A 57,671-nucleotide genomic window follows, 5' to 3' on the forward strand; every position below is an offset into this window, starting at 1 on the left:
AAGATAACGGCAAAGCAATCCAGTCAACACAAAAGCAAAGTATACTAGGTGAGTGGATTTTAAAGGGAGTTTTTCAGCTAAAGGACAGGGAACGTTTAACTTATGATCGATTGGTTGAATTAGAAATCAACGCAGTGCGTTTAACAAAATATAAAAATAATTCAACGATTGGCATTGAATTTATTTGGATCGATAAAGAGAATCCACCAAAAGATGCCATTGGATGGGTTAGCAAAAATAAGTAAAGCTAAACCAACGTGCCAATATTTGCCGTTAGAAAACGCTGCCTAGATATTGAACAGGAAACGAAAAAATTAGGGATATAAGACTAACTAAAAAATCCAGTTACATGAATGTCTTTTGTGTGGCTGGATTTTATTATTTGACTCTGAAAAGAATATCAATCGTTTCGAGTATTTGTTATAACTTCTTTCCGAAAAACTGTAATTTTCTTGAAAAATATATACAGGCGTGATATACTACTATCTGGATAAAAACGATTAAAAAACAAAGGAAAATGAACTGATGAAACGTCAACGTTTATTAGAAAAAATCGAGGAATTAAAGGCTCTTATGCCATGGTATGTTCTGGAATATTATCAATCCAAATTAGCTGTTCCTTACAGTCTGACGACTTTATATGAATATCTCAAGGAATACCGTCGTTTTTTCGAATGGCTGATAGATGCTGACATTGTTCAGGCTGATAAGCTTGCTGACATTCCGCTAGAGAGTCTAGAGAAATTAACTAAAAAAGATATGGAATCCTTTATTCTTTACTTGCGTGAACGTCCGTCACTCAATACCTATTCGACTAAAAACGGGGTGTCGCAGACCACTATCAACCGTACTTTATCGGCCCTCTCCAGTCTCTACAAGTATCTAACTGAGGAGGTTGAAAATGATCAGGGTGAGCCTTATTTCTACCGCAATGTTATGAAAAAAGTCTCCACTAAAAAGAAAAAGGAAACACTTGCTGCCAGGGCGGAAAATATCAAACAGAAGCTCTTCCTAGGTGATGAAACCATGGAATTTTTGGATTATGTGGACAAAGATTATGAAGGTAAGCTTTCCAATCGGGCAAAATCATCTTTCCGAAAAAATAAGGAACGTGATCTAGCCATTATTGCCCTGCTGCTGGCTTCTGGTGTGCGTTTGTCAGAAGCTGTCAATCTTGATCTGAAAGATATCAATCTCAATATGATGGTTATTGAAGTCACTCGTAAGGGTGGTAAGCGAGATTCCGTCAATGTTGCTGGCTTTGCCAAATCTTATTTAGAGGATTATCTAAGGATCCGAAAAAGTCGCTATAAGGCCGAAAAACAAGATGTTGCCCTCTTTCTTTCTGAATATCGCGGGGTTCCTAACCGTATCGATGCCTCCAGTATCGAAAAAATGGTGGCTAAGTATTCCGAAGATTTCAAAGTTCGTGTGACTCCCCACAAGCTCCGTCACACGCTAGCAACCCGCCTCTATGACGCCACCAAATCCCAAGTACTCGTCAGTCACCAACTCGGTCATGCTTCGACTCAGGTCACCGACCTCTACACCCACATTGTCAATGACGAGCAAAAAAATGCCTTGGATAATTTATAGTAAATAAATTATGTAAACTATTTTAGAAAAAGTCTAAGAGGGTTTTATTATATTAGCAATATTTTCACCGTCCTAAACCATGATAAGGACTCTTTATCAGTCTCTTTAAAAATTACAATCACCAATACTCTTGAACGACAACAAGAAGGGGACTATAATAGCCTCAGTTTTATTTAATAGATTCAAGCTAAAGGAGGTTATTATGACTGTTAATGTTTTAACCGCTCTGATCTTAGTGGTAGCCCTTGCTTTTCTAGCTCTCCTGGTTTATTTCCATCGGAAAAAAGTAGGTTTCACCACTTCTGTCTTTACTGCACTCATCACTGGGACCGCTTTTGGCCTAGTCCTGCAACTACTACTGGGGGCTGAACATCCTGCTCTTATAAGTGCCCTCGATTGGTTAGGGATTGTTGCAGATGGCTATGTTTCCCTCTTAAAAATGTTGATCATTCCTCTGGTTTTTATCTCCTTGGTCAGTGCCTTTACGCAGCTAGATATTACACAAAATATTAGAAAAATTGCTGGAAATACGCTGACGGTCCTGCTTGGAACCACCGCTGTAGCCTCCCTGATTGGCTATTCTTCAGTGATTCTCTTCCATCTGCAAGGAGCTAACTTTGCAGGCAGTGCTAATAAAGAAGCCTTGGCCAGTATCCAAGAACATCAAGATGAACTCGCCGGTCTAACCCTGCCTCAGCAAATTGTCAGCTTCCTACCAAGCAATATCTTCGCTGATTTTGCAGAAACTCGGGCAACCAGTACCATCGCTATTGTGATCTTTGCTTTATTTGTTGGCTTTGCCTTCTTAAGAGTTAAGAAAGCTGACCCTGATAGCGCTGAGCTGTTTGCTAAAATTATCAAGAGCTTTCAGCTAATCATAAACCGTATTGTCAAGCTAGTCCTATCACTGACACCTTATGGTATCTTTGCTTTAATCACAAGAGCCAGTGCTGTGAATTCGCTAGATACAATAGGACGTCTGGGAATCTTTATACTAGCCATCTATGCTGCGCTAATCACAGTACTCCTAGTCCATACAGCCCTACTGCTGTTCAATGGAATCAATCCTATCCTCTACTTCAAGAAAGCTTGGCCAGCTCTTATCTTTGCCTTTAGCTCTCGTACGAGTGCTGGAACGCTGCCCCTGAACATTAAAATTCAAACAGAATCATTGGGGATCAATCCTACGATTGCCAACTTTGCGGCTAGCTTTGGATTGACGATTGGCCAAAATGGCTGTGCTGGTGTTTATCCTTCTATGATCGCCACTATTATCGCACCAACAGTTGGAATTAATGTTTTTTCATGGCAATTTATCCTGACTCTAATAGCTATCGATGTCATCGCCTCCTTTGGTGTAGCCGGTGTCGGCGGAGGTGCTTTATTCACCGCCTTGATCGTACTTGGCAGTCTCAATCTGCCAGTAGCCACATTGGGAGTTTTGATTGCTGTTGATCCTATTGTTGATATGGGTCGTACCTTGGTCAATGTCAATGACAGCATTCTAGCCGGTATCATCACAGCTAAAAGAACCAATCAGCTAGATACCCGTTTGCTCAATGACACTGACTCCATTGTCACTAGCACTTTATAGGCTCCCATCAGCACCACTAAAGATTTCAAATAAAGGCATAAAAAAAGGGTGAGACAATAAGTCTCGACCCTTTTTATTTTTAACGATTATCAATTGTTTCTGGATATAGATCGTGATTCATGAGACGGTAATTAGCCATCTCTTCATACTTGGTGCCTGGACGACCGTAATTGAAGTAGGGATCGATTGAAATACCGCCTCGTGGGGTGAATTTACCCCAAACTTCTAGATAGCGAGGCTTTAGCAGGTCGATCAAATCCTTACCAATAGTATTGATACAATTCTCATGGAAATCACCATGATTACGATAAGAGAAAAGGTAGAGTTTAAGTGATTTCGACTCTACACAGAGCTCGTCGGGAATATAAGATAGGTAGATAGTTGCAAAATCAGGCTGCCCAGTAATAGGGCAAAGTGAGGTGAATTCTGGACAGTTGAACTTGATAAAGTAATCATTATCTTGATGGCGATTTTGGAAGGATTCCAAAATACTTGGATCATAGTCAAAAACATAAGGAACTTTTTGATTCCCTAGTAGGGTCAAATCTTTCATTTCGTCTTGAGTCATTTAAGACCTTCTTTCTAAATATAGTTAGACACCACGTTTATTATCATAAACGAGTGTGTGGAGTTGAGGGAGAACACGGACATTACCCCAGCTATCATCCTTAGCTATACGGTCCCAGAGCTGGCCAAGGCGCTCCAGTTGATGCGCCACAATACTACCATCTGCCTTAGGCTCAGGATTTCCTGCTGAAAGATAGAGGACATCAGGCTGATAGCGCTCCTGAATCATCTTAGCAAAGTCTAAGTCCTCATCATTAAAGATTGGAATCTTAAAGGTTACACGCTCTCTAGGAAGTTTAGCTACGATAAAGTCTAGGGTTTCCATATTGACCTCCATCTTACTTGATGGTGGCTTAGGACTCAAGGTCACATCATCGATATCAAGAAGCCACTCCTGCCAACGTGATCCTTGGGTTTCGACAGCCAAGGTCACACCACGTGCCTTAAGTTTGCTCACTAACTCAGCCATATTGGCTGACAGTAGGCAAGGATTCCCCCCAGAGAGAGTGACATAATCATAAGTCCCCAAAGCATCTAAAGCTGCGATAACCTCATCGCTGGTCATGCGAGTTGGCTTCTCTGAACCATCCCAAGTAAAGGCAGAATCACACCAGTCACAATGATAATCACACCCACCCGTACGGATAAACATGGTCTTTTGACCGATAGCACGTCCTTCTCCTTGAAAGGTTGGACCAAATATTTCTAAAACGGGTAATTTTAGTACACGTTCTCTAACCACTAGTCTTCCTCCCAATCCCTGCGAAATTCTGCATAAGAAGTCGGAGTCTCATATAGGCGGACATGCTCCATACGCAAGCCCCGCTCATCCGGTAAACTTTGCTTCACCCTTTGATAGATCCAGTAAACCATATTTTCTGCTGTCGTATTCATATAGGGTAAACTTTCATTAAGATAGCGATGATCCAGCTTGGGTTCCAGCTCTTTTTTATAGATAGCCTTAAGATCCCCAAAATCATAGGTCATTCCCTTGGCATCTAAGTAGCCGCTGATCGCAATCTCTAACTGATAGGTATGACCATGCAAGGCTTTACATTTCCCCTCATATTGGAAAAGGTGATGAGCTGCATCAAAGGTAAAGGACTTGGACACCAAAACACGTCTAGGAGCATAGACTAGGGACTCGCCGGTCTCTTGTTTGATTTCCTTGGGTGCTAAAAACATCAGCGAGCCTCCCTTTTGGACAGATAAGTGTCTAAACCATGCTGACGAAGCTTACAAGCGGGACACTCACCGCAACCTTTACCGATAATGCCATTGTAGCAAGTCAGTGTCCTTTCTCGTACATAGTCAAAGGTACCTAAGTTATCGGCTAAGGCCCACGTTTCAGCCTTGTCCAGCCACATGAGTGGAGTCTGAATGACAAAATCGTAAGCCATAGCTAGATTGAGAGTGACGTTAAGCGATTTGACAAAAACATCACGACAGTCAGGATAACCAGAAAAGTCAGTCTCGCAGACCCCGGTCACGATATCAGTGATTCCCTTTTGCTTAGCTAGAACAGCTGCAAAGGATAAAAAGAGATGGTTGCGCCCATCTACAAACGTATTTGGCACCTCTCCTTCTTTTGCTTCAATGTCCATATCACTGGTCAAAGCATTGGTTGTGATTTGGCTCAGTAAAGACATATCAAGGATATGATGCTCGATACCCTGCTCCTTGGCAATCGCTTTGGCAACCTCTACCTCTTGCTCATGACGCTGGCCATAGACAAAAGTCACTGCTTCTACATGCTGGTAGTGCTCCATTGCCCAAAACAGACAGGTTGTTGAATCCTGACCACCACTAAAGACGACCAGAGCTGATTTTCGTTTCATATGAGATACACCCCTTTATCTTTCCTAACTGATGGCAAAAGAAAAAGCCCTTACCAACTTGGTAAAGACCACCCAAATATGCTTGCGCAGGTTTTTTTTAGTGATGGCTTTTCCCAAACATCAGTCTATAATAAATGCTTCATTATAGTAACACGATCAGTAGGGAAAAGCAAGTAAACGAGCAAAAATAGATCCTTGATCATTAGTCTTCCATTAGCTTAACAATCCCAAATCATACTTCCAAATCAAGATACGTTTCACTGACTTGTCTATAGCTTTTTCAGAGAGATCACCAGCATCAATCTTATCCAGGAGATAAGGAATCTGCGATTGATAAGACGATCCCATAATAATATCATTGCCAGCGGCGAGAACACGATAAGCAGCCTCATCCTGACTAACAAAATCTGCCAAGCCCGCCATATCCAGATCATCTGTCATAATAACTCCCTCAAACCCTAAATCCTGTCTCAAAAGCTGATTGATCTTAGGTGAGATGGAGGAAGGAACATCATCAATAGCCGTCATAATATTATGGGACACAAGGACACTGTCTGCTCCAGCCTCTATTCCGGCTTTAAAAGGAAGTAAATCAGATTTTTTCAGCTCAGACAGCTTTCGCTTATCCCTGATAATATCAGTATGGCTATCTCCATTATTACCATAACCTGGGAAGTGTTTGAGGGTAGAGCCCACTTTTTGCTCCTTGAGGGTAGTTACCACCTGACTGACATAATCTGCTGTTTTATTAGCATCTTGACCGATGGTACGACCATAAATAAAAGCTGAGGGATCTGTTGCAACATCAGCAACTGGAAAAAGTCCTGCATTGATCCCCACAGATTTGAGAGTCTGAGCCTTAGTCTGAGTATCTTTGACAATCGCCTGAATACCGCCATGTTTATAGAGGGACATGGGAGAAGCAAAAGGCTTGTCCAAAATACTACTCAGCCGTGTAACACTTCCTCCCTCTTCATCTGATCCAATCAGCATAGGGATATTAGCCGCATCTTGATAGGACTTGGTTAAAGACTTGAGACTATCCCTTGTCTGGCCTTCAAAGTCCTTGCCAAACAGGAGATAACCACCTAAATGATAGGTTTGGATATCCTTGACTTGGTCTTTTTCAGGGACTCTAGCCCAAAAAAGCTGGCCAACCTTTTCCTCAAGCGTCATATCTGAGAGAATCTTATCCACAACTTTATCACGATGGGCTATCTGAGCCTGCTGAGCCGACCTTTCTTTATCTGACTTTATAGAACGAGAGCGTTCCTGAGGCAAAACAAAAAGGGGACTCAAGACCAGACTCAAAATCAAGACTAGAAAGAAACTATGGACAATAAGGGGTTTAATGCGTCTTCTCATAATGTGCTCATTATAACATTTTCCAAAAAGAGAAAAAAGCAATCACCTTTTAGCCTGTAGCACAACACCACACTTATCAAAAGGGTAAAGGGGCTCTTTTATATAGAATCAAAAACCACCTGTTTAATGGGTGGTCATGATTGTGATAAAGGAAACCCTGTCATAGTTTGAGCGTCATAAATATCTAGACCTCTCGATTCCAATCGCTGTCTATATCACGAAACGGCTGGATGTCCTGGACATATTCGAGAACACCTTGAAACTCTTGCTTCTCATCACGTACAGCCACATAAGTGACAAAAACGAATTTACCTGTACGTTCAGACTTAAACCACATCTCTACTTTATCTCGCTCACCGGAGCGTAAGAGATTAAAAATTTTCTTGACCTTATCCAGCAATTTTGGTGGATGGCAGAGCTCGACATGACGGCCAATCTGACTAGGGGTTCGCTTGAAGATCATTTCAGAAGAGGGAAGGCTATCATTATAGTATTGGAAAATATCATCTTTATTGACAAAGGTAATTTCTAAGGGGAGATGATTGAGAATGAGATTGGCTTGATCCATAGACAAATAACCGTTTCCCATTGGCTCTACCTGTGAACGGTCTGTAGGACTATCACCTTGTTTCGGGGTGAAACTAATGGTGAATTGGCCATGCGGAGTGTCAATGGTCATCGCACCATCACTACCAGCAGTAGATACCATTGTTTTTGGCTGATCGCTGCTTTCGTGCTCAAAGGATTCACGATGGGGGACCCATTTTTCACTCGGCCGAATAATAGCATAACCATAGGCCTCACTTTCATCCCTAACTTGCAACCAATCGTCTTGCGTAAATGTTTCCAATAAAATCATCAGCAGGATAGATTCTTCTTTGAAGATCATTTCTTCAAATTCCTTAGCGAATACCTCAAAAGAGGCAGACACTTCCTGAATAGGAACATCAGGCAATCGGTCCACGAGAGCCCTGCTTTCTTTAAAGAGAACCCTAATCTCGTCATCTACTCCCCACATGACCCTCGGGGGAGCGTCATGACCATAGCGCTCCATAATAGGAAAAAAGAGCTTTTCTTTTCGTGTATAATGAATATGAAATTGCCCTAAAAGATCCATTTGGTGTGTGAGACCTGTGATGATCTCCTCCCTAAAAGCCTCATTGTCCGGTGCTGCATATTGATCTAAAATCCGGCGGATACGCAGGAGAGCTGCTCGCAGGGCTAAATTTTCCTCTTTAAAGATATATACTGGATGGCCAGGATGGTCTATATCATCTGCTTCTACCCCCTCTACTGCTCCTTTAAAAAGATTGGCATGAACATTACACAATTTCATGACATCCTCAAACCCTACACCTGTTTCAGCAGACATTAGCTCATGCTCCATCATAGAAATTTCCATGGCTGACACACCCTTAAAGTGTTGGTTAAAGCGCTCTTGTACCGATTCTGGACTAGCTCCTCGGTGCAGATCCAATAAGATGTCTTTTAGAATGTCAACACGTTCTGCTGTCATTGTTGCTCTCCTTCCACTTGGTAGCCATTAAACTCTAGGGTCCGTATAATTTTATCCAGCGGGATACGAGCTATTTTGGCTCCAGCCTGTAAACTAGTTGTCCGTCCCACTGTTTCTAACATAAGAGGATTAGCCAAGGGTTTAAAGCCCAGATCGACCAAGAGCTCTTTTAATTCTGGATGCTCTTCTACAAGCTGCGCTACTGGCTTTGACAAATCGATGGTATTGCTCATCATGGTTGACCTCTTTTCTAATCTTATCTTTATTATAACGAAATTTGCTAAAAAAGTAAGAGTAGGACTCAATCAGTAAGCCGTGAGAAAACCATAATTTACTGCCTTTCCTAGCCCCCTCATTGTTAGGCTCAGATTGAAATCCTCCACTTATATCGATACATGCACAAAATACCACCACATCAGGCGAGATGGTGGTATTTCTTAGTTTTAAACCGCACCGATGATATAGGTATCCACGTGTTTGTGATTTTTAACTCATAGATTTGGCCTATTATTTAAGTTAAATCGCACAGCTATAATGGCTATGAGGCAAGTCACTATAGCACTAACGACCATTAAAATAGAACTGCTTACTAGGAAAAGGCAACTAAGGAGTAAAATGATCTGGGAGAACGTTTCTGATCGAACGCCTAAAAAGAAAAGAAAGGATAGAAATCAATAATTCGAAGAATTTGATTTCTATCCCACTCTCTCTTACTTATGTTTCGCAAAACGACCACGTCGCTTGCGCTTTCTCATCGGTTGAGGGGCTTCTAGCAAGTCAGATTCAGACTGACCACTCTCCTCAGGAAATGGCTGATCGTCTTGATCATCCGCACTAAAACTAGGACCCGTCACCAGTTCAGCATAGGCCACCGGAACGGTCTGAAACTTTTTAGCAACTGAAACTGATACACGATCAGAATCCGTTTTAGAAGCGGCTTCCTGAGCGACACTATTTTTACTGACACCGGCTGCTTGGGAGGCACTCTCTTCTAAAGTATCAGACAGACTGACTTCAGCTAATTTTTGCTCCAGCTTTTCTTCCTCACTTGCTGCCTCATCAAGATCTGATCCAGATCTCAATTCCCATTCGATCCCACTAGTATCGCCATCTTCACTGTCTTCCTCTTCTTCATCATCTTCATAACCAAAGACCTCAGCAGACGAGGCTAGGCGAGACTTTCTAGATGATTCTTGAACATAGTCATCCTCATCATCGAATCTTCGGTTTTTCCTGCCTTTTTTAGAAGGTCTGGTAATCTCTTCGTAGTAAGCCATAGACGTAGACTTGAAAAAGTGTGATAACAACCATAGGAAAAAGATAATCTGGATAAATAGCCAACCAGCAAAAGGGAAAAGCAACTGGCGAACAGCCTTATCCAAGCTCTCGATACTACCATCTTTAGCGACAAAACCAGCATCGATCTGATTCCAAACTTTATAGACATAGATGGTGTGCATGACCACAAAAGCAAAGAGGGCCAAAGATACAAGAAAAATCAAGAAGACCATCACTCGTTTTAAAACATTTTTTGTCTGACGTGACATATAAGCGCCAACTTTCTAATCATACAATATATATTCCACTATAGGAAGTAAAGCAGTTGTTAACTGCCTTCAGAAGACAAAGACTCATTTAATCGCTTCTGCCTGACATGATTGGCAATAAGCTTATAAAGGGTAGCTGCTGATGGTACGGCAATCAACATTCCAAAAACACCGCCCAAGGTTGCCCCGATAGAAATAGATAAAATGACCCACATTCCAGGAAGGCCGATAGAACCGCCAACGACACGTGGATAAATCAGATTCCCTTCAAATTGTTGTAAAATGACAACATAAACCACAAAGAACAAGGCTTGAGGGACCGACTGCGTCATAATTAAAATCGATCCGATGACAACCCCGATATAGGCCCCCACAACAGGAATTAAGGCAGTAAAGCCTACTAAAATACCAATCGTTCCAGCATAAGGGAGCTTAAAGAGAATCATTCCAAAAGAGCACAGACTCCCTAAAATAATAGCCTCGATGGTCTGTCCCTTGAAAAAGCCATGAAAACTCTCATGAGCTATCCGTCTCACATAGTGAAACTGCTCTTCATACTGTGGTAAATAAGCATGAATCAGCATATTCCCCTGACGTCCTAACTTTTCCTTTCCTGCTAAGACATAGATAGAAAAGATAAGGCTGACAAAGACAGAAACCAGGCGAGAAGCCAAAGAGGTGGTCGATGCTAAAATACCACTCAAGATCCCAACCACTGTAGAGGAAATCTGTTCATTATAGCGAGCTAGAAGGTCGTTAACACTCTTATCCAGATCAATATTAAAATCTGTCAGGACTTTTCTGACCCCTTCACTCTTTTGCAAGTTATCCAAACTCTTAGCAATCCCCTCAAAATCGATCTTAGTCAAGGATTTCAGACTATCGACCAAATCAGGCAAAACAATCGAGAAAATGAAAAAAATAGCAATGATAAAGGTCAAATAGGACAGCAGCATACTAATAGCACGATGACCAGGAATATCTTTTTTGAAGATCAGGCGCATCAAATCTTCGTAGCTACTCATGACGATATTGATGATATAGGCCAATCCACCTCCCATCAAGAAGGGAAAACTAGCGCCATAGACCTTACCGAGAATATCTTGCGCTAAGGACCAATATGTCACCGTCGCATAAATCACAGCAATCACTAAGAACAGATAGCCAAAATGTCGTTTTGTAAGTTTCATATAAGTATTATACCCTCTCCAGCAAAATAAAACCAGTCAAAATTATTGATATGACTGGTTTTATTTTATATTAGATGATCTTGTTAAGAGAGCTCACTGATCTTGGACAAGTCAGCCAAAGCCCTCTCCGCAATCTTTTCATAGCGCTCCTTCTTATCACGAATACGTGGCCCCTCAAGCTCTTTTATGATCCCAAAGTTGACATTCATAGGCTGGAAGTGCTTACTATCAGTATGAGTCACATAGTGCGGAAGACTTCCAATAGCTGTTGTTTCCGGGAAGATCAGAGGGTCTTCTCCTTTAAATAAACGAGCTGCATTGATCCCAGCTACTAATCCAGAAGCAGCTGACTCGACATAACCTTCAACTCCTGTCATCTGACCAGCAAAGAAAAGATTAGGATTCTTACGAGACTGAAAGGTTTGGGTTAAAAGATTAGGCGAATCCATGTAAGAATTGCGGTGCATGACCCCATAACGGACAAACTCAGCATTTTCAAGTCCGGGAATCATCTGGAAGACACGCTTTTGCTCACCCCATTTAAGATGCGTCTGGAAACCAACGATATTGTAAAGACTTCCTGCCGCATTATCTTGACGGAGCTGAACAACGGCATAAGGGGTCTTGAAATCACCATCACGAGGTCCCTCATAATCATCTGGATACTCCAAGCCAACTGGCTTCATGGGGCCATAAAGCATAGTCTTAACCCCACGCTTAGCCATGACTTCAATCGGCATACAGCCCTCAAAATATTTTTCCTTTTCAAACTCATTGAGAGGCGCTTCCTCAGCATTGATCAAAGCCTCATGGAAAGCCATAAATTCTTCTTTTGTCATCGGACAGTTGAGATAGGCAGCCTCACCCTTGTCATAGCGAGACTTGAGATAGACCTTGCTCATATCAACTGTACTGATATCAACAATTGGGGCTGCTGCATCGTAGAAATAAAAGCCTTCCCCACCATTAAGAGTATGGATTTTCTCAGCCAATGCATCTGAGGTCAAAGGTCCCGTCGCAACTACAGTGATCGCATCTTCGGGAATATCTGTGATTTCCCCACGAACAACCTCGATCAAGGGATGATTGCTGATTTCATCAGTAACCGCTTGCGCATAGCCCTCACGGTCCACTGCCATAGCTCCACCGGCAGGGACACGATGGTCTTCACCATTACGCATAATAATGGAATCCAAGCGGCGCATCTCCTCTTTCAAAAGGCCGACCGCATTGGTCAAACTATCTCCACGAAAGGAATTGGAACAAACTAATTCAGCAAAATTGCTTGTTTTATGCTGAGGAGTGGCTTTAACCCCACGCATTTCATAAAGCTTAACAGGAATACCACGCTTAGCGATTTGGTAGGCGGCTTCTGAGCCTGCCAAGCCCGCTCCGATAACATTAATATAAGATTGAGACAAAACTAATACCTCTTTGCTAGGAAGCCCTAGCTCAAATCTTTCTACAAATTTTCGTCAATGGACTAGGCTATTATAGCATAAAATCAGTAAAATAAAGGGGACACGATGCCCTAGCATAAAAAACTACTAGTAATGAGTGATCTCCAAAATAAAAGTCGCAAATTTGTCCATTCATTCAACAATCTAAAGATTTTAAGAATATCCAAAATATAACTAGCCCACTTCTTCTACCACTGGCTTATCCTTCATTTTCGGCACCAGATGTGCCTCAACAAAAGCATTGAAATCACACATACAATGGGTATCAATTTGCGTTTTTACTTGGATCATCTGACTATTGTTTTTCTCTTTATCCCAGCTCGGTGCTGTCCAAGTGACATTGCGATAGTCGCCCCAAAAGCTATTTTGCACTGGACCAACTGTTAAGGACAATTCCTGAGGATCCATTAGATAACTTTTCCCCGACAGTTTTAGGCGCAGGTAGCCTTCATTAGTCAGCTTAATTAAGACTTTTTGAGATGACAAACCCACAGCTAGATACAAACCCGCACCGAGCAAAAATAGATAAAATCCAAAATCATTATCCTGAAAACGAACAATCAAAAAGATGATGAATAGAAGAGGATAAAAGAAGGTGTGCAGACCGATTGGACCATAGCAAAAGAGAAAACGTCGTTTGACCTGGCGAGCCATAGCCCTGTGATCCGAAAGACCTATACTGGTCCTTTGGAAAATACGCAACCCCTTCTTATACTCCCAGCCGGTAGCTTCATGCTCAACGCTTAGTTTAGGAGCTATATGAGCGTCATAGAAAGTCCGAAAACTTTCAATGCTTTTGGGACTTAGTTGCCCTGACACTTCTCTAATCTTACCATTAATCGTTTTACCACGAATAATAATGGGATAATAAGTGATACTGGCTCTAGCAGACGTTTCTGAGACCATCTGTCCAAAATAAAATGTGACATTCCGCCATAAAAAACGCTTTTTACGAAACCATTGGCATAACACCAGATTATCCGTCTCCACACGGATTTGTAGAGGCATTCCCATAAATAAAAGAATGAGCAAAGCACCAAATAAAGCTATAGCCAAAGATACCAGACTCCCCTCCTGAGTAAAAAGTAACAAGCCAGACAGGATAAAAAAAGCTCCCATTCCTTGTGATAGCCTATAAACACCAGAGAGTTTTACAATATACTTTGGACTTTTCTCTTTCACACTAAAACCTTTCAACTATGTAATACCCTACTTGTAAAATTAAACTAGACAAAAAAAGCCACCTACGTTAGACTCAGATTATTATAGTCCCAGCTATGATGAAGTTTTTGGAACCATTCGAAACAACACAGCTCTAAAACCTCGTAGACTAATTTTTGTCTCGATATTTCGTAATCGTGCCATTTATCTCAGCCAGATTTCAGCTTCAAAATGATTCCTTTTAAACAATTTAATCATCTGCATTATACTCAAAAAAGCGCTAGAAATCAAGCTTTCCAACACTTCTAACTTTGTTTCATAATTGTAATTTTTTCTCTAAAGCCTTTGTTAATACTTCAGAGTAATTGACTTGATCACGATCAGCCAGTCGCACCAGCCATTCAGGAACCGTCACATTTTTTCGAATGGCTTTGCTATTCCTAAGATAAGGACTCGGATCCGCCTGAATCAGGGTAACGAAACCATCCTCAGCAGATATCGTCCCTATATCACTTGGTTTAGGTAATTTCATTCCTTCATCCAGATAAGAGGCCAATACACTCTCGAGCATTTGACGTGCATTCTTCATGGATTCTTCCAAGTCTTCTCCTTGCGTACCGCCACCAAATTCAGGAAATTCAACCCAGTATCCCTCTGCTTCCCTATGAAAAATTGCTGGATATGTTTTTAGCATAAGATTCCCTCCTTTATCATTACAAACCTAGATCTTTTAAAATTTTCTTTTCAAGACCAACTTTAACTGATTGATTTCCATGGATCGGAATCGTGACAATATAAGGTATGCCATCCTTCTTGAAATGATGATGACTACCTCGTACTCTAACCTCTTTCCAACCATTATTTACAGCTAACTTGGCTAATTCCTTTCCAGTTAAAGACAATGTGGAACTCCTTCTGTAATTATATGCGTATTATACGTATTTGTCAATTTAAAATAAAAGACAGACACCTCTTTAGTGTCTATCCTATTATCCGTATTCAACTTAAAAATGCTCACCTTTTTTTCGTCTTTGTACCAGGAGAATCACGACGGAGACCGTCTCCATAAATTTTCAATCTTTTGTGTATGCGTTTTCATGGAAATGTGATATGATACCAATGTGACAATAAATATTTTTTAAGGAGACCTATTATGAGTCAAGGTAAAGTTACTGCTTCTGCTGCCATGCTCAATGTTTTGAAAACATGGGGCGTGGATACCATTTATGGTATCCCCTCAGGAACTTTAAGTTCTTTGATGGATGCGCTGGCTGAAGATAAAGATATTAATTTCTTACAAGTTCGCCATGAAGAAACTGGAGCTCTTGCTGCTGTAATGCAGGCTAAGTTCGGTGGTTCTATTGGTGTGGCTATTGGATCTGGTGGTCCTGGTGCTACTCACTTGATCAACGGGGTCTACGACGCTGCTATGGATAATACACCATTCCTAGCAATCCTTGGATCCCGCCCAGTTAATGAGCTCAATATGGATGCTTTCCAGGAGCTCAACCAAAATCCAATGTACAATGGTATTGCCGTTTACAATAAGCGCGTCGCTTATGCCGAACAATTACCAAAAATTATCGATGAAGCCTGCCGTGCTGCCATGTCCAAAAAAGGACCAGCTGTCGTTGAAATCCCTGTCAACTTCGGTTTCCAAGAAATCGATGCAGACTCTTACTATGGTTCTGGATCTTACGAACGCACCTTCCTAGCACCAGCCCTAAATGAGACAGAAATTAATAAAGCTGTTGAGATTCTCAATCAAGCTAAACGTCCCGTTATCTACGCTGGTTTTGGTGGGGTCGGATCTGGTCCTGTTATTACAGAGCTGTCACGTAAAATCAAGGCACCAATCATTACGACTGGGAAAAACTTTGAAGCCTTTGAGTGGAACTACGAAGGATTGAGCGGTTCAGCCTACCGTGTTGGTTGGAAGCCTGCCAATGAGATTATCTTTGAAGCTGATACTGTCTTATTCATGGGATCTAATTTCCCCTTCTCAGAAGTTTATCAAGTCTTCAAAAACACTGAGAAATTTATCCAAGTGGATATCGACCCTTATAAACTCGGTAAGCGCCACGCCCTAGATGCTTCTATTCTAGGAGACGCTGGCCAAGCTGCCCAAGCCCTTTTAGAGCGAGTAGAGGCTGTCGAATCAACACCTTGGTGGCGTGCTGCTATCAAGAACAATCAAAACTGGCGTGATTACCTCACCAAGCTGGAAACAAAAAATCAAGGAGAACTCCAACTCTTCCAAGTTTACAACGCTATTAATAAATACGCTGACGAGGACGCTATCTACTCTATCGATGTCGGAAATACCACTCAAACCTCTACCCGTCACCTTCATATGACACCTAAAAATATGTGGCGGACCTCTCCTCTCTTTGCCACAATGGGGATTGCTTTGCCAGGAGGTATTGCGGCTAAGAAGGATAATCCAAATCGTCAAGTCTGGAATATCCTAGGAGATGGTGCCTTTGGCATGTCTTATCCAGATGTCATTACCAATGTTCAATACAATCTACCTGTTATCAATGTTGTCTTCTCAAATGCTGAATACGCCTTCATCAAGAACAAGTATGAAGATACCAATAAACACCTCTTTGGTGTTGACTTTACCAACCCAGATTACGTCAAAATTGCTGAAGCCCAAGGAGCTGTTGGCTTCCGTGTAGACCGGATTGAAGATATTGATGCTGTCGTCAAAGAAGCTATTGAGCTTAACAAAGCTGGTAAAACTATTGTTATCGATGCTCGCATTACTCAGGATCGTCCAATCCCAGTAGAGGTTCCTCAACTCGAATTGGATCCAAAACTTTATTCAGAAGATGCTATCGCAGCTTATAAAGAACGCTACGAAGCACAAGATTTGATTCCATTCCGCCTCTTCCTTGAAGAAGAAGGTTTAGAGTCACGTCATATTAAATAAGATCGCCGTCTATAGAAAAACAGCGACAATAAACGGGCCTAGGAACTCTTATCCTAGACCCGTTTTATAATATCTGCTAACTAAGAGATAATCAGATCTTATTCTTCCAGCAATCCTAGCTTGTCAAAAGCCTTGTAAAGACCGTCTTCTTCTACATCATCTGTCACCATATCTGCCATAGCCAAAAGCTCCGGACCGCTATTTCCCATGGCGACCCCGATCTCACAATAGGACAACATCGGAATATCTACCTTAGCATCTCCAAAGGCGATCGTATCTTTTTTATCAAGCTTCAAATGATCTAAGAGAACCTCTATCATATGAGCCTTATCAATACCAGCTACTCCTATATCACCAAAAAGCGCTGTCTCACCTCGACCTCCCCAGGTTCCTACTTTGAGATGAGGAAAAGCAGACTTAGCATCAAGATAGTCCTGATAACTATTCAAGATAAAACTGATTTTATTGACATCATCACGATAGAGATCCTCACCATAGAGTAAGCCATGGATGGCATCGTCTGCCTCCAAGTCTGCCACCTCTTGATCCGATGCTCCTTTACGTTTTGCATAAGCTCTAATGACTGGTCTTGCGACTTCTCTAAAATGTTCACTAGCAAAAAGGCCATTGTTACTCTCAATATAAAATTCTAATTGATGTTGACTCAGCCAATCAACAATCTCCTGACTATCCCTTTCAGATAGGACTTGGTGCATGAGAACTTGGCCATGATGCTCAAGATAAGAACCATTACCACCAATTAAACCATCCAAGCCAATCTTCCACAAGTTCGGCTGTATTTCAGCACGACTGCGACCGGTACACATATAGACGAGATGACCTTTGGAGCGTGCTTGCTGAATCGCCACAATAGCCGATTCAGGAATACGATTTTCATAGTCAACAAGCGTCCCATCAACATCTAAAAAAATAACTTTGCCAGCCATAGTTTCTCCTTATAACTTTTATAGCTATCACCATTATAAAAGGTTCTTACTCAAAAAGATAGAAACTTCCTCTTAAAAAATAATACTATCCTATGATTCTTTCACGATAAAAAGAGGCCTCCAAATATTTTGAGAGCGATCCAACGTCCAATAACCAAAGATCCCCAACTCCTATAAAGCAAAAAGAGAACCTTTTTAGGTTCTCTTTTGACTATTGCAAATTCCCTCATGTACTCTTTCTATTGATTATCCTCTGGAGGTGTTCCGCTTCCAGGGAAGGCCGGATGATGGCCGTTTGGTAAGAGAGGAATCGTCTCCTTTGGAATATCACGGCGAATCTCTGGGTGAGGAGTTGTTTCTTTGGTCGCTGTTACTCTTGCTGGGTGACCGTCAGCTGTTGTAATAGTGTAAGACTTTCCTTCTTTTAGGTCTTTGCTAGAGTAGACAACATTATCAAAGTCAACATCAGCCTGGGTTTGAGCCACTACTTGGCCATCTTCATCTGTAACGGTGATAGTATCACCAGCTAATCCTGAAACAATGCCAATAATATAAGCCTGCTCAGTACCTGTTGAGAAACCTTGAGCAAAGCCCATGTGACCAATCCCCCAGATAGTACCACCAGAAGCCAGACCAATACCATCATAATCTAAAGCTGAGCTATAGTCAGTTTTAGACTGAATTTTAAGATTGCCACCAGTAACAGTCAAATTCCCATTGGAATCCACGCCATCATCATAGCCAGTCCCATTAACATCAGCACCTGATAAGATGATAGCCACCTCGTTTTTTATATCAGAGGTACTATTAGTCAGCTGAGAAAGGTCCGCATCATCTTTAGCAGTCCATTCAGTCGCATTAATGATATCATCCCCAGAATCAATGGTGATAGTTCCTTTTTTCAGCTCAACATGGCGGCCTTCAACACCTTCAGACTCTGACTTAATCGTTAGAGTAGTATCTCCTTTAACAGTCACCTCATCGTTAGCTGTTATGCCTTTACTTGCAGCTGTGATAGCCACGGTTGAATCTTTGATCTTGAGATCCCCAGCATTGACATCAGTATCATCACTGACTTGAATACCATCATCACCGGCGGTAATGGTAACAGCTGAATCATCGAGGCTCACTTTTGTTTGGACATTCATCCCATCTTTAGCCACTGCATTAAGCGTCAAATTAGCATCTTCAGCCTCAAGCTCCCCCGCCTTAATCGCATGCGACTCAGAACTTGTCAGCGTTAGAGTGCTTTTTTTCTTGCTAGTAATAAAGAGAGCTCCACCAGCTTCAATCGTCGCCTCAGCTGATGATAACGAACTATCTGAAGAAACTTTGATAGCCAAATCTCCCGCAGATGAGATATGAGAATCTGTCAGATTGACAGCCTTGAGTTTTAGCTTAACCTGACCTGTTACCCCATCAGCAACGGCAATATGATAGCCATTTCCAGAGCCTGTTAGCGTATAGGTTCCAGCTGATGAAATAGTGACGGTTCGGTCGTCAATAGTGACATGAGAAGAAGAGGACTCTACTCCCACTTCACTGAAAGTAATAGTCGCTTTCTTCTCATCATCGCTCGCATCGTCATCAGATTCTTGGTCATAGTTGTCGTCTTCGTCGTCATCAAACTCATATTCGTCATCATCAGATTCATCCTCTTCTTCATCGAATTCATCTTCATCATCATCATATGATGCAACAAAAGCTACCGATTGAGGAGACTCAGAATTTACTTTCTGGCTGGCTGGCTGATCAGAGACAGCTGCTGCTTGCTCTTCTGCTTGAGCTGCTGTCTCATCAGTCTGATCCGACTCACTTGCTGCCTCAGCTGACACAGCCTGCTGATCCCCCGTATCTGGTGATTCAGCATTGACAATAACAGCTGTTGCAGATTGGTCATCGGCAGAAACCACTTGGCCAGCCCCCAGCACAAGCAAAGATCCTGCTAGGAGCACTCCTGCTACTAAGCCCTTAGAGGATTTACGCTTGCTATCATGCCCCTTGGCATTTGCAAAACTCTGACGATTAAATAAAACATTTTTGTTCATACTACTTCATAAACCTCCTAAATATTGATCCATTATATCAAAATTTCTAAACTTAACAAATTTTAAAAGTAATCAATCATCTAAATAGATCATTGTAAGGTTAAAAATAGGATGAAAGGCCCCTTCCAGTATCGGTTATCGGTAGTCCTATCTCTTGGCGGCACTTTTAGATCGATTACAAAACTCTCTAGCTGACTAATCAGATCAAAATGCTACAGGATTTCCTAAAATTATAAAAATCATCACATCCCTCTCAATCATTATTACCTTTCAAAAAAGCTTCAATAACTTGAAAAACGCCATTATCATCATGATGAGGGGCTTCATACTTAGCTACTGCTTTAACATTGGCAGGGGCGTTGAGCATGGCATAGCTCTCACCACTAATGGCCAACATCTCCAAATCGTTATCACTATCACCAAAACTCATGACCTGATTCGGTGTTAGTTTAAAGTGATCAAGTACACGCTCTAAACCAGTAGCTTTATTGCAGCCGTCAACCATGATATCAACACCTCCGTAACCACTAGTGACAGCCTTGAGGCGACCGTTAAAAATCCGATTGAAATCAGTTACAACAGAATAAGCCTCTGCTTCATTAGTGGCCAGATTCATCTTGAAAATAGGGCCTGCTATTTCTCCCCACGAGCGTAAATGATGAATTTGATTTCGCATAGCTTCCAACTGCTCAGGCTCAATCCCATCAAAATCAGGAATTGAGCTATCTCTAAGCATATAAGTACAGACATCGCTCGTCAAACTCAAACTGTAGTCTCTCTCCTTACCTGCAAAAAACTGCAGAGCCTCCTCTACCAAGCCTTCTGCAATCGTGGTCTTAGACAAGGTCTGTCCCTCGATCATGATATGAGCGCCATTCTCTGCTACAAAATCCATTCGATCAGTCAGTCCGTCAAACAGCATCTCTAAGCGTTTCATACTATTTCCCGTCGCAACAACAAACTGAATCCCTCTAGTTTCAAGAGCATCCAAAATCTTGATGAACCTCTCCTTATCATAGGAGCCTTTGGAATCCAGAAAAGTTCCATCCATATCTGCCGCAATTAATCGAATACTCATAATATTTCCCTTTCCCCAAAAAAAGCAGCAGGCCTTATCCCACCATACTGCTTTTCCCTAATTTATTTAAAGAGCACCTCTCCGTTCCTGGCGATAACTTCCTTATACCAATTGAAGGATTTTTTCTTGTAACGTGCTAGACTACCACTGCCATCATCGTTACGATCGACATAGATAAAGCCGTAGCGTTTGCTGAGCTGGGCTGTGGAAGCTGAAACCAGATCGATCGGTCCCCATGTCGTGTAGCCAAGAAGCTCTACACCATCTTTCAAAGCTTCGCCGACTTGGACTAAATGCTTTTGCAAATAGTCAATGCGGTAGTCATCTTCAACAGTTGGGCCGTCAGGACCATCCACCAAGACATCCTTGGCACCCAGCCCATTCTCTACAATAAAGAGCGGCAACTGATAACGGTCATAGAAATTATTAAGAACAAGTCGCAGACCAACTGGGTCGATCTGCCAGCCCCATTCGGAAGCTTCTAGGTAAGGATTGTTGATACCTCCCATAATGTTACCACGACCTGAGTTGTAGTTTTCAGGGTCATGCGCTTGGGCCACACTCATGTAATAAGAGAAGGAAATAAAATCAACAGTATTTTTGAGAATTTCCTCGTCCTCTGGTGCAAATTGAATCTCAATACCATTTTCTTCAAAGAAGCGCTTGATATAGTTTGGATATTTTCCACGCGCATGAATATCTGAGAAGAGATAGTTTTGATTTTCAAAATCACGAACAGCCAACTGATCCAAAGGATTTGATGTCATAGGATAAGCCGGCATAGCCAGTACCATGCAACCAATCTTAAAGTCTGGATTGATTTCATGGCCAACCTTGGTAGCCAGGGCTGATGCCACCAATTCATGGTGAACCGCTTGATAGAGATCCTGTTTACTGAGCTCTTCGACCGGTGTGGCAATACCACCTGACATAAATGGCGCGTGGAGAACAGAGTTAACTTCATTGAAGGTCAGCCAATATTTTACTTTATCCTTATAGCGGGTAAAGACCGTGCGAACATAACGTCCGTAGAAGTCGATCAAGTCCCGATTTGCCCAGCCATTATACTGGCGTGCCAAGTGCAGAGGCGTTTCATAGTGAGAGAGGGTCACCAGAGGCTCAATGCCATACTTGGCCAACTCATCAAAAACATCATCGTAAAATTGCAAGCCAGCTTCGTTGGGTTCAGTCTCATCACCATTTGGGAAAATCCTACTCCAAGCGATGGACAGGCGGAAAACCTTAAAACCCATCTCAGCAAAGAGAGAAATATCTTCCTTATAGCGATGATAAAAATCAATCCCCTCCAATTTAAGATTATTCTCCGTCGGTTGATCTGTGATCAAAGGATTGAGATCACCGTCTTTGGCAGGGATTCCACCTTGAGGGGTGACATCTTGGACGGACAATCCTTTGCCGTCCACATTATAAGCCCCTTCGAATTGGTTGGCAGCGGTTGCCCCACCCCAAAGGAAACCTTCTGGAAATACTGATTTTGTCATAAGACTACTCCTTACTACTTCTATTAGTTCTGATAATAGTAGTATAGAATTAATAACATGATTTTTCTGGCATTATCCTTGGTTAAAATGATACTATACTCTGAAATTATGCTAAACTAAAAGAAAAACATTGGAGAAAATTCATGAAAGAACCCCTGCTAAATGATCTCAAAGAAGAGGTCCCATTCAATCACCATCTTCTCCCCTATAACTACTATCACACCATTATAGAAAATGGCCGACCAGATACATTATTTCACTGGCACCCAGAAATGGAGATTAGCTATATCTATGAGGGACACGCTCAATACCATATCGACTATGATTACTTTGAAACTCAACCTGGTGACATCATCCTTATCCGCCCCAACGGCATGCACTCCATCCATCCTATTGGTAATGAGCGCCAAGTCAGCGATACCTTTCAGTTTCATCTAGATATGGTGGGAAATGCTATCATCGACCAGGTCAGTCTGCGTTACCTGCAGCCCTTGCAAAATAGTGATTACAAGTTTATCCCCATTATCAAGCCGAACATGGCTGGTTACGAAGAACTGCATAGCTGCCTCTTTGCCATCTTTAAACTTGTCAAAGAAGAGCACCGCCATTTTGAGCTTTTGCTCAAAGCTAAAATCAATGAGTTTCTCTATCTGCTCTTTCAATATCGTTACGTCATTCGTAAAGTTACTGACGATGCCTATCGCAAGAATGAAAAAATTCGTGAACTCGTTGACTATATTAATCAGCACTACGAACAGCCCATGTCTATCGAATTTTTAGCGAATATGATCGGCTACAGCAAGACTCATTTTATGGCGGTATTCAAGAAACATACGGGTACCTCTTGTATTGACTTTATCATTCAAGTCCGCCTGAATAAAGCTTGCGAAGAATTGAGCAACACCAGTAGGTCTATTCTTGATATTGCTACCAGCGTGGGTTTTAATAACCTGTCTAACTTTAACCGACAATTTAAGCACTACTACCAGATGACCCCCAGTCAATATCGCAAACAACAAAAGCAAATCCAAAGCGGTACTGCTATGGTCAATCCTGCTAAATAGAAAGAATTTTCTTTTCATGTCTAAAATCTACCTATTTGATTTGGATGGAACGATTGTCTACGATGGCTTACAGATCGATCCAACAATCAAACAATTACTTCTTCAACTAGCTACAAAATCCCGTCTCATCTTTGCCTCCGCTAGGCCTATACGAGATATGATGCCCTTGCTTAAGGAGTTCAATAACTGTGAACTTATCGGTGCCAACGGTGCTATGATCCGTCAGCACGAAAAGAATATCCTGATCAAGTCTATTGATCCTGCTGTTGCAGATAAGATCATCAATTATCTCCAAGACAGATCCTTAGACTATATCATCGATTATGATTGGGACTATAGCGCCCATATTAAACAATCAAATCATCCTATCTGGAATCTGCTAGATAGGGATCAGCTAGCCCAAAATATTCCCATCAATCCTAATGCTATAAGTAAGTTCATCATCTTTTCCCTCGATCGAAACTTCATTGATTTTCTGAATAGCTGTCACCAGATCGATACAGTCATTGACACTAACCCTAAAGAGATCGTCATCACTGCTAAAGGCATCAATAAATATACAGCCATCCAAAAATTAATCGGTAATCAGCCTTATATCGCTTTTGGCAATGACCAAAACGATACACAAATGCTCTTACATGCCAAGATAGCTTATCTTATCGACAATAAACTACCAGTCCTATCGGATAAGCCAAATGTCTCTTTCATAAGACGGACCAATCTTAAGCGTAAAATTAGAGACTATCTTTAAACATATAAAAAAGCTTGATAAGGAACGAAGCCCTGTCAAGCTTTTTAACTATTTAACCGCTGTCAACAAGTAATCTCCAGCATTGACGCGACTTTCTTGTGTCAGTAAGACATCATCAAAGTCTGCAGAATTGGTCACAATAACAGGAGAAATAATTGGCAGTCCAACATCACGGACAACTGCTAAATCGAATTCAAGAAGTTTTTGACCAGCTTCAACTTTTTGACCGGCTTCCACTAGGCTATTGAATCCTTTACCAGCCAGAGAAACGGTGTCCATCCCAATATGGATGAGGATTTCAGCACCGTTCTCAGTCTTCATACCGACAGCGTGACCCGTTGGGAAAACAAGAGTGATTTCACCATTAGCAGGGGCAACAACTGTCCCATCAGTAGGATCAATAGCGATACCTTTACCCATAGCTCCTGAGGCAAAGACCTGATCAGGAACATCTTCCAATTTGACAACGTTACCAATCATCGGTGAAGCAATAATTTCTTGCTTAAGTTCCTTTAGTGGTTGGGCCTCTACCTCTGCTTCTGCTTTAGTTTCAGTTGCTGCAGAAGGTCCACCATAAAGGTAAGGAATCTTAACAAAATGAGTCAAGACAAATCCAAGAACAAAATTCAAGACAATAGCGCCAATGAAATACCAAACATTATTAGGTCCTGCTGGTGCTCCTGCTGGCATCTTAGCAGGAATGATATAAGAAGGAATACCGAACAAACCAAGACCACCCATAGTAAAGCCAGTAACATTAAAGAAACCTAGAAGACCACCTTGAATAGCACCAGCAACACAAGTCATGATGAAAGGCAGGCGCATTGGTAATGTAATACCATAAATAGCTGGCTCAGTCACCCCGAAAAGAGCTGAGATAAAAGCAGGAATCGTCAGTTGTTTAACTTTTTCTTCCTTAGTCCGCAAGAAGATATTAAGAAGAGAACCTGCTTGAGCAAAACAGATAGCAGCTGTAGCTACCAGCATCGTACTCCATCCTTGCGTTGAAAATTGGAGAATAGCAATCGGTACAAGACCCCAGTGCAGTCCAAACATAACCATAACTTGCCAAAGAGCACCAAGAAGGATACCAAATAAAATAGGACTAAAGTTATATACAGCTTGGAAGCCAACTCCTACCAAGTTAGAAGCTTCTGCCATCACAGGTCCGATAGCCAAGAAGGCAAGCGGAACTGTAATCAACAAGGTAAAGAAAGGCACAATGAAGACCTTCACAACATCAGGAATAACTTTCTTGAAGAAGGCTTCAATTTTAGAACCAATCCATACCGTCAAAACAATTGGCAAAACGGTTTGAAGGTAGGTCGATTGTGGAAAAATAACAGGAATGCCTAAAAAGGTCACACCACCTTTAGCAAAATTTGTAGCAATATCAGGGTAGACCAAAGCAAAGCCAAGTGCAATTGCTGTAAACTGATCCATCTTGAAGCGCTTAGCTGCTGTTAGTGCCAAGATTAATGGTAAAAATTGGAAGAAACCATCACCAGCCGCATTCAAGATAATATAGAGACCATCTGTCTCCTTGACTCCTACTGCTGCTAAAATCGCAACTAATCCCTTGATCATACCAGCCGCTGACAAGACTCCCAAGATTGGCTGAAAGAGACCTGAAACTAAAGCGATAAATTGATCAAATAAGTTCCCTTTAGGGACATCACCTTCATCGACATCAATGCCGCCATCTCCAGAAATTCCAGCAACTTTTAAAACAGCATCGTAAACATCTGGAACATGATTACCGATGACCACTTGGAATTGCCCACCAGCTTTAACAACCGTTACAACACCATCACGTTTCTTGAGATAGTCCTCATCTGCTTTCCCTTCATCCTTGAGGGTGAAGCGTAAACGTGTCACACAATGGACCAGCTTAACAATATTGTCTTTACCACCGACGTGTTCGACAATATCCTGAGCTAATTCCGTATAATCTTTAGCCATACCTAGGCTCCTTTCATAAGATGTAGCTTAGCTAACTTGTCTGTCATAAACAAATCCATCTAAGCCAGCTCCAAAATAGAAATGTTAGCCGTTTAGACAAAACAAAAACCTAAACAAATACCAAAGACTCATCTATGCTTTTTAGCATACGACGCCATCTCGTATTTATTTAGGTTTTGCCTGCCTTACAGTAACAATCCTTATTAACACCATCATTATATCAAATAGTTAGAAAATTGCAAGGGCTTTCATTAAAATTATTTGACAAAAAATAAAAGTCAAGGAACCGCGATTTTTCTCACTCTCTCAACCCTACACTTGATTCTGCTGACGCTGGATATGGATGGTCAGATAGACTTGTTCATCTTTGCTCATTTGAAAATTAAACTGCTCCTGGATATAGTCCTTAATTTTCAAAGTACAGCTAAAAGCCTCTCGATAGTTGAGTTGGACTTGTTCGTAGAGAAAATCATCATTAGCTCCCTGAACACTACCGCTGACTACTCGCTGAGCAAAATATTGAAGATGGGTGACAAACCGATTATAGCTGATCGAATCCTCTGGAGCCAGGTAACCAAAATGAAGTCGGACAATTTCTAGACAGTTGATCACAATTTGCTGAATCTGCTGACTAGTATGAGGGAGAGTTGTTTCTTTTTGAGCATTAATAAAGTGCAAAGCAATAGAGGCTGCTTCACCTTCGTCCATCGTCGCCCCCAAACTCTCTTTAATCATTGCAAGAGCTTTTAATCCAATAGCATAAACCTTGGGATAGAATTTTCTCACTTCCCAAGCCAGAGGATTCTGCAGATTAATCCCCTCTTTTGTCCTAGCGATAGCATAGTGAAGATGATCTGCCAAGGCAATGTAGAGAGAAATCTCAAAAGTCTGATCCAATATCTCTTGTCCATAAGCAATAATCGCTAAGACAAGAGATAACTCATCATCTGTCAAATCTTGATAGACACGCGATAGTTCACTGATATGATCAAATGACCTCTGAGTCTCTTCAAGAACAAAACGCTTTTCAATTTTTTTAGAATCAACCACATCACCCGGCTTCTTTTGAAAACCCAATCCCTTCCCCATAAGAATGATTTCAGTGCCCTCTTCTTCTATTTGGACGACATTATTATTGTAGACACGCTCAATTTTCATAACAGTAACCTCATTTCGACATACACCCTATTGTAACAGACTATTGTTAAAGTTAAATAATAATTTGACTACTCTACATGGCTAAATGACTAATGGACTAAAAATTAATGCCTGGAGCATTCAACACAAAAAATAAAAGAGTTTGAACTTATCTCAAACTCCTTTTAGCGTCTATACATTTTAAATTGTAAATAGCGATCATTATAAATGCCTAACCAATTAGCTCCTAAATTATCATAGACTTCTAAATTTTTAATAACAGCTGCTGATGGATAAAAGGAAGGATCACCTGTCACTTCCTTAGGCAATAGCTTCTTAGCAGCTGTGTTTGGGGTTGCATAACCGATATACTCCGCATTTTGAGCAGCATTTTTAGGATCTAACATAAAGGAAATAAAGGCATAGGCTGCTTTTTTATTGACCACTGTTTTTGGAATGACAATATTATCAAACCAAAGATTGGAGCCTTCAGAAGGAAGAACATAATGAAGATGCTCATTGCTATCTAACATTTCCCTAGCCTCCCCAGAGAAACTTACCCCAATAGCTGCATCTCCATTGATCAAATAACCTTTCATTTCATCGCCTACAATCGCCTTGATATTGGGCGTCAAATGACTCAATTGATCAGATGCTTGATTGAGCTGACTATAGTTCTTAGTATTGACACTGTATCCCAAAGCGTTAAGTCCCATCCCCATCACTTCTCTAGCACCATCTACTAGCATGATCTGATGGCGATATTCTGGCTTCCAAAGATCCTTCCAATGCCTAGGGGCAGACGCAACTAATTGGTCATTGTAGATAATACCTACCGTTCCCCAAAAATAGGGGATTGAGTAGCTATTATCAGGATCAAAACTTTTGCTTGTAAACTGTGGATCGATATGGTCTAGTCCCTTGATTTTAGATTTATCCAGCTTAACCAAAAGATTTTCCCTGGCCATTTTATCGATCATATAATCGCTTGGAACTGCAATATCATATCGGGTACCACCCTGTTCAATTTTAGTATACATAGCCTCATTTGAATCAAAGGTCTCATACTGAACAGTGATCCCCTTCTCTTTTTCAAACTTAGCAATCAGCTCAGGATCAATATAATCTCCCCAATTATAGATAACCAAGCTATTAGCCTGATCATGACTAGACTGCTCTTGTGTCAAGCTAAGCATGATGAAAAAAAGAATAAGAACGACACTGAATATACCTGTGATGAATAAATACAACCTACGCATCTTGGCTACCTTCTTCCTTGCTAATAAAGTAATAACCTATCACCAAAAGGATGCTAACCAAAAAGATAATGGTAGATAAGGCATTAATTTCTAGTGAAATGCCTCGACGAGCGCGTGAATAGATTTCAACCGCTAAAGTAGAAAAACCATTTCCAGTAACAAAGAAAGTCACCGCAAAATCATCCAATGAATAGGTGAAAGCCATAAAATAGCCAGCAATGATACTTGGTGTCAGATAGGGAAGCATGACAGAACGCAGCATTTGAAAACGAGTCGCTCCCAAGTCATAAGCAGCATTGATCATATCTGGATTCATTTCTTGGAGCCTGGGTAACACCATCAAAACCACAATAGGGATAGAAAAGGCAACATGACTGAGTAAGACAGACCACAACCCAAGCTGAAAACCAATAAAGGTAAAGAGAATGAGAAAGCTAGCTCCTGTCATCACATCTGGTGAAACCATGAGGACGTTGTTGAGCACCAATAAACCTTGATTGTATCTTTTTTTGACCTGATGGATAAAGATAGCACCAAAGGTACCAATAAAAGTCGCTAGTAAGGCGCTTAAAAAAGCTAGAAAAAATGTCTGAACAAGAATCAACATCAGACGACTATCAGAAAAAACAGCCTGATAATGCGCCCATGTGAAATCAGTAAACTGACTCATCCCCCCACTGCTGTTAAAAGAATAAAAAATTAAATAAAAAATAGGAAGGTAGAGCAAGCAGAAAACAACAGTCAAGTAAGACTTGGCAAATTTACCCATTAGCGCCCCTTTCCTTGGTCAAAGTCATGATAGCTACCATAGCAATAATTAAAATAACACCAATGGTGGATCCCATACCCCAGTTTTGCGTGATGAGAAAATGCTGCTCAATCGCCGTTCCTAGAGTAATCACACGATTGCCCCCAATCAAACGTGTCAGCATAAAAAGACTGAGACTGGGAATAAAAACCGACTGAACACCAGAGCGGACACCGTTCAAAGATAGGGGGAAAATCACCCGCCAAAAAGTCTGCCAACGATTAGCTCCTAAATCTTGACTAGCATAAATGAGGTTAGTATCCAAATCATCTAAGGCGTTGAAAATTGGTAAAATCATGAAGGGTAATTCAATATAAGCAGCCACAACAATAAAAGAAAAATCAGTAAAAAGCAACTGCTTAGGACCAATCCCCATAAATGTCAAAAAATGATTGATACTACCATCTTGTCCTAAAATCCCCATAAAAGCGTAGACTTTTAGAAGGAGGTTTACCCAAGTTGGTAGAATGATCAACATAAGCCAGAGCTGTTTTCTTTTCAGTCTGGTCAAGATAAAAGCCGTAGGATAACTTAAAATCAAAGTCAGTAGTGTAATAATCCCCGCATATAGAATCGAATTCATTCCCATGCGCAGATAAGTCCAAGAACTAAAAACAGTTTGATAGTTCTCTAAACTTAATTGCCCCTCTTGATTAAAGAAAGACTGGAACACAATCATACCAACTGGTGCGACAACAAATAATAAGAGCCACAAAAGATAAGGGAGGGCGAAAAAAACATTAATCTTTTTCATGACGCTCCCCCTCTATAGCATTGATCAGACCTTCCTCTGGCTCTTCAAGCTCAACATATTCTTCAATACGGGCATCAAATTCTTCTTCGGTCTCATTGAGGCGCATGATATGGAGGTCCTCAGGAGTAAAATCAAGCCCGATAACTTCTCCTTCTATAGCCTTACGTGTCGAATGAATCATCCATTCATTGCCCAAATCATCATAAGCTATAATTTCATAGTGTACCCCACGAAAAAGCTGCGTATCAACCTTGACTTGCAATTTCCCACTGTCAGGTAGCGTAATCTGTAAATCTTCTGGACGGATAACCACTTCTACAGGCTCATTGGGACGCATACCACCATCTACTGCCTCAAACCGCTTACCATTGAATTCCACCAGATAATCTTCGATCATAGTGCCATTGACAATATTGGATTCCCCAATAAAGGTAGCCACAAAATGATTGATAGGCTCATCATAGATATCTACTGGTGTCCCAGATTGAACAATTTCACCATCATTCATCACAAAAATCCAGTCACTCATTGCTAGAGCCTCTTCTTGATCGTGAGTGACAAAGACAAAGGTGATCCCCAAACGTTGCTGGAGTTCTCTCAACTCATACTGCATTTCGGTACGCAGCTTGAGATCCAAAGCTGATAAAGGCTCATCCAACAGGACAACTTTCGGTTGATTGATAATGGCACGTGCAATAGCCACGCGCTGACGCTGACCTCCAGACAACTTCTGAATACTGCGCTTTTCATAACCGTCCAGTCTAACCATCTTGAGCGCCTCTTTGACACGCTCCTTGATCTGAGCCTTGTCCACCTTCTTTAATTTCAAGGGAAAAGCGACATTATCGAAGACAGTCATATGCGGAAAAAGAGCATAGTTCTGAAAAACCGTATGCACATCTCGCTTATTGATAGGGATATCATTGATCCGCTTACCATCAAGGTAGATATCACCACTGGTCGCTTCCAAGAGACCGGCAATAATATTGAGTATGGTCGATTTTCCAGAACCAGAGGCTCCCAGTAGAGTATAAAATTTCCCTTGCTCCAGCTCAAAATTGATATTTTTTAAAACTTGAGTGCCACTATCCTCAAAGGTCTTTGTGACATTCTTAAATGAGATAATCGGCTTAGCCAATCTGCATAATTCCTCCTAAAGGTCTTAGTTTTGATAATCACCAATAATACGAACCTCTGGTTCTAAACGGATACCTGAATGAAGCTCAACTTTCTCAATCACATCAGCAATCAAAGCTTCATAATCATCAGCCGTTCCATCAGCTACATTGACCATGAAGCCAGCATGCTTCTTAGACACCTCTACACCACCGATACGATGGCCCATAAGACCAGCCTCCATGATAAGTTGTCCTGCAAAATGACCAACTGGGCGCTTAAAGACCGAGCCGCACGATGGGTATTCCAGAGGCTGCTTAAGCTCCCTAAGATGATTAAGGCGCTTCATCTCATTGGTAATTTGTGTATAATCTCCTGGCTTAAGAGCAAACTTAGCTGAGATAACTACTTCCCCAGTGTCCTGAAGGAGAGAATGACGGTAACCAAAGGCCATATCCTTTCCTTCAACAATACGCACATCACCTTCTTTATTTAAAACCTGTACGGATACCAGGATATGAGCAACCTCGCCACCATAGGCACCAGCATTCATAAAGACAGCACCACCGATACTTCCAGGAATACCGGCGGCAAACTCAAAACCGGTCAGGCTATGAAATTGAGCAACCTTGGTTGTCTCTATTAAGTTAGCCCCTGCTTCAGCCTCAATAGTATAACCATTGACTGTCACCGTACTGAGCTTATCAAACATGATAACAAAGCCACGAATCCCCCCCTCACGAACAATCAAATTACTAGCGTTACCAAGAACCATCCAAGGGATACCTTCTTCGTTAGCAAATTTGACAACTCGGGCTAACTCGTAGCGATTGCGAGGGAAGGCCAAGAAATCTGCAGGGCCTCCCACTTTTGTATAGGTATATTTTCTCAAAGGTTCATCAATACGAATATCAATACCTTCAAGAATTTGCTTCATTTTTTCAATCATACTATTTCCAAACTTACATTAAAAAAGTCGGCATAAAGCCGATTAATATTATAGCAGATTTATACCTCTTTTGCGATAAAGTCCTAGAGATTTTTAAAGAAAGCGAGATATAAAAAAGGAATCAGGATAGACGCTTAATTTGAGATACATCCAACTTTCGCAGATCATCTCTATAGCTTACCTGGCTGACAGGCTCCCTAAGCTGGGGAGCAATCTCTAATAATGGAACCAAAACAAAAGCACGTTCCCTCATATAAGGATGGGGGATCTCAAGCTCAGGTAAGTTGATTTGATCATCATTATAGAGAAGAATATCAATATCAATGGTCCGAGGTCCCCAATGAATCTCTCTTGTCCGCCCAAGTGACAGCTCGATGGCCTGACAGTGCTCAAGTAAAACAAGGGGCACCAAGTTCGTTCTAATCAAACAGACTGTATTTAAAAAATCTGCCTGATCAGTCAAGCCCCAAGCAGGTGTTTCATAGATAGAAGCGCAGCTTATCAGTTTAGTTTCTGGCAAGGCCTCAATCGCCCCTAAGGCTTTCTCAAGATAAGATAAGCGATCACCTCTATTAGTTCCCAAGCTGAGATAAACACGATTCATCGACTGCGCTCCAAAATAATCCCTACGCTATCATAGTGACCGGCAATGGGAGGATTTTCCTTAGTGATCTTCAGTCTGATAGTCACAACAGTAGGAAATTGCTCAAAAATATCTCGGCAGATAGCACCACCGAGTCGCTCTAAAAGCTGGTAACTCTGATTCTCAGTTTGATACTTAATCACATCGAAGACTTGACCATAATGTACCGTGTCTTCTAGACGATCACTCTGCGATGCTGCTGTTAAATCCAAACCAAGTTCAGCATCAATCATAAAAATCTGCCCTAGGACATTTTCTTCAGGCAAAGCACCGTGATACCCATAAAAACGGCACCCTGTCAATAAAATCTTATCCATTTTTCCCTCACATCAGCTGGCTGATAACCTTAACGATGTCACGATTAGCCTCAACATTATGAACCCGTACAATTTGGCACCCCTTTGAGATAGCATAGGCCGATAGAGCTGCCGTTCCCATATCTCGTTCATTTGCTTGAGTATGACCACCAAGCAGATAATCCACCACACGCTTACGTGAGATACCAAACAAAACAGGGTAGCCCAGATGGCAGAGATGGTCTAATCCTTTTAATAAAGCAATATTTTGCTGGGCATTCTTGGCAAAGCCAAAACCTGGATCAATCCATATATTATCAGGACGGACCCCAACTTCAAGTGCTACTTGAGTACGCTGAGCCAAAAAATCACTGACATCTTGGACAATATCTTGGTAATCTTCGCTAGACTGATTATGCATAAGAATAATTGGGACATCAGCTTGAGCTGCCAATTCAAACATCTGACCATCGTACAATCCAGACCAAACATCATTAAGAATATCGGCACCAGCCTCCAGCGCAGCCTTAGCTGTTGCTGTCTTATAGGTATCGATGCTAACAAGAATATCAAATCTTGCTTTAATAGCTTTAATCACTGGAACAATACGACTGATTTCCTCTTCCTCGGAAACAAAATCAGCACCCGGACGTGTCGATTCACCGCCAACATCAATAATTTTTGCACCGGCAGTAATCATATCCTGAACCTGAGACAGGGCATTGGCTAGCTCAGTATAACGACCACCATCTGAAAAAGAATCCGGTGTCACATTTAAAACACCCATGATGCAGGCCTTACCATCTATAGTGTGCTTTCCTATTTTCATCCCTTATCCCTTCATTAAGCTCAGCAATTCTTGGCGGGCAACAGTATCTTCACGATAAATTCCCTTAGCAACTGTGGTAATTGTTTTACTACCAGGTTTCTTAATCCCTCTCATAGTCATACACATATGCTCTGCCTCAACCATGACAAAGACCCCTTTAGGATCCAAGGCTTGAACCAAGGCGCTAGCAACCTGCTCTGTTAAACGTTCTTGCAGCTGTGGACGCTTACTCGCTACTTCTACTGCTCTAGCTAGTTTACTTAGCCCAGTCACCTGACCGTGATTAGGAAGGTAAGCAACATGAGCCACTCCATAAAAAGGAACCAGATGATGCTCGCACATAGAATAAAAAGGAATATCCTTAACCAATACCACTTCCTCATGATTTTCTGTAAAAACAGCGGTAAACTGGTCTTTTGGATCTTCATTCAAGCTGGCAAACATCTCCGCATACATTTTTGCGACACGTTTTGGAGTATCTAGAAGACCTTCGCGATTAGGATCTTCACCAATAGCCTCTAAAAGTTGATAGATAGCATTTTCTGTTTTCTCTTGATCAATCATAATATCCTCTTATCATCTTATTAGGTACTAATTATACCTCAGTTAGGCTGATCTTTCAAAAGCCAATGACGAACTTGGGCGATAAAATAAAGAGAGCCCGTTACAATATAGAGTGTATCCCGATCATCTGGCTGATAGATTTTAGAAAACCAATCCTCAAACGAATCTACCCTACCATACTGATCAGGATAATCTAGCACATCTAGACTATTGGGATAATCAAAACTTGTCACCCAGATTGTCCCCAGCTTTTCCAACTTCAAAAGCATATCAGTAACCGGCTTGGTAGTGATAGCAGCGAATAAAATTTTGATCGATTTATCTGCATAATCTCTTCTTATCAAATCGATTAGAGCCTGAACACTTTCTCTATTATGAGCACCATCAATCATGAGATTATCTGCCATCATTTCTGTACGTCCCAGCCATTTAGCTTGAGACAGTCCCAGTCGAATGGCATCATCTGTAATCTTGGGATAGCGTCCACGCAACAAGCTGGCTGTCGCAACAGCCAGAGCTGCATTTGAAACTTGGTGTTGCCCAGGCATAGCAGAATGCAAACCTTCCAGATCCACATCCCTTAGATGAAAATTATAGCCTATCTGTGATGGCTCTAGCGAAAAATCCTTACCATATTCATAAACTGGTGACCCAACAATCCTAGCCCTAGCCAAGAAAGCCTGCCTAGCCTCTTCCTGTCTGATAGCCATCACCAAGGGCTCACCTGCTTTTAGAACAGCAGCCTTATTGGCAGCGATCTCTGCATAACTGTCGCCTAGAACAGCTTGATGATCGAGCCCAATAGAGGGACAAACAACAGCCAATGCTGGGAAACAATTGGTCGAATCATCTCTTCCTCCCATACCAGCTTCTATGATAGCAATATCTACTGGGTGAATACGACCAAAATAGAGAAACATCACCGTAGTGATAACTTCAAATTCAGTCGCCTCCTCGTAAGACGTCTCTCGAGGTAGGCGCTCTACCACTGGCTTTACCAAATCAACACAGGAGAGCAAATCTTCTTTCGTAATCATTTGCCCATTAATCGCAATGCGTTCCCTAAAATCCATAATATAGGGTGAGGTAAAGGTGCCAACTTCATAGCCTGCCTGACTAAAGATATGCTGCAAATTATTAACGACAGACCCCTTGCCATTGGTTCCAACCACATGGATACCCTGCAAATATTCCTGTGGATTTCCCAACTCATTAAGCATCCAAGCCATCCTATCAAGTCCTGGCTTGATACCAAAGCTCAATCGAGCATGAATCCACTCTAAGGCTTCTTGGTAAGTCATATAAAATCCTTTCACATATTAAGCACTTGAAAAAAGTTGGATAAAAATCAGTGAGTCTGGGACAAAAGTCCAGACTCGTTAGACCTATGCTAAAGTTACCAGATTAACGCAGTGGTTGGCTGTCCTTACCTCGAGGCGCATCCTATTTTCAGTCCTCCCCCCTTTAAACAGTCCTGTGGACTTTGGCAGTCTGGGGATAGACTGCCAAAGCCTATCACCTAAAAATAAGAGAGCGGGGGCAATCAAAATCGCGATAAAAATCACGACTTACTGATTTTTGGCTCAGACCTTTTCTTTCTTAAATAAATAACCTGCTCAAGAATGAAGATTGCAATGGCCACCCAAATAAAAATAAGACCATAAATCCGCCCTCGATTGATTGTTTCTCGGAAAATGACCAAAGCAATCAAAAGCTGCAAGGTTGGGTTCATATATTGTATAAAGCCAATAAGACCAAGAGGGGCACGTTTCAAAGCCTCCGCATAAAGCAAGAGAGGGACGGCTGTCACTAGCCCCGATAAAATCAATAAGATAGTTTGAAGAAAACTATAGTCCAAAAGGCTTTTTTCCTTAGCAAAAAATAAAAGATAAATCACCACCAAAGGCAAAATAATACCTGCTTCAAAAAGCATAGCAACATCACTGGACAAGGCTATTTCCTTTTTCAGCAAACCATAAAAACCAAAACTAAAGGCCAAAATTAGGGTAACATAAGGCAACCTTCCCGTCTGATAAACTAAGAAGACCACACCAAGGGCAGCTACTAAAACTGCAACTCCCCTTGCCTGTGTTAATTTTTCCTTAAGAACAAAAAGTGCTAACAAAACGGATACTAAAGGCATCATGTAGTAACCAAGACTAGCTTGAGTCGCCTGCCCCTGCGAAATCGCATAGATGTAAGTCAGCCAATTGAGGGCAATCATGCCACTAGCTAGTATTGCCTGCCCCAACTGATGCTTATGGAACCACAAGGCTGACAGCTCTCTTTTAAAGCGAGCTGTTTGTCTAGTCACAAATACATAGACCAGCATGGTCAGGAAACTCCAAATAATGCGATAAGAAAAGGTTACGTAGGGATCTACTCCAGCTAAGAGCTTCCAATAAATCGATAACAAAGACCACAGAAGATAAGCCAAAACTCCTAGCAGCAAGCCTTTCTGTCTCTTACTCACACCGAACTCCTTGGGTGTCGACCATTAGCTGGGCACTCTCACCATTAAGTTCCATTTCCGATAAGGCTGATAGAAAATCCCCACCCCTACCAGTCGGCAAAAGTGTCATAACAGTCGGTCCAGCTCCTGATAAGTAAGTTGCATAAGCACCAAACGCTTTAGCCAAATCCCTGATAGGGTTGAACTCCGGTATCAATTTTTGTCGGTAGATTTCATGAAAGCGATCTTCTTGAATCTCTCTTCCAGCCCTTGACAAATCCCCTACCAAAAGAGCTGCAACAGCTACGTTAGCGACTGAAGAAGCTGCAACAGCTTCCTGATAAGACATGGAAGTTGGCAGGACATCTCGACTGTCACTCGTTTTCAATTCATAGTCAGGAATAAAGGCGACAAAATCGCAGGCTGGAAAATCTGCTACAATACTTGCCACTTCTTCATTAACATAAGAGGATATGACCAAATTACCCCAAATAGCTGGGGCGACATTATCAGGATGCCCTTCAATCTTTGTTGCCAAATTGACCTTCTCTTGCTGAGAGAGATCTAATCGGGCCAACTGATTAGCCAGTTCAATCCCGGCCACAATAACAGAGCTAGAAGATCCAAGTCCCCGTGCCAAAGGAATATTAGAAGTCATCCGAATACGGTGGGGCCTTAGATCAGGTGCCACTCTCAGAGCTGTTTGCACCAAAAGATTATTAGCATCACTGGGAATATCTCCTAAATCATGAAGCACTTCCCAATCATCACTAGCCTCCAATACCTCAATAGTCAAATATCTAGAGAGAGCTATCCCTACCGAATCAAATCCCGGTCCAAGGTTAGCTGAGGTTGCCGGAACTGTAATTTTCATATTCTATTTCCTCACCGCTCCTCCCAGGCTCGAGCGGAAACATTACCAAACTAATTCGTGGGAGCCGGAGCCACAATAGACATTAGAATTAGGGAGAAGTAAAATTCTCCTTAAACACTTACAGCTTTGTCTATTTACTATCCGTATCAAATAATAAAGAAAAGCAAAAAGGTACGAAACGTACCTAGAAGAGTCCCCGATCCAAATCCAGAACGAGATGATTTTCGGCTCGGTCTCTCTTTATTCCCCTAAAACCTTAAAACTATTGATCAACTCAAAGTCCTTTTGTGCTTTTAACTTAGCTTGAACATTCTCTAACTGAGTCAGACTTAGGGCATGTGTCACAATAACAATCTGCGCTTTATGCCCATCTCCTCTTTGTTGCAAAACTTGAGAAAAGGAAATGTCCTCACCATTGAATATTTCAGACAAACGCAAAATCTGTCCCTTTTTATCGGGAACTGTCAGTGAAAAATAATAGCGACTCTGAACATCAGCCGGATTAGCTAATTGTGCTGGACGGCTGTATTCATTAAATGACTTACCAACATTCCCCTCTTGGATACGACGACCAATGCGGACGATATCTGCCATAACAGAAGTGGCTGTAGGCTTTTGACCAGCCCCCGGTCCATAATACATGGATTCACCTATCCCAATGGACTCCACAAAGACCGCATTCATCACCCCGTTGACACTTGCTAAAGGGTGTTCCTTAGGAATGAAGGTCGGTAAAACTTGCGCAGAAATACCTGAGACAGTTTCTCGCACATCACCAACTAGCTTAATCACATACCCTAACTCTTGTGCTACTGCTACATCTTCTGGGGTAATCGTTGAGATCCCTTGATGAGCAACATCATCTAAATTAATAGTCATACCAAATCCAAATTGACTGAGAATGACCGCCTTATAAGCTGCATCAATCCCTTCAACATCATTGGTTGGATCACTCTCAGCATAACCCAGTTCCTGAGCAGTTTTCAGAGCCTCATCATAAGTCCAGCCCTCATCCACCATCTTAGTCATCATAAAGTTTGATGTCCCATTGAGAACACCTAAGATACGGGTAACCTTATCAGAAACTAGGGAATTAGCCAAGGTACGAAGAATCGGAATCCCCCCTGCAACGGCTGCCTCATAGTAAAAAGCGACGCCTTTTTCTTGAGCTAGAGCAATCAATTCACTACCATGTGTTGCAATCAAATCCTTATTGGCTGAAACGACATGCTTCCCTGCCATTAAAGCTTGCTTAATAAATGTCCGAGCAGGCTCAATACGCCCCATCAATTCTACAACAATAGCAATACTGTTGTCGTTTAAAATCTCATCAACATCTGTCACAAACTCATAGCTATGACCAGCTGCTACTAGCCTCTCTTTTTCAGCATCATCTCTAACCAAAACTTTAGCAATATCAAATGCTGTATGAGCCCCTGAAGTAATTTTTTTCTCATTTTCTTTAAGTAAAAAAGGAATCCCACTCGCTACCGTTCCAAAACCAAGCAAAGCAACTTTAACAGACATGATCTCAGTCTCCTTATCGTGAATTATTTAGGCTCATTATACCAAAAACTAGCTAAATTTACAGAAAATTTCTACTTATGGTATAATTTTAAGATCTAAAAACGAATATTAAGGAAGTTTATATGGTATCTTGGACAGGATTTTCAAAAAAAACACCTCAGGAGCGCTGGGAACAGCTAATAAGCAATCAAATTCTCACTACTGAAGAGGCGCAGGATCTAAAATCACAAGTGCTCTTGCCGCTAGAAACCGCCAACCAAATGGCAGAAAATACTATTGGCCGACTGGCTCTCCCCATGAGCCTAGCTCCAGATTTTCTAGTTGATGGCCACATCTACCAGCTTCCAATGGTTACAGAAGAGCCATCAGTCGTTGCTGCTGCTAGTTACGCAGCTAAACTCATCAAGCGCTCTGGAGGCTTTTCTACAAAAATCCACGAGCGTCGTATGATTGGCCAAATTGCTCTGAACCATCTGCCCGACATCTCTCGTGCTCAAAAAGAGATCTTAGCTGTCAAGGACGCTCTACTAACCCTAGCAGATGCTGCCCATCCATCTATTGTTAAACGTGGGGGTGGGGCACGAGATCTTTGGTTGGAACAAAAAGACCAGTTTCTCATTGTCTACATCAGCGTAGATACTCAGGAAGCCATGGGGGCTAACATGATTAATACTATGATGGAGGCTTTAGCACCTGAGCTCGAAAAAATCAGCCAGGGACAATCTCTTATGGCTATTCTATCTAATTACGCAACTGAGAGTCTGGTCACAGCCCGCTGTCAGGTCGACCTACGCTTTTTAAGCCGTCATAAGGAAGAATCGCTGGAGCTAGCTCAAAAAATACAAGAGGCTTCTCAACTAGCTCAAGTTGACCCCTACCGAGCTAGTACTCACAATAAGGGAATTTTCAATGGTATTGATGCCTTACTCATAGCAACTGGCAACGACTGGCGAGCTATTGAAGCTGGAGGCCATGCTTACGCTGCATCATCAGGCAGTTACAGAGGGCTTTCCACTTGGACATTTGACCGTGACAGGCATCAACTGATCGGACAGCTGACCTTGCCCATGCCTGTTGCTAGCAAAGGAGGGTCTATTGGGTTAAACCCCAGCGTCTCAATAGCCCACAAGCTATTAGAACACCCTGACGCAAAGACCCTAGCCAGTCTAGCTGTATCCTTAGGCTTAGCACAAAATTTTGCAGCTATGAAGGCTCTGGTAAGCACAGGCATCCAAGCAGGTCATATGAAGCTTCAAGCAAAATCTTTAGCCCTGCTTGCCGGTGCTACAGACAATCAGGTGGCACCTCTTGTTGCTCAATTACTTAAAGAAAAGCATATGAACCTTGAAACAGCTAAAAGAATTTTAGAAGACTTAGATTAAAGAGGCCGAGATAAAAGTTCTCGACCTCTTTTATTACTCAATTTACGGGTCCAGAAAGCTGAACAAAAACTGATGGGCTATAGCAGCCCTAGTCACTCCCTGAAAAATTTTATAGCAGCAATAAATGACTCCTGTTGGTATTTTTTATTTTATAATTGCAGTTATAACTTGACCTTTGATTATTATAAACGTATAATCTAGTTATCAATACTAGATTATACGGAGGTGAATATGTCCGATACTTTTCCCAAATGGAATGATCTGCCTGATATAGAGCTCTATCTAGACCAAGTCTTACTTTACGTCAATCAAGTCACACAATCAGAACGTCAGGATAGTGACAAGGGGCTGACAGCATCTATGATTAACAACTATGTCAAGCATGGACTCATCGATAAGCCTGTCAAGAAAAAATACAGCCGTAAGCACCTTGCCCGCTTGATAGCTATCACCACCTTTAAGCCAATTTTTTCTATTCAAGAGCTCAGCCAGGCCATCGAGATAATGACTCAAAAATATGATTCTCAGGTCTGCTATGATGCTTTTGCTGATGGGATGAACCATCACAATCAATCACATATTCCAGAGGTGATCCAAGCGGCCTGTCAAACTCTAGAGCTCTATCACCATACCTACCAATTGGTTAGCCATATTCAAGGAGATGACCTATGAACCCATCGTACACAGTAAAACTCAGCAAACGCCTATCACTCGGTGAAGAAGTTGCTAACAGTGTCACTCATGCTATTGGATCAGTAGCCATGCTAGTCCTACTGCCTATCACCGCTTCTTTCAGTTATGAGACCTATGGTCTTAAAGCCAGCATAGGCATGTCCATTTTTATCATCAGTCTCTTTTTGATGTTTTTATCTTCGACTATTTACCATTCCATGCAGTACAACTCTCCGCAAAAGTATGTCTTACGTATTATTGACCACAGCATGATTTACATTGCTATTGCAGGTTCTTATACTCCCATTGCTCTATCCCTTGTAGGAGGGTGGCTCGGCTATCTCATCATTCTTTTACAGTGGGGAACCACTATTTTTGGCATCTTATATAAGATTTTTGCAAAAACGATTAATGAAAAATTTAGTCTGATTCTCTATTTACTCATGGGCTGGTTAGCAGTCTTTATCATTCCAGCTATCATCACAAAGACTGGCACCCTCTTTTGGGGACTCATGCTAGCTGGTGGACTTTCCTATACCATTGGTGCTATCTTCTATGCCAGAAAAAGACCATATGACCATATGATCTGGCACCTCTTTATTCTACTGGCTTCCGCCCTTCAATATATAGCTATTGTCTACACTATGTTATAGTGATAACAATAAAAATAAGGCTGAGTTCAAGCGCTCAACCTTATTTATTTTGCCAAATTTATATACAAGAGTGGAATAGAAATCAAATTCTTGGAAATAACTTCTGTCCCACTCTTATTTTTTATATTATTAAACAGTTGCCCAATCAAAGTTAACAAACTTTTGGAAGAGTCCGCCAACAGTTCCTTTGTAGCCAAGATCTTTACCGTCATAGGTGACACCCGTTACCGGATAGCTATCTGGTATGGTCAAACAACCTGTAAGCGCCTGGATAAAGTCTGTTGGCTTGTCATAAGTTTGTGTCCGCTCAATTTTATAAGCATCTGTATACGTCAATGTAATCATAACATACCTCCATAGGTAAAGACATTGGGATCTATTTATTAGATTGAAAATGTGATCCACAACCACTTTCTATCTATAGTTTATTCCCATATAGCCCAAGCGTCAACTAATTTGATTGGCTTCTTTTAATCGTCCATATAATAAATAATCAACCTGTCTAAGTTGGTCAATCGTTCGACAGTTAAGCGCACACATGATGATTTTCAAATCTTCCTTCCATGTCTCTACTATAGCGATAACATCCTCAACAGATTTCTCCTCCACTAACTTTAAGAAAGTTCTTGATAGGCCAACTCCTCTTGCTCCTAATACCATAGCCTTTATCATATCAAGCGGATGACGAATGCCTCCACTTGCTAAGATTTCAAGGTCATTGGATAAATCTTTGCAAGCAAGAAGGGTTTGCGCAGTAGATTGCCCCCAATCATTGAGATAGTGACGCTGAGCACCTCTTTGGTTCTCAATATAGGCAAAACTAGTTCCGCCTCGACCAGAAATATCGAAGGTTGTAATGCCCAATTCTGCAGCATCCAAAATGGACTGGCGATCCATACCAAACCCAACTTCCTTCAGTACTAAAGGGACATCTAGCAATCTGATATAATCTTCCAAGTGCTGACGCCAGTGAGCAAATGAACGCTCTCCTTCCGGCATTAGAAGCTCTTGCATCACATTAATATGAATCTGTAGAAGTAAAGGATCCATCTCCTTTACCGTTTGTACAGCTAATTCAACAGACTTATCCAGACCTATATTAGTTCCTAGCTTGACATCTGGAGCAACCAACCGTACATCATAAGAATCATCTACACCACTTGCCAAAGCAGCACTGTAAGAACCGGTTACAAATAATAAATCGCATGCTTGCGCTACCTGAGCTAGCTTTTGATTGATTATCTTAGCCCGTGTAGATCCTCCAGTCATAGCATTAATGTAAAAAGGGGACGACCACTGATGACCTGCGAACTCAGTAGATATGTCAATAGCTGCCAAATCATACTTGGGCAAAGAAGCCTGGATAAGCTCCATTTCATCAAAACTATTATAGGGGGACTGATAATCCAGCGCATGTTGGATATGCTGATCTTTACGATTCATCTTCAGTTTTGGCGAGAAATCAGCTCTATCCCTGATTCCCGCCACCTTTCTATTAGTGTTCTACTAGAAATAGCATCAAAAGAGAGGGCAATACCACAGTCACCTCCGCCTGCTCCAGAGGATTTAGCTATAGCATTTAAGCCATCTGTAGCTCTGACTAAGAGTCTTAAATCTTCCGTGTAAATAGCTGGATGAAGTCGTTCTAAGAGCAGAGATACCTGCGACAGCTCAGCCTCGATGGTCTCTTGGTCACCTCTTTCCAAAGCATTTACTAAGGATAATACAGCCGATTGTGTCTGCTCTAGGAAAGTTTGAGATATAGCAGATTTAACCTGAGTGATCATCTCTCGAGAAATAGAAGGCTTCCCGGTCCATCCTATCAGCCACTCCACTGGCAGGGCAATATGAACTTCATGTATCTCATAATGCCAATCTTTAGCTAAGACCCCTAAAATAGGTTCTGTCTCTATCCAATGGGCTACCATTTGACGATCAAAAGCCTTAAAGAGAACGAGGTCATCGTAAGCAATACAGGCTAAATCTCCCATAGAGCCATTATCTCCTAGCATAATGAGGGTATAAGAAGCTAGCTTAAACAGAAGATCGGCTGACCAATCCACATCATAAAGTGCAGCCATAGCCTTTAATACCAATATGGTAACACTACCACTAGACCCAATCCCCAGCTTCTTTCCTTGACTTTCCATCTTACCTGAAATAGAGAGATGAAATGCCTTTAGTGAGAAGCCCTGACTAAGTAAGTATGTCTCACCTACAGCAATAGTCTTTTGAATCAATCTATAGTCTTGATTAGGGGTCAAATCTACGCTGTAATCAAACATATCTGAAAAGAGCTGATAGCTTTCAGCCTCCTCTATATCAGCCGTCATGTAGATCGGAATATTTTTAATCAGAGCATACTGACCCGGAAATAATATGGCATATTCACCAGCCAGATAGAGTTTTCCACCTGTTTGCACACGGTACTTAGTCATAAGAAGGATCCTTAGTCTTTGAAACAATAATACGATAACGTTCTTCAAATAAGGGAATCAACTGTTCTAAATCCTCTTGACGGCAGAGCACTTTAACATTAGGACCAGCATCCATGGTAAAATAACACTGATACCCCTGCTTTTGCAAATTCTTAATATAATTCATGGCAGCATACGACTCATCCGTAAGATAAGAAAAGGCAGGCCTTGCATGAAGCGTTGTCTCATGCATCCTCAGAGCATTATCCTGCGTTAAGCGGCCAACATTCTCAAAGTCATTAGCCTTGAGATAGCCTAACATAGCCTGATAATCCAGCGCTGATTGTTCAATCCACTCAGAAAAATTAGTCGATGTCTCGCTGCAACGCTTCATTCCTTCACGACTGGAGATCGGTTTTGGTTGGTCGTTAAGTACTAACATAATCATCGCAAGCTCCAGATCGGTTTGAACTTGATAAATCTCGCCAGAGTCTTTATCCCAGGCAGACAGCGGTCCAAAGAAAGAGCGTGATGAGGAGCCAGAAGCAAATTTTGCTTCTTGAGCCAGACGTGTCTGGTCTAATCCTAGTTCAAAAAGATCATTACAAGCCTTAACCAGGGCAGACAAGCCACTTGAACTTGATGATAAGCCTGCTGCTGTCGGCATATTATTCGTCGTATCTACCCGAACAAATCGACTACCATCTGGTCGAAAACGATCAATAATGGCAGAGATTTTAGCATGCTCAGCTGGACTCTGCAACTTACCATCAATATAAAATTCATCTGCTACTGCATCATCATCTAAAAATTCTAGCGAGGTCTGAGTATACATATTTTCTAAAGTCAAGGAGATGCTGCTGGTCGCAGGGACCATTTTTTGAGCATCAGATTTCCCCCAATACTTGATAATTGCGATATTAGCATAGGATTTTACACTGACAGATTTTCGATCCATGTATGACTTGCTCCTTCTTTTTCTAATTGATACGACAATTGCTCAGCTTGCTCATAGGTCTGACAGAGGGCAATAATACAGCCTCCTAAGCCACCTCCCGTCATCTTAGCCCCCAGGGCTCCATTTTTTAAGGAAGATTCTACTAAATGATTGGCTTCTTGATTGGATACCCCCAACTGATCTAATACAGTATGGGCTTGGCTCATTGCTGCTCCCATCTTTTGGAGATCTTGCTTAACAATAGCACTCTCTATTATCTTAGCTAACTCTCCCAAATGGTGTAGAGCTGGTAGTGCTTTTTCTTCGAGATTACGGACCTTAGCCACAGCTTCCTTCGTATGACCGTGGATACCAGTATCAGCAATAACCAGATAAGCGCTTAGATCAATGACCATTTCAGAAAAGCCAACATTTCTAATAAATTTAATTGCCTTATCGCTCAGACAGGTCTTAGCATCCAGTCCACTAGGATTTTCATGGGCGATAATTTCAGCCTGATTAGCCAGCATTTCCAGAACTGTATGATCTAGAGGCTTCTCGAAATAATCAAAAACCGCACGAATAGCTGCTATGGCCACGGCTGCTGAAGATCCCATCCCTCGCTTTTCAGGTACCTCAGATTTAATAGCAACTGAAAAATACCGATCTTTAATACCGAGATACTCAAGCGCAGCAAATACTGCTGTAGAAAGTGGATCTTTAATATTTAGGGTCAACGGTTGCTCAGATGGGTAGATATAGCACTCCACCTCAATATGCTTGAGTGGTAAGGCTAGCGCTGTGTAGCCATAAACCACAGAATGCTCACCGATGAGAATAATCTTACTGTGTGACTTCCCACTTCCGTATTGTAATGTCATTAGTCTTTAATCTTTCAAAATAGTCTAGCCTATATATTTTATCTAATTTCTCAAGAAAAAGCGACCACAAAACTCTCACTTCATAGTCCTATGCCCTAAGAAAAAGGCTTCCTATTGGGAAGCACATTTCTAAACAAAAACTAAGCATTGTAGGTTTTATAATACTTTTCAATACCTGCGACAATACCTTTAGCCAGTTTTTCTTGATAAGCAGCAGAGTTTATCTTCTTAAATTCAGCTGCATTGGACATGTATCCTAATTCTAACAACACAGCCGGTGCTGTTGTTTCACGCAAGACTGCAAAAGTATTACGCAAAATTCCATTATTTTTACCACCTGTAGCCGATACTGTCTGAGACTGAATAGCATTAGCCAAAGTATTACTCATACTTAAACGCGTTTTATTGTTATGGTAGGTCTTATTAATAGCTGAAGGATACTCTGCAAAATACTGATAGTAATAAGTCTCAATACCTGAAGCAGACGGACTTGCAGAAGCATTGAAATGAATACTGATAAAGATATCCGATTGACTGGCATTAGCCTTTTTTGAACGATCCAATAGCTCAACTGACTTGTCAGATGTCCTTGTCGTCACAACCTTATAGCCTTTAGCCTCAAGCTTTTTCTTAACCAGATTGTGTATCTTTTGATTAAGCACTTTTTCACTTTGGCCATAGTAAACAGCTCCCGGATCATAGCCGCCATGACCAGCATCCAAATAAACTGTACGAGTAAAGACATCATAGTGACCTTGTGAAGCACTGCCTCTTTCAGCAGGAGAATGGGCTGCTGGAGCTACTTGAGGCTTGATAATCTCAAAACTGCCAGCATCTCTGAGACTAGAACTACCATCTTTATAGGTGGTTTTAACTTGAACCTTATAAACACCAGAAGTGTTGGATAGATCCTTTATAGAGATCGTTTGCTTGGCAACATTTTTTGAAACTTTGGGATTATACCATTTAATATTAGCTTTATCCTTAGTGTCTAACCATGCTCCTACACTGACAGCTTTTATTTGCTTCGTAGATGAGTTTCCTGATACCTTAACGACAAAGGAAGTTTTATTTTTCTGATAACCTTCTACTTTGATTTTTGCTTCCGGACGATTGTCAGTGTGCTTATACCCCTTAGTTGCTTTCAACCCATAAAGTTTACCTGTAACACTGCTATTACCATAGATATGGATTTCATGCTGTCCCCATTCTTTAAGCTTAATTGTCGCACTGTAGACGCCCTTTTTCTCCTTTTTAGCCTTATGCCAAATCAGATCATCCTGCCCCTTTTTCTTAGACCAAATTGGAATCGTGATTGAAGTGATAGTATCTGGTACTTTTGATACAGTGACTTTGATACTATCCAAAGAGACTCTGGCAATAGTTGCGCTAATTTTGGGAACACTCAAATCATAAGTTGTCGCAGCGAGACGCTTGGTTTGATTCCTGCTAACCGAGTAAGCTTCAATATTATATTTACCATACTTACGATGACTGACAAAAGCAGCTTGGGCAGCACCGGCCTTATCAGCGCTATACCAAACCAAATCATCTTTTCCTTTCGATTGAGTCCAAACAGCAAAGCGAACAGTCTGATTTTTTGCAATTTTGGCATTATAGCGTAATTTAAGACCTTTCTTACTAGTCGAGATACTAATAACTTCCTTCTCAGAACTTGCTTTTGGTTGTTCAACCGTTGCAGCTACACTGCGCTTCACAAAAACTTGAGAGCTCTGGGATGATTCAGCAGAGTGAGCTGGCTGCTGAACGCTCTGAGTTTGAACAGATGACTTAGGGGCAGAGGGCAAAGCCGGATGACTCACTTGCTCGCTCTTATCAATCGACACAGACGGAGTATCACTGACCGTTGATTGGCTAGTAGAATTGGGCTCTGATACTTCCACTAGCCCCTGATCAGCTGGCTGAGACTCCTGGGGACTTGCAGTAGTAGATATTGCTTGATCAGGAACTTGAGCAGATGAAACCTCATCGGCTTGAACAACAGTTCCTCCCCAAAATATACTAAGTCCAAGCAGAACTGAGGCTGCCCCAAAACTATATTTTTTAATCGAAAATGTTTGCTTGATTTTTTCTTGATCAGCTCTGTAGTGCATAAAAGCTAATATCCTCTCTCAATATAAATAATATAAGTATCCTGTAGATAGTGCTATCATAACACGGCAGCCAGCATAGAGCAACCTTATTTTCTTAATTATTACAAATCAATAATAAAAAGACGTCATACGACGCCCTAATCCACTACAGTGATTCCAAAATAGTATCCCAAGCCTCATCATAACCCTGCTGAGTCTCTGAGGAGAATATGACAAACTTATCTTCTGGATCAAAATCCAAAGTTGCTTTAATATCCGACTCATGCTTATTCCATTTTCCCCTCGGGATTTTGTCAGCTTTAGTAGCTACTATAATAACAGGAATCTCATAATACTTTAAAAACTCATACATTTGTATATCATCAGCTGTCGGTTTATGACGCATATCTACCAGACTAACAACCACACGTAGATTCTCTCTGGTAACGAGATACTCTTCAATCATCTTGCCCCACTTGGCACGCTCGGCTTTGCTAACACGCGCATAGCCATAACCAGGAACATCTACAAATCGTAACTTATCATCAATGTTATAAAAATTAAGCAACTGTGTCTTACCTGGTTTACTAGAGGTACGAGCTAAATTTTTACGCCCCAAAAGAGTATTGATAAAGCTAGATTTTCCGACATTTGAACGCCCAGCCAGAGCGACTTCAGGCAAAGAATCTTTGGGATAGTGACTCTTATTGGCTGCACTCAGTAAGATAGAAGCATTATGGGTATTTAAAAGCTGTTCTTCTGCCATATCACTCTTTCCTACGCTGTTTTCAAGATCGGTTTGTCTGTACCATCAACTGCAGCCTTAGTCACACGAACACTGGTAACATCTTCTTGACTTGGCACCTCAAACATAATATCCATCATAGTTTCTTCGATAATAGAGCGAAGACCACGAGCCCCCGTCTTACGCTCAATAGCTTTAGATGCAATAGCCTCCAGAGCTTCTTGATCAAACTCAAGCTCAACGCCATCATAAGACAAAAGAGTCTGATACTGCTTAACCAGTGCATTACGTGGTTCTGTCAAAATATGAACTAGATCATCAACCGTCAACTGCTCTAGTGCTGCTAAAATTGGCAAACGTCCAATAAATTCAGGAATTAGACCGAATTTTTGAATGTCTTCTGAAACGATTTGCTGCATATAGGAAGCATCCTCATCAATCATCTTACTAGATTGACCAAAACCGATAACTTTTTCACCAATACGCTGCTTGACAATATCCTCAATACCATCAAATGCACCACCTACAATGAACAAAATATTCTTAGTATCTATTTGGATCATCTCTTGGTTTGGATGCTTACGTCCCCCTTGCGGAGGAACACTGGCAACAGTTCCTTCGATAATTTTCAGCAGTGCCTGCTGCACTCCTTCACCAGAAACATCACGAGTAATAGAGACATTTTCGCCTTTTTTCGCAATCTTATCGATTTCATCGACATAGATAATTCCTCGTTCAGCTCGCTCAATATTGAAATCTGCAGCTTGAATAAGCTTGAGAAGAATATTTTCGACATCCTCACCAACATAGCCTGCTTCGGTCAATGCCGTAGCATCTGCAATCGCAAAAGGAACATTGAGACTTTTAGCAAGCGTCTGAGCCAAAAAAGTTTTCCCAGAACCTGTTGGTCCAATCATAAGAATATTAGACTTCTGCAAATCAACATCTTCATCTTGACTTGTGGCTGAAAAGCTAATGCGCTTATAATGATTATAGACCGCTACTGCCAAAGCCCGCTTGGCATGACTTTGTCCAACAACATAATCATCCAAAATTTGTAAGAGCTCTTTTGGCTTAGGCACTTCTGCCAAATCAGCCATAACATCTTCAGCTAGCTCTTCTTTAATAATTTCTTGAGATAGCGCTACACACTCATTACAGATAAACACACCATTCCCAGCAATGATTTTCTTCACTTCGGTCTGGTTTTTTCCGCAAAAGGAGCAATATACTAAAGTATCACTATTAGAATTTTCTACCATAATTTCCTAATCTCTCTTTTCTAAAATAATGTACCGTAAAAAGCATGAATTGAATTAACTAAGTTAGTAAAGGCATTCAAAAGAAAAATAACACCTAAACCATAGCGATTCTTTTTCAAAGCAGGCAGGGCACACAACAAACAAATCACGGCTAAAATGGCTGTAAATACCCCAAAAATACTTCTTTGCATAACTCTATTCCTTATTCTTCTTAACAAACCTTGCAATTGTAAAGTTATGAGCATTACGAGAATCTTTTTCATAAGAATGCTCTTCTATCAATTTATAAGCACCATAGTCCAAAGGAATCATGTAAGTATCTCCCTTAAAACTAGCATGAATAGTGGTTCTGATCAATCCATCAAAATAATCCGCAAAGCTCTCAAATACACTGGCGCCTCCAATAATATATAAGTCATCATCCTGATGATCAAACCAATCAAGAACTTCATCAACAGACCTTAAAACATGAGCCCCTTCTACCTGATAATCTCTATCGCGTGTCAAAACTAAAGTTTTACGTCCTGGTAATAACCGACGATTCATTCCCTCAAAGGTTGTTCGCCCCATCAAGATCGTAGCTCCCATCGTCGTTTCCTTAAAATGTGCTAGATCAGCCGGAAGATGCCAGGGCAAGGTAGTATCCGCACCGATCAGATGATTATCATCCTCAGCCCAAATCGCCCAGATTTTTTTAATAATACTATCTTTTTTCATACTAGTGTAAGTGTATCAAAAATCAAGAAAAAAAGCTCTCTAAAAACACGTAACTACCCACTTTGGGCAGACCTAAATAGCTAAATCAAATTTTAATTGTGGCTTGATAGGGTCATAATCAACCAATTCAAAATCCTCAGGTTTAATATCAAAGAAATTAGTACCGTCAGGGACATTCAATACCAAACGAGGCTGGCAATCTGATGGTGTACGGTTCAACAATTCTTGAGCTTGGTCGAATTGATTATCATAAATATGCAGATTATTGATAAAATAGAAAAATTTACCAACCTTCCAACCGAGATGTTTAGCAACCATCATTTGCAAGGCCACATACTGCATTGCATTGATATGATGAGCTACTAGCATATCATTGGAACGCTGGGTTAAGGTAGCATCCAAATAAATGTCCTCCCCTACACGCCGAACATCGAACATCGTTTGAAAGGCGCAAGGTAACAAGCCTTCGGATGACTCAAACGCTTCATAATCCCATAGGCTAATGACATTGCGACGATTCCAGGGGTTACTTTCTAACTGGCTAAGTATTTTTTCCATAATATTGTGCTTTTTAACAATCGCTCCATAACGCTCGCCAATAGTCCCTGTATCTCCTACTTCCCAATCATTCCAATAGTGAACATTATATTTGTCATTAAGCAAGGATAAGTCATTGGATTGATCTTGATAGATCCAAAAGATCTCCTTAATAGCAGATTTCACAGGAATAGGGCGCAGAGTCGTAATAGGAAACTCCCCTTTTGACAAATCGTAGGTTTCAAAATATCCCGTAATATATTTTGAATTAGCAGTCCTACCATCCTTATATTTAGGTCTAGCCTGCTCCGAAAACACACCTTCTGTCAGGATTGTCTCTATATTCTTTTTGAAAATGTCATCTGTTCGTGTCATATGATGTCCTTTATAGCAATGATTATTTATTATTCTAACCAAATCTCTACAAAAATGCTATTAGAAACTATTGGATCAGTATACAGTTAGAAGCACTAACTATAAAGCCTTTGAGAGTTTCTCCTCAGCTATGTCACAGGTTCTATGATACAATAGAACATATAACATCAAAATTAGAAGGTATGTTTATGACGACTGGAATTGACAAAATTGGATTTGCGACAGCACGCTACCAGCTAGACATGGCTGATCTAGCCCAAGCTCGTCACACAGATCCTGATAAATACTCTATCGGCTTAATGCTTGATCGTTTGAGTATTAGCCCTATCACTGAAGATATTATAACTTTAGGTGCCGCAGCAGCCGAAGAATTTCTTACTGATCAAGATCGCCAAGAAATTGACATGATCATCGTTGCTACAGAATCAAGTATTGACCAAAGTAAAGCTGCAGCTGTCTTTGTACATAGCCTCCTAGGGATTCAGCCTTTTGCACGCAGTTTGGAAATGAAAGAAGCCTGCTACAGCGCTACAGCAGCTTTGAATTATGCCAAACTTCATGTTAATGCCCACCCTGATTCCAAAGTTTTAGTTATCGCTAGTGATATTGCTAAATATGGCCTTCTTTCTTCCGGAGAGCCAACCCAAGGAGCTGGAGCTATCGCTATGCTGATAACCAGCCAAGCACGTATATTGGCATTCAATGATGATAATCTGGCTCAAACACGCGATGTCATGGATTTCTGGAGACCTAACTATTCTTTGACACCATTCGTCCAGGGAATGTATTCTACTAAACAATATCTAGACAGCTTGAAAACAACTTGGGCCGAGTACCAAAAACGTCAGTCAAAGACACTCGAAGACTTTGACGCCTTTTGTTTTCATATTCCTTATCCCAAATTAGCCAACAAAGGATTAACAAAAATCTTAGATAAAAAACTATCCCAAGAGTTACAAGCCAAGCTACAAGAAAACTTCAATCACTCGATCACCTATAGTCGACAGGTGGGCAATATCTATACCGGATCGCTTTATTTAAGTTTCTTATCTTTAATCGAAAATAGCTCAACTCTAAAAGCTGGTAGTACGATCGGATTTTTCAGCTATGGTTCCGGTGCTGTTTCAGAAATTTTCAGTGGAACATTGGTTGATGGCTATCACAAACAATTAAAGACTAATCGGCAATCAGATCTCGATCAACGTCAGAAAGTTACAGTTTCTGAATACGAAAAATTATTCTATGAACCAGTAGACCTCGATGAAGCCGGCAATGCTCAGTTCAAAAAATATTTGACAAACAAATTTCACCTAGAAGCTATCATCGAGCATCAAAGACAATACAAGAAAAATAACTCTTAGAGGACTAACTTCCAAGTTGGCATATTAATTATACTTTTTTCTATCACATCTTTAAAAACTGACTAAAATCGCTAATAGCAAAAAATGTTGAGCTCAAGCTCAACATTTTTTCTTATGCCAATTTAGTGAAGTCAAGTACCTTGCGTCCTTGAATTTTACCAGCTTCCATTTCATCAAAGACTTGTGGAGCCGTGTCAACATCAACTGTTTCAACAACAGGAACAACTAGACCACGTGCGCCAAAATCAAAGGCTTCTTCCAGATCCTTGCGGGTACCAACAAGAGATCCAACAACTCGAATACCATCTAAAACAGTCTTAACAATTGATAACTCCATATATTCTGAAGGTAATCCAACTGCTACTACAGTTCCGCCAGCACGAACACTATCAATGGCTTGATTGAAGGCAACCTTAGAAACAGCTGTTACAACAACGCCGTGACAACCGCCAGTTTTTTCTTGAATATAAGCTGCAACATCCTCAACTTCCTTACCATTAACGATAAGATCCGCACCCGATGCTTTAGCTAAATCCAATTTATCTTGGTTGATATCCACAGCAACAACCTGTGCATTGAAAACCTTTTTAGCATATTGAACAGCTAAATTTCCCAAGCCTCCAGCACCAAAGATACAAATCCATTGACCAGGAGCAGCACCTGCTTCTTTGATAGCCTTGTAGGTAGTTACACCCGCACAGGTAATAGAGGAAGCCTGAGCTGGATCCAATCCTTCTGGCACTTTAACAGCATAATCTGCTGTAACAACAGCGTATTCACTCATACCACCATCAACACTATAGCCCGCATTTTTAACGGAACGGCAAAGTGTTTCACGACCTGTTGTACAATACTCACAGTGTCCGCAACCTTCGAAAAACCATGCAATGGAAACACGATCACCAACTTTTAGTGATTCAACACCATCACCAATTTCTTGGACAATACCAATTCCTTCATGGCCTAAGATACGACCAGGAACTTGTCCGAAATCCCCATGAGCAACGTGCAAATCCGTATGACAGACACCACAATACTCAACTCTAACCAATGCTTCACCATATCCAATTGTCGGCACAGCATGATCAACAACTTCTACTCCATTTGAAGCCTGATTCACAACAACTGCTTTCATAAAAATCTCCTTACTATTTTTTGAAATCGTTTACAAGTTAATTGTACTTTTTCTCACAATATTGTCAAGAGATTTTCAGATTTTCTGACCATAATTCATATTTTTTTCTAATTAAAATCAGCTCCAATTTTCAAAATACTCGGCACAAGTATCTTTCACTTTATGAAAAATTACCATTCTCTACTTCTACAACATCTAACATCTATTATCAATGAAACAGTCTTCCTTGATTTTTTTATCATAAGGCCTTATGATGACTGTATGAATAAAAATACTATTCCTGAATTTCTGAACTATCTTCCCTACAGATTTAGCTATTACGACAAGGATAATCACTTAGCTTATTCAAATCATGCATCCGATGGTAGTTTTTTCCCTACTGATGATCCAGATTCCCTACCTGACTGGATATGGGAGAAAGTCTTAACTGCTAAATCACACATCCTCCATCTAGATATTACTAACGATTCTTTTGAAAATATCTTAATCCAGTCCTATCAAGCGATTTTTGATCAAGAGTCAGGGTTTCAAGGGATCGTTACCTATATACAGAATATTCAACCTCTCCTCGCTAGTTATTTAGAATCGAGTGGTCAGGCTTTAGTAGGCTGGTCAGATACCACATCTGGTGCCTCTATTAGTAGTAACAAACTAGATTCTGGACAATAAAAGAGAGTGGGGGCAAAAATCGTAAACCGTGAGAAAATCATAGTTTTGATTTGCCTTGCTCTCTTATTTTAAGGATCGGGTCAAAATCCCCCACTGGAGCGCTTTGCAAGCTCTATTTCCCGATGCAAAAGCTCTAGTAGGGCTTTTATTCCACTGTCTTATTGATCTATCTCACGATAAACTGGCTGAGGACCAAAGGTTTGAGAAGTTGGCATGATTTCAATACGGTTCACATTGATATGGACTGGTTGATCAATAAGCCAACCTACTGTATTGGCAATATCCTCTGGCTTAATGGCATTAGCACCCTTATAAAGATCAGATGCCCTCTGGTCATCTCCCTTAAAACGGACATTAGAAAATTCAGTACCTTCACACAAACCTGGTTCAATATTGCTAACACGGATCTTGGTTCCTGCTAAGTCGGCCCTTAAATTTAATGAGAATTGCTTGACAAAGGCCTTGGTCGCACCATACACATTAGCCCCTGGATAGGGAACCGTACCAGCTGTAGAACCAATATTAATAATATAGCCACTATTTCTCTCAACCATTTCTGGTAGAATCTGCCGAGTTAAATAAGTCAATCCCATAATATTCGTTTGAATCATCGTTTCCCAATCTTCAAAATCTGCTTCATAGGCCTTATCAAGTCCAAGGGCTAAACCAGCATTATTGACTAGAACATCAATCATCTGCCACTCTTGTGGAAGGGCCGACAAAGCTTCATCTATCGATTTTTTAGACATCATGTCCATTCTCAGAGGATAGAAGCCCTCACCAAATTCCTCAGCTATTTCCTTGAGCTTATCTATACGTCGACCAGTGCCAACAACCCTATAACCCTTTTTAATCAATAAACGTGAGATAGCTCTGCCAAAACCAGCACTGGCTCCTGTCACCATAATAGTTACTGTCATTTCGATTCCTCCTTTTTTATGCCGCAAAAGAAGGCTAACACTAGCCTTCTTTTTATTAATTCATTAAAGTTTGAGCAGCGGTAATAATTGCTAACTTATAAATATCTTCTGCACTCGATCCTCGAGATAGATCGTTTACGGGCATATTAAGCCCTTGCAGAATTGGTCCAATGGCTTCAAACATCCCTAATCGCTGAGCAATTTTATAACCAATATTGCCCGATTGTAGATCCGGGAATATAAAAACATTTGCTTGACCAGCAACCTCACTATCTGGAGCCTTTATAGCTGCAGTCGATGGAACAAAAGCAGCATCAAATTGAAGTTCCCCGTCAATCTTAAGCTCAGGTGCAATTTTCTGTGCCAGTTCAGTTGCCTTGACAACCTTATCTGCTTGCGGTGCCTTGGCACTCCCCTTAGTAGAAAAGCTCAAAAGAGCCACTTTCGGATCGATATCAAAAATTTGAGCAGTTTCAGCTGTATTAACAGCAATCTCCGCCAATTCTTGGGCACTGGGATCTACATTGATTGCACAATCCCCAAACATGAAACACTCATCTGTATTATCACGCGTCATTAAAAAGACACCCGAAGTCCTGCTGATACCTTGCTTTGTTTTAATGATTTGAAGAGCAGGCCGAACAGTATCAGCTGTAGAATGAGCCGCACCAGAGACCATACCATCTGCCACCCGCATCTTAACTAACATCACACCAAAGTAATTGACATCTTTTAGGAGTTCTTTTGCCTCTTCAGGAGTTACCTTTCCTTTGCGAATAGACAAAAATTCTTCCAACATGTCCTCATGAAATGGGAACTGCTCAGGATCAATAACAATATAATCCTGATTAACAAATCCTAGATCATGAAGCAACTGACGAACTTCCTTGTCATTCCCCAAAATAATAGGCTCTAGCAATCCTTCAAATTTTAATCGTGCAGCGGCTCTTAGAACCCGCTCGTCATTGCCTTCAGGAAATACAATCCGTATTCCCTGCCCGGCAATTCTATTTCTTAAGTTACCGAATAAACTTCTTAGCATAGATATTCCTCAATTTCTAATCAGCCTGCAAGCCCATGATAACGTTTTCAAAGTCGTCTGTCAACTTTGATTCAAAAACCTGCTCTTTCTCTAAAAAGGGATTATAGAAGCTAAGACGATAGCAATGCAAGGCCTGACGTTCTATTCCAAAAGTCATAGCCCCCCCATATAAATCATCTCCCAAGAGCGGATAACCTCGATGGGAAAAGTGAACACGAATCTGGTGAGTACGCCCTGTATGCAGCTTGATAGCTACCAGCTTAACCTCACCAAAATCCTGGTCTATACGATAGCTAGTGTGAGCATATTTTCCAGACTCGTCAACACACCTCGTTATAATGCTACTGCTGTCTCGAGCAATGGGAGCAATAATATCTCCCTCCTCTTCGATAGGAGCCGTTCCAGATACTAAAGCATAGTAACGCTTATCAATCGCACGATTTTTCAATTGTTTATCCATACGAGCATGAGCGTAGCCGTGCTTAGCCAATAACATCAGGCCACTAGTGTCCCTATCCAAACGAGTCACAATATGAATCTGCTT

At 41.2% G+C, this 57,671-nt stretch carries 58 protein-coding genes (2 of these 58 cut by a window edge); 11 read left to right on the forward strand and 47 right to left on the reverse strand.

Features of this window, described 5'->3' with window-relative positions:
• From AC4HAI_RS06230 to AC4HAI_RS06240, 3 genes are all read left to right on the forward strand, one after another.
• Positions 1-245 carry the 3' portion of a hypothetical protein gene (locus AC4HAI_RS06230; protein WP_491110897.1) on the forward strand. Its footprint begins 1,324 nt before the window's first position, so the window shows 245 of its 1,569 coding nt (coding positions 1,325-1,569); the start codon falls outside the window, past its left edge; its stop codon occupies positions 243-245.
• Between the two features lie 280 nt (positions 246-525).
• The gene (xerS, locus tag AC4HAI_RS06235) at positions 526-1,596 is read left to right on the forward strand and encodes a tyrosine recombinase XerS (RefSeq protein WP_491079548.1); all 1,071 of its coding nucleotides are present in this window, start codon (positions 526-528) and stop codon (positions 1,594-1,596) included.
• A gap of 202 nt (positions 1,597-1,798) precedes the next feature.
• Positions 1,799-3,190, forward strand: coding sequence for a cation:dicarboxylate symporter family transporter (locus AC4HAI_RS06240; protein ID WP_491079547.1), 1,392 nt, complete (start codon positions 1,799-1,801; stop codon positions 3,188-3,190).
• Positions 3,191-3,269: 79 nt separating this feature from the next.
• Here the strand turns inward: AC4HAI_RS06240 and queF are convergent, their stop codons facing one another.
• The 13 genes from queF to AC4HAI_RS06305 all read right to left on the reverse strand — a co-directional run bounded on the left by queF (position 3,270) and on the right by AC4HAI_RS06305 (position 14,736).
• A complete protein-coding gene (gene queF / locus AC4HAI_RS06245; RefSeq protein ID WP_491079546.1) occupies positions 3,270-3,758 on the reverse strand; it encodes a preQ(1) synthase in 489 nt (162 codons plus the stop codon).
• Positions 3,759-3,782: 24 nt separating this feature from the next.
• The gene (queE, locus tag AC4HAI_RS06250) at positions 3,783-4,499 is read right to left on the reverse strand and encodes a 7-carboxy-7-deazaguanine synthase QueE (protein WP_491110899.1); all 717 of its coding nucleotides are present in this window, start codon (positions 4,497-4,499) and stop codon (positions 3,783-3,785) included.
• On the reverse strand, positions 4,499-4,942 hold the full coding sequence (queD, locus tag AC4HAI_RS06255) for a 6-carboxytetrahydropterin synthase QueD (protein ID WP_491110901.1): 444 nt from the start codon (positions 4,940-4,942) through the stop codon (positions 4,499-4,501). The genes queE and queD overlap by 1 nt, the downstream gene beginning before the upstream one ends.
• Positions 4,942-5,595, reverse strand: a complete 654-nt coding sequence (gene queC, locus AC4HAI_RS06260; RefSeq protein ID WP_491110902.1) for a 7-cyano-7-deazaguanine synthase QueC — start codon at positions 5,593-5,595, stop codon at positions 4,942-4,944. Before queC ends, queD begins: the two co-directional genes overlap by 1 nt.
• 213 nt (positions 5,596-5,808) lie before the next feature.
• Entirely contained in the window at positions 5,809-6,960 is a 1,152-nt protein-coding gene (locus AC4HAI_RS06265) for a glycoside hydrolase family 3 protein (protein ID WP_491110903.1), read from the reverse strand.
• Positions 6,961-7,144: 184 nt separating this feature from the next.
• On the reverse strand, positions 7,145-8,476 hold the full coding sequence (locus AC4HAI_RS06270; RefSeq protein ID WP_491110904.1) for a DUF438 domain-containing protein: 1,332 nt from the start codon (positions 8,474-8,476) through the stop codon (positions 7,145-7,147).
• Positions 8,473-8,709, reverse strand: a complete 237-nt coding sequence (locus tag AC4HAI_RS06275; protein WP_491110941.1) for a DUF1858 domain-containing protein — start codon at positions 8,707-8,709, stop codon at positions 8,473-8,475. The genes AC4HAI_RS06270 and AC4HAI_RS06275 overlap by 4 nt, the downstream gene beginning before the upstream one ends.
• Before the next feature lie 477 nt (positions 8,710-9,186).
• The gene (locus AC4HAI_RS06280) at positions 9,187-10,023 is read right to left on the reverse strand and encodes a hypothetical protein (RefSeq protein ID WP_491110906.1); all 837 of its coding nucleotides are present in this window, start codon (positions 10,021-10,023) and stop codon (positions 9,187-9,189) included.
• 59 nt (positions 10,024-10,082) lie between these two features.
• Positions 10,083-11,213 (reverse strand): AI-2E family transporter, encoded by a 1,131-nt coding sequence (locus tag AC4HAI_RS06285; RefSeq protein WP_491110907.1) that lies wholly within the window; start codon positions 11,211-11,213, stop codon positions 10,083-10,085.
• A gap of 83 nt (positions 11,214-11,296) precedes the next feature.
• Positions 11,297-12,634, reverse strand: a complete 1,338-nt coding sequence (gene trmFO, locus AC4HAI_RS06290; RefSeq protein ID WP_491110908.1) for a methylenetetrahydrofolate--tRNA-(uracil(54)-C(5))-methyltransferase (FADH(2)-oxidizing) TrmFO — start codon at positions 12,632-12,634, stop codon at positions 11,297-11,299.
• A gap of 213 nt (positions 12,635-12,847) precedes the next feature.
• Positions 12,848-13,855 carry a hypothetical protein gene (locus AC4HAI_RS06295; RefSeq protein ID WP_491110910.1) on the reverse strand — a complete coding sequence of 336 codons (1,008 nt, stop codon included), beginning with the start codon at positions 13,853-13,855 and terminating at the stop codon, positions 12,848-12,850.
• A 295-nt stretch (positions 13,856-14,150) separates the two neighbouring features.
• Positions 14,151-14,528 (reverse strand): type II toxin-antitoxin system HicB family antitoxin, encoded by a 378-nt coding sequence (locus AC4HAI_RS06300; protein ID WP_491079536.1) that lies wholly within the window; start codon positions 14,526-14,528, stop codon positions 14,151-14,153.
• A gap of 19 nt (positions 14,529-14,547) precedes the next feature.
• Positions 14,548-14,736 (reverse strand): type II toxin-antitoxin system HicA family toxin, encoded by a 189-nt coding sequence (locus AC4HAI_RS06305; RefSeq protein WP_491110911.1) that lies wholly within the window; start codon positions 14,734-14,736, stop codon positions 14,548-14,550.
• A 251-nt stretch (positions 14,737-14,987) separates the two neighbouring features.
• On the opposite strand from AC4HAI_RS06305, the gene spxB reads away from it, so the two are divergent.
• Positions 14,988-16,769: a pyruvate oxidase gene (gene spxB, locus AC4HAI_RS06310; protein ID WP_491110913.1), complete on the forward strand. Its 1,782-nt coding sequence runs from the start codon at positions 14,988-14,990 to the stop codon at positions 16,767-16,769.
• 98 nt (positions 16,770-16,867) lie between these two features.
• On the opposite strand, the gene AC4HAI_RS06315 is transcribed toward spxB, so the two are convergent.
• The 4 genes from AC4HAI_RS06315 to AC4HAI_RS06330 form a co-directional block, all read right to left on the reverse strand.
• Positions 16,868-17,716 carry a Cof-type HAD-IIB family hydrolase gene (locus AC4HAI_RS06315; protein ID WP_491110914.1) on the reverse strand — a complete coding sequence of 283 codons (849 nt, stop codon included), beginning with the start codon at positions 17,714-17,716 and terminating at the stop codon, positions 16,868-16,870.
• 239 nt (positions 17,717-17,955) lie between these two features.
• Positions 17,956-19,764 carry a carbohydrate-binding domain-containing protein gene (locus AC4HAI_RS06320; protein ID WP_491110915.1) on the reverse strand — a complete coding sequence of 603 codons (1,809 nt, stop codon included), beginning with the start codon at positions 19,762-19,764 and terminating at the stop codon, positions 17,956-17,958.
• A 253-nt stretch (positions 19,765-20,017) separates the two neighbouring features.
• Positions 20,018-20,842 carry a Cof-type HAD-IIB family hydrolase gene (locus AC4HAI_RS06325; RefSeq protein ID WP_491079532.1) on the reverse strand — a complete coding sequence of 275 codons (825 nt, stop codon included), beginning with the start codon at positions 20,840-20,842 and terminating at the stop codon, positions 20,018-20,020.
• 62 nt (positions 20,843-20,904) lie between these two features.
• On the reverse strand, positions 20,905-22,344 hold the full coding sequence (locus AC4HAI_RS06330) for a glycoside hydrolase family 1 protein (protein ID WP_491110916.1): 1,440 nt from the start codon (positions 22,342-22,344) through the stop codon (positions 20,905-20,907).
• Positions 22,345-22,487: 143 nt separating this feature from the next.
• Here AC4HAI_RS06330 and AC4HAI_RS06335 point away from each other — a divergent pair, with 143 nt between their 5' ends.
• Both AC4HAI_RS06335 and AC4HAI_RS06340 read left to right on the forward strand, forming a co-directional pair.
• Positions 22,488-23,408 (forward strand): helix-turn-helix domain-containing protein, encoded by a 921-nt coding sequence (locus AC4HAI_RS06335; protein WP_491079530.1) that lies wholly within the window; start codon positions 22,488-22,490, stop codon positions 23,406-23,408.
• A 16-nt stretch (positions 23,409-23,424) separates the two neighbouring features.
• Complete coding sequence (locus tag AC4HAI_RS06340) at positions 23,425-24,159, forward strand: HAD-IIB family hydrolase (protein WP_491110917.1); 735 nt, start codon at positions 23,425-23,427, stop codon at positions 24,157-24,159.
• Between the two features lie 48 nt (positions 24,160-24,207).
• Here AC4HAI_RS06340 and AC4HAI_RS06345 read toward each other — a convergent pair whose 3' ends face one another.
• From AC4HAI_RS06345 to AC4HAI_RS06415, 15 genes are all read right to left on the reverse strand, one after another.
• On the reverse strand, positions 24,208-26,121 hold the full coding sequence (locus AC4HAI_RS06345) for a beta-glucoside-specific PTS transporter subunit IIABC (protein ID WP_491110918.1): 1,914 nt from the start codon (positions 26,119-26,121) through the stop codon (positions 24,208-24,210).
• A 312-nt stretch (positions 26,122-26,433) separates the two neighbouring features.
• A complete protein-coding gene (licT, locus tag AC4HAI_RS06350) occupies positions 26,434-27,279 on the reverse strand; it encodes a BglG family transcription antiterminator LicT (RefSeq protein ID WP_491110919.1) in 846 nt (281 codons plus the stop codon).
• 164 nt (positions 27,280-27,443) lie between these two features.
• Entirely contained in the window at positions 27,444-28,517 is a 1,074-nt protein-coding gene (locus AC4HAI_RS06355) for an ABC transporter substrate-binding protein (protein ID WP_491110920.1), read from the reverse strand.
• A complete protein-coding gene (locus tag AC4HAI_RS06360; protein WP_491079525.1) occupies positions 28,510-29,286 on the reverse strand; it encodes an ABC transporter permease in 777 nt (258 codons plus the stop codon). The genes AC4HAI_RS06355 and AC4HAI_RS06360 overlap by 8 nt, the downstream gene beginning before the upstream one ends.
• Positions 29,279-30,079, reverse strand: a complete 801-nt coding sequence (locus AC4HAI_RS06365; protein ID WP_491110922.1) for an ABC transporter permease — start codon at positions 30,077-30,079, stop codon at positions 29,279-29,281. The genes AC4HAI_RS06360 and AC4HAI_RS06365 overlap by 8 nt, the downstream gene beginning before the upstream one ends.
• Positions 30,066-31,217, reverse strand: coding sequence for an ABC transporter ATP-binding protein (locus tag AC4HAI_RS06370; protein ID WP_491110923.1), 1,152 nt, complete (start codon positions 31,215-31,217; stop codon positions 30,066-30,068). The genes AC4HAI_RS06365 and AC4HAI_RS06370 overlap by 14 nt, the downstream gene beginning before the upstream one ends.
• Before the next feature lie 24 nt (positions 31,218-31,241).
• A complete protein-coding gene (murB, locus tag AC4HAI_RS06375) occupies positions 31,242-32,144 on the reverse strand; it encodes a UDP-N-acetylmuramate dehydrogenase (protein WP_491110925.1) in 903 nt (300 codons plus the stop codon).
• A 121-nt stretch (positions 32,145-32,265) separates the two neighbouring features.
• Positions 32,266-32,748, reverse strand: coding sequence for a 2-amino-4-hydroxy-6-hydroxymethyldihydropteridine diphosphokinase (gene folK, locus AC4HAI_RS06380; protein ID WP_491079521.1), 483 nt, complete (start codon positions 32,746-32,748; stop codon positions 32,266-32,268).
• On the reverse strand, positions 32,745-33,104 hold the full coding sequence (gene folB, locus AC4HAI_RS06385) for a dihydroneopterin aldolase (RefSeq protein WP_491079520.1): 360 nt from the start codon (positions 33,102-33,104) through the stop codon (positions 32,745-32,747). The genes folK and folB overlap by 4 nt, the downstream gene beginning before the upstream one ends.
• Before the next feature lie 7 nt (positions 33,105-33,111).
• On the reverse strand, positions 33,112-33,912 hold the full coding sequence (folP, locus tag AC4HAI_RS06390; RefSeq protein ID WP_491110926.1) for a dihydropteroate synthase: 801 nt from the start codon (positions 33,910-33,912) through the stop codon (positions 33,112-33,114).
• Positions 33,913-33,915: 3 nt separating this feature from the next.
• Positions 33,916-34,476 carry a GTP cyclohydrolase I FolE gene (gene folE, locus AC4HAI_RS06395; protein WP_491110927.1) on the reverse strand — a complete coding sequence of 187 codons (561 nt, stop codon included), beginning with the start codon at positions 34,474-34,476 and terminating at the stop codon, positions 33,916-33,918.
• A gap of 38 nt (positions 34,477-34,514) precedes the next feature.
• Positions 34,515-35,777 carry a bifunctional folylpolyglutamate synthase/dihydrofolate synthase gene (locus AC4HAI_RS06400; RefSeq protein WP_491110929.1) on the reverse strand — a complete coding sequence of 421 codons (1,263 nt, stop codon included), beginning with the start codon at positions 35,775-35,777 and terminating at the stop codon, positions 34,515-34,517.
• 260 nt (positions 35,778-36,037) lie between these two features.
• A complete protein-coding gene (rarD, locus tag AC4HAI_RS06405; protein ID WP_491110930.1) occupies positions 36,038-36,949 on the reverse strand; it encodes an EamA family transporter RarD in 912 nt (303 codons plus the stop codon).
• The gene (gene thrB, locus AC4HAI_RS06410) at positions 36,942-37,802 is read right to left on the reverse strand and encodes a homoserine kinase (protein ID WP_491079515.1); all 861 of its coding nucleotides are present in this window, start codon (positions 37,800-37,802) and stop codon (positions 36,942-36,944) included. The genes rarD and thrB overlap by 8 nt, the downstream gene beginning before the upstream one ends.
• Before the next feature lie 240 nt (positions 37,803-38,042).
• On the reverse strand, positions 38,043-39,329 hold the full coding sequence (locus AC4HAI_RS06415; protein WP_491079514.1) for a homoserine dehydrogenase: 1,287 nt from the start codon (positions 39,327-39,329) through the stop codon (positions 38,043-38,045).
• Between the two features lie 122 nt (positions 39,330-39,451).
• Between AC4HAI_RS06415 and AC4HAI_RS06420 the strand changes: the two genes are divergently transcribed.
• The 3 genes from AC4HAI_RS06420 to trhA all read left to right on the forward strand — a co-directional run bounded on the left by AC4HAI_RS06420 (position 39,452) and on the right by trhA (position 42,036).
• Entirely contained in the window at positions 39,452-40,711 is a 1,260-nt protein-coding gene (locus AC4HAI_RS06420; RefSeq protein WP_491079513.1) for a hydroxymethylglutaryl-CoA reductase, degradative, read from the forward strand.
• A 231-nt stretch (positions 40,712-40,942) separates the two neighbouring features.
• Positions 40,943-41,383, forward strand: coding sequence for a DUF1836 domain-containing protein (locus tag AC4HAI_RS06425; protein ID WP_491079512.1), 441 nt, complete (start codon positions 40,943-40,945; stop codon positions 41,381-41,383).
• Positions 41,380-42,036: a PAQR family membrane homeostasis protein TrhA gene (trhA, locus tag AC4HAI_RS06430; protein WP_491079511.1), complete on the forward strand. Its 657-nt coding sequence runs from the start codon at positions 41,380-41,382 to the stop codon at positions 42,034-42,036. Before AC4HAI_RS06425 ends, trhA begins: the two co-directional genes overlap by 4 nt.
• Before the next feature lie 129 nt (positions 42,037-42,165).
• On the opposite strand, the gene AC4HAI_RS06435 is transcribed toward trhA, so the two are convergent.
• The 11 genes from AC4HAI_RS06435 to AC4HAI_RS06485 all read right to left on the reverse strand — a co-directional run bounded on the left by AC4HAI_RS06435 (position 42,166) and on the right by AC4HAI_RS06485 (position 52,000).
• Positions 42,166-42,381 carry a DUF4649 family protein gene (locus AC4HAI_RS06435; RefSeq protein WP_491079510.1) on the reverse strand — a complete coding sequence of 72 codons (216 nt, stop codon included), beginning with the start codon at positions 42,379-42,381 and terminating at the stop codon, positions 42,166-42,168.
• Between the two features lie 102 nt (positions 42,382-42,483).
• The gene (gene fni / locus AC4HAI_RS06440; protein ID WP_491079509.1) at positions 42,484-43,479 is read right to left on the reverse strand and encodes a type 2 isopentenyl-diphosphate Delta-isomerase; all 996 of its coding nucleotides are present in this window, start codon (positions 43,477-43,479) and stop codon (positions 42,484-42,486) included.
• 2 nt (positions 43,480-43,481) lie between these two features.
• Positions 43,482-44,474: a phosphomevalonate kinase gene (locus tag AC4HAI_RS06445; RefSeq protein WP_491110931.1), complete on the reverse strand. Its 993-nt coding sequence runs from the start codon at positions 44,472-44,474 to the stop codon at positions 43,482-43,484.
• Positions 44,467-45,411, reverse strand: a complete 945-nt coding sequence (gene mvaD, locus AC4HAI_RS06450; protein ID WP_491110933.1) for a diphosphomevalonate decarboxylase — start codon at positions 45,409-45,411, stop codon at positions 44,467-44,469. The genes AC4HAI_RS06445 and mvaD overlap by 8 nt, the downstream gene beginning before the upstream one ends.
• A complete protein-coding gene (gene mvk / locus AC4HAI_RS06455) occupies positions 45,387-46,271 on the reverse strand; it encodes a mevalonate kinase (protein WP_491079506.1) in 885 nt (294 codons plus the stop codon). Before mvk ends, mvaD begins: the two co-directional genes overlap by 25 nt.
• A 140-nt stretch (positions 46,272-46,411) precedes the next feature.
• Positions 46,412-48,385: an N-acetylmuramoyl-L-alanine amidase gene (locus AC4HAI_RS06460; protein ID WP_491079505.1), complete on the reverse strand. Its 1,974-nt coding sequence runs from the start codon at positions 48,383-48,385 to the stop codon at positions 46,412-46,414.
• A 145-nt stretch (positions 48,386-48,530) separates the two neighbouring features.
• Entirely contained in the window at positions 48,531-49,130 is a 600-nt protein-coding gene (gene yihA, locus AC4HAI_RS06465; protein ID WP_491079504.1) for a ribosome biogenesis GTP-binding protein YihA/YsxC, read from the reverse strand.
• A gap of 11 nt (positions 49,131-49,141) precedes the next feature.
• Positions 49,142-50,371, reverse strand: coding sequence for an ATP-dependent Clp protease ATP-binding subunit ClpX (clpX, locus tag AC4HAI_RS06470; protein ID WP_491079503.1), 1,230 nt, complete (start codon positions 50,369-50,371; stop codon positions 49,142-49,144).
• Between the two features lie 20 nt (positions 50,372-50,391).
• The gene (locus AC4HAI_RS06475) at positions 50,392-50,562 is read right to left on the reverse strand and encodes a hypothetical protein (RefSeq protein ID WP_491079502.1); all 171 of its coding nucleotides are present in this window, start codon (positions 50,560-50,562) and stop codon (positions 50,392-50,394) included.
• A gap of 4 nt (positions 50,563-50,566) precedes the next feature.
• Positions 50,567-51,073: a dihydrofolate reductase gene (locus AC4HAI_RS06480; protein WP_491079551.1), complete on the reverse strand. Its 507-nt coding sequence runs from the start codon at positions 51,071-51,073 to the stop codon at positions 50,567-50,569.
• Positions 51,074-51,160: 87 nt separating this feature from the next.
• Positions 51,161-52,000, reverse strand: coding sequence for a thymidylate synthase (locus AC4HAI_RS06485; protein WP_491079501.1), 840 nt, complete (start codon positions 51,998-52,000; stop codon positions 51,161-51,163).
• 188 nt (positions 52,001-52,188) lie between these two features.
• Between AC4HAI_RS06485 and AC4HAI_RS06490 the strand changes: the two genes are divergently transcribed.
• Positions 52,189-53,361: a hydroxymethylglutaryl-CoA synthase gene (locus AC4HAI_RS06490; protein WP_491110934.1), complete on the forward strand. Its 1,173-nt coding sequence runs from the start codon at positions 52,189-52,191 to the stop codon at positions 53,359-53,361.
• A 112-nt stretch (positions 53,362-53,473) separates the two neighbouring features.
• On the opposite strand, the gene adhP is transcribed toward AC4HAI_RS06490, so the two are convergent.
• Positions 53,474-54,496: an alcohol dehydrogenase AdhP gene (adhP, locus tag AC4HAI_RS06495; RefSeq protein WP_491079499.1), complete on the reverse strand. Its 1,023-nt coding sequence runs from the start codon at positions 54,494-54,496 to the stop codon at positions 53,474-53,476.
• Positions 54,497-54,757: 261 nt separating this feature from the next.
• Here adhP and AC4HAI_RS06500 point away from each other — a divergent pair, with 261 nt between their 5' ends.
• Positions 54,758-55,165, forward strand: coding sequence for a sodium transporter (locus AC4HAI_RS06500; protein ID WP_491079746.1), 408 nt, complete (start codon positions 54,758-54,760; stop codon positions 55,163-55,165).
• A 158-nt stretch (positions 55,166-55,323) separates the two neighbouring features.
• Here AC4HAI_RS06500 and AC4HAI_RS06505 read toward each other — a convergent pair whose 3' ends face one another.
• The 3 genes in view from AC4HAI_RS06505 to AC4HAI_RS06515 are tightly spaced (at most 55 nt apart) and all read right to left on the reverse strand, a layout consistent with a single transcriptional unit that may run on beyond the window.
• Positions 55,324-56,085: an SDR family oxidoreductase gene (locus AC4HAI_RS06505; protein WP_491079747.1), complete on the reverse strand. Its 762-nt coding sequence runs from the start codon at positions 56,083-56,085 to the stop codon at positions 55,324-55,326.
• 55 nt (positions 56,086-56,140) lie between these two features.
• Positions 56,141-57,127 carry a phosphate acetyltransferase gene (gene pta, locus AC4HAI_RS06510; RefSeq protein ID WP_491079748.1) on the reverse strand — a complete coding sequence of 329 codons (987 nt, stop codon included), beginning with the start codon at positions 57,125-57,127 and terminating at the stop codon, positions 56,141-56,143.
• 16 nt (positions 57,128-57,143) lie between these two features.
• Positions 57,144-57,671: the 3' portion of an RluA family pseudouridine synthase gene (locus tag AC4HAI_RS06515; RefSeq protein ID WP_491110936.1), read on the reverse strand. It continues 366 nt past the right edge of the window; the window shows 528 of its 894 coding nt (coding positions 367-894); its start codon lies beyond the right edge, outside the window; its stop codon occupies positions 57,144-57,146.

It is taken from the genome of Streptococcus sp. ALY_208 (assembly GCF_058314295.1).

Coding starts and splice junctions, on each gene's coding strand:
- adhP (WP_491079499.1), bottom strand. CDS start 54,496: ATGAAAGCAGTTGTTGTGAATCAGGCTTCAAATGGAGTAGAAGTTGTT.
- AC4HAI_RS06505 (WP_491079747.1), bottom strand. CDS start 56,085: ATGACAGTAACTATTATGGTGACAGGAGCCAGTGCTGGTTTTGGCAGA.
- AC4HAI_RS06360 (WP_491079525.1), bottom strand. CDS start 29,286: ATGGGTAAATTTGCCAAGTCTTACTTGACTGTTGTTTTCTGCTTGCTC.
- AC4HAI_RS06285 (WP_491110907.1), bottom strand. CDS start 11,213: ATGAAACTTACAAAACGACATTTTGGCTATCTGTTCTTAGTGATTGCT.
- trhA (WP_491079511.1), top strand. CDS start 41,380: ATGAACCCATCGTACACAGTAAAACTCAGCAAACGCCTATCACTCGGT.
- yihA (WP_491079504.1), bottom strand. CDS start 49,130: ATGGCAGAAGAACAGCTTTTAAATACCCATAATGCTTCTATCTTACTG.
- AC4HAI_RS06330 (WP_491110916.1), bottom strand. CDS start 22,344: ATGACAAAATCAGTATTTCCAGAAGGTTTCCTTTGGGGTGGGGCAACC.
- mvk (WP_491079506.1), bottom strand. CDS start 46,271: ATGACATTACAATACGGAAGTGGGAAGTCACACAGTAAGATTATTCTC.
- licT (WP_491110919.1), bottom strand. CDS start 27,279: ATGAAAATTGAGCGTGTCTACAATAATAATGTCGTCCAAATAGAAGAA.
- AC4HAI_RS06300 (WP_491079536.1), bottom strand. CDS start 14,528: ATGCTAAAAACATATCCAGCAATTTTTCATAGGGAAGCAGAGGGATAC.
- AC4HAI_RS06475 (WP_491079502.1), bottom strand. CDS start 50,562: ATGCAAAGAAGTATTTTTGGGGTATTTACAGCCATTTTAGCCGTGATT.
- AC4HAI_RS06355 (WP_491110920.1), bottom strand. CDS start 28,517: ATGCGTAGGTTGTATTTATTCATCACAGGTATATTCAGTGTCGTTCTT.
- fni (WP_491079509.1), bottom strand. CDS start 43,479: ATGAATCGTAAAGATCAGCATATCCAACATGCGCTGGATTATCAGTCC.
- AC4HAI_RS06400 (WP_491110929.1), bottom strand. CDS start 35,777: ATGACTTACCAAGAAGCCTTAGAGTGGATTCATGCTCGATTGAGCTTT.
- AC4HAI_RS06500 (WP_491079746.1), top strand. CDS start 54,758: ATGAATAAAAATACTATTCCTGAATTTCTGAACTATCTTCCCTACAGA.
- queF (WP_491079546.1), bottom strand. CDS start 3,758: ATGACTCAAGACGAAATGAAAGATTTGACCCTACTAGGGAATCAAAAA.
- AC4HAI_RS06345 (WP_491110918.1), bottom strand. CDS start 26,121: ATGGCTAAAGATTATACGGAATTAGCTCAGGATATTGTCGAACACGTC.
- AC4HAI_RS06460 (WP_491079505.1), bottom strand. CDS start 48,385: ATGCACTACAGAGCTGATCAAGAAAAAATCAAGCAAACATTTTCGATT.
- queC (WP_491110902.1), bottom strand. CDS start 5,595: ATGAAACGAAAATCAGCTCTGGTCGTCTTTAGTGGTGGTCAGGATTCA.
- AC4HAI_RS06490 (WP_491110934.1), top strand. CDS start 52,189: ATGACGACTGGAATTGACAAAATTGGATTTGCGACAGCACGCTACCAG.
- AC4HAI_RS06320 (WP_491110915.1), bottom strand. CDS start 19,764: ATGAACAAAAATGTTTTATTTAATCGTCAGAGTTTTGCAAATGCCAAG.
- AC4HAI_RS06240 (WP_491079547.1), top strand. CDS start 1,799: ATGACTGTTAATGTTTTAACCGCTCTGATCTTAGTGGTAGCCCTTGCT.
- AC4HAI_RS06315 (WP_491110914.1), bottom strand. CDS start 17,716: ATGGCTGGCAAAGTTATTTTTTTAGATGTTGATGGGACGCTTGTTGAC.
- AC4HAI_RS06270 (WP_491110904.1), bottom strand. CDS start 8,476: ATGACAGCAGAACGTGTTGACATTCTAAAAGACATCTTATTGGATCTG.
- AC4HAI_RS06420 (WP_491079513.1), top strand. CDS start 39,452: ATGGTATCTTGGACAGGATTTTCAAAAAAAACACCTCAGGAGCGCTGG.
- mvaD (WP_491110933.1), bottom strand. CDS start 45,411: ATGGATCGAAAATCTGTCAGTGTAAAATCCTATGCTAATATCGCAATT.
- folK (WP_491079521.1), bottom strand. CDS start 32,748: ATGAATCGTGTTTATCTCAGCTTGGGAACTAATAGAGGTGATCGCTTA.
- folE (WP_491110927.1), bottom strand. CDS start 34,476: ATGATTGATCAAGAGAAAACAGAAAATGCTATCTATCAACTTTTAGAG.
- AC4HAI_RS06415 (WP_491079514.1), bottom strand. CDS start 39,329: ATGTCTGTTAAAGTTGCTTTGCTTGGTTTTGGAACGGTAGCGAGTGGG.
- AC4HAI_RS06275 (WP_491110941.1), bottom strand. CDS start 8,709: ATGAGCAATACCATCGATTTGTCAAAGCCAGTAGCGCAGCTTGTAGAA.
- murB (WP_491110925.1), bottom strand. CDS start 32,144: ATGATTGAAAAAATGAAGCAAATTCTTGAAGGTATTGATATTCGTATT.
- AC4HAI_RS06265 (WP_491110903.1), bottom strand. CDS start 6,960: ATGAGAAGACGCATTAAACCCCTTATTGTCCATAGTTTCTTTCTAGTC.
- AC4HAI_RS06425 (WP_491079512.1), top strand. CDS start 40,943: ATGTCCGATACTTTTCCCAAATGGAATGATCTGCCTGATATAGAGCTC.
- AC4HAI_RS06335 (WP_491079530.1), top strand. CDS start 22,488: ATGAAAGAACCCCTGCTAAATGATCTCAAAGAAGAGGTCCCATTCAAT.
- AC4HAI_RS06325 (WP_491079532.1), bottom strand. CDS start 20,842: ATGAGTATTCGATTAATTGCGGCAGATATGGATGGAACTTTTCTGGAT.
- spxB (WP_491110913.1), top strand. CDS start 14,988: ATGAGTCAAGGTAAAGTTACTGCTTCTGCTGCCATGCTCAATGTTTTG.
- AC4HAI_RS06435 (WP_491079510.1), bottom strand. CDS start 42,381: ATGATTACATTGACGTATACAGATGCTTATAAAATTGAGCGGACACAA.
- AC4HAI_RS06280 (WP_491110906.1), bottom strand. CDS start 10,023: ATGTCACGTCAGACAAAAAATGTTTTAAAACGAGTGATGGTCTTCTTG.
- thrB (WP_491079515.1), bottom strand. CDS start 37,802: ATGAAAATTACAGTTCCGGCAACCTCAGCTAACCTTGGACCGGGATTT.
- folP (WP_491110926.1), bottom strand. CDS start 33,912: ATGAAAATAGGAAAGCACACTATAGATGGTAAGGCCTGCATCATGGGT.
- AC4HAI_RS06485 (WP_491079501.1), bottom strand. CDS start 52,000: ATGACACGAACAGATGACATTTTCAAAAAGAATATAGAGACAATCCTG.
- AC4HAI_RS06365 (WP_491110922.1), bottom strand. CDS start 30,079: ATGAAAAAGATTAATGTTTTTTTCGCCCTCCCTTATCTTTTGTGGCTC.
- xerS (WP_491079548.1), top strand. CDS start 526: ATGAAACGTCAACGTTTATTAGAAAAAATCGAGGAATTAAAGGCTCTT.
- queD (WP_491110901.1), bottom strand. CDS start 4,942: ATGTTTTTAGCACCCAAGGAAATCAAACAAGAGACCGGCGAGTCCCTA.
- clpX (WP_491079503.1), bottom strand. CDS start 50,371: ATGGTAGAAAATTCTAATAGTGATACTTTAGTATATTGCTCCTTTTGC.
- folB (WP_491079520.1), bottom strand. CDS start 33,104: ATGGATAAGATTTTATTGACAGGGTGCCGTTTTTATGGGTATCACGGT.
- AC4HAI_RS06445 (WP_491110931.1), bottom strand. CDS start 44,474: ATGACTAAGTACCGTGTGCAAACAGGTGGAAAACTCTATCTGGCTGGT.
- pta (WP_491079748.1), bottom strand. CDS start 57,127: ATGCTAAGAAGTTTATTCGGTAACTTAAGAAATAGAATTGCCGGGCAG.
- AC4HAI_RS06340 (WP_491110917.1), top strand. CDS start 23,425: ATGTCTAAAATCTACCTATTTGATTTGGATGGAACGATTGTCTACGAT.